The organism is Reyranella sp., assembly GCF_004296935.1.
GTDB lineage: Bacteria > Pseudomonadota > Alphaproteobacteria > Reyranellales > Reyranellaceae > Reyranella.
Window position 1 is genome coordinate 1 of sequence record NZ_SCVH01000039.1, and the last position, 41495, is coordinate 41495.

Genomic DNA, 41495 nt, shown 5'->3' on the forward strand with positions numbered 1-41495 from the left:
CCGGCTGACGCTCGCCTGGCCAAAGGAGCCTGCATTGACCCGATAATCCGCAATCGTCAGATTGCTGCGGTACTTGCGTTCGTTCCTTTCCCGCACGTACTCGATCAGGGCGCCCGAAAAATACTCGAGGTCGTCCGAGCGGCGAAAGCGCAGATCCGAGGTGGAGTGCTCGGGCAGAAACGCCTCGCCATTCTCGCCGAGCCGAAACGAGACCGACGAGCCTTGTCCGCAGGTGAGCAGAAACCGCCCGTCGACCTGCTTCCAGCGGCCTTGGGGCGAGAGGCCGTCCAATCGTGGGCCCAGCCAGATGAAGTCGCCGTCTTCGATCAGGTAGACCAGCGAGTCCCATTCCTTGCCCGTCTCGCGGCCTCGCAGGAAGACAGACACCTGGCTCAGAATGGGGCCATTGGCCAAGCGTTCGCTGTTGCTGTGATCGATATAGCGGAGGAACCGGTCATCCTCGATGAAACTGGGCGCAAGTCCCGCCTTCTCAAGCCGGACGCAGAGGTCGATGTCCTCGTAGCCGTATTCGACGAGTTGTTCGTCGTAACCTTCGATGCGATGAAAGTCCTCTTTCCGGACACAAATCCTGCCGAAGGCATCGCGCAGCCGCACGTGCGCGCCGTCAAAGTCCGGCCGAAGATAAATCTGCTCGTGCCGGTCGAAGCGCTCGTTCACGTAGTGCGCAAAGCCAGGACCCGTGAAGTTGTCGGCGTCAAGCGTACACACGATATCTCCCGTAGCCAGGCGAAAAGCCAGATTTCGCGCGTGGCTGCGCTCGAAGTGCGCCCGGTCCGTGGTTTTGAAATAAACCAGCCGGCCCGCCTCGATCCACTCCTGCAAATGCTCTTTCGCCCAGGCCTCCAGCCCATCGGATGAATTGTAGTCGAGAAGCACGATCTCCATATCCGGATAGCTGAGATTATCGGACAGATTCCGGGGCAAGGTCTCGGCCAGGTGATGAAGCCGATCCATGCATGACACGCAGAACGAGATCTTCCGGTGCCGGAACGGCCTCACGGCGATCGTGGATGTCTCGAAGTTCCGGCGAACGGTGCCGCATCCGAACCGACCCGCGTTGAGGACCAGATTGCCGGCCTCGATGTTCCTGCGGTCCTCGTTGGTGCCTTCATCGGTCCGCACGGCGGCGGGGAGAAGACAGTCGAGAAAACGCCCGTCGATCGACGCGCCTCGATATCCCAGCATCTTCAGCCGCTCGCAAAGATCCAGATCGCCGGCGCCCGGGCCGCCCATCGCTTCGTCGAAGCCACCGGAGTGATAGAACAGCGGCCTTCTCATCGCGATCCGCCCGGCCGCGCCTCGATCGCAATAGGGATCCAGCAGATCGTTCAGGGTGAGACATCCGGTCAGGAAGTCATACTCCTGCAGACGCTCTGCCACGTGAAAAGCGAACTGATGGCCGGTGAGGTTGTTCGCGTCGACATTGCAAAGCAACTCGCCCGTCGCCAGACGCATGGCCATGTTCTTTGCCTGGGCGTGCTGAAGCCGTGCCCCCTCCGGGACGCGATAGTAAACGAGTCGTCCTGTGTCGAGATGTTCCTTCAACTCGCTCCGCACCCATTGGTCCAGCCCCTCGCGATCGCCGTAGTCGAGGAGCAGGAACTCGAGGTTCGGATAGTCCCGGTTGTCGCCAAGATTGCGCGGCAAGGTCTCCTTGAGATGATCGAGCTCGCCCGCGGATGAAGTCGCGAAGGTGATGCGCGGAAAGCGATGAGGCGAGACGATGGCCAGCTTGCCATTGCGCTGCACCACGCCACCCCCGAAATCGCGCGACTCCAGTCCGCTGCGACTCCAGGCCGGTCGATCGCTGCCGTCGAGACGCCGCGCGATGCGGGCCAACAGATCTTCCGCAGCCACATCGGCGGGAAGATTCTGGTCGAAACCTTCCGCCAAATAGAAGAGATGCCGGGACAGGATAAGCCCGGTTCCTTCAAATCTCTCGTGAATCCAGCCGGCATGAAACCGCTCGACCAGCCGGCTCGAGAATCCCGCCGGGACCCGATGGAGCGCGGACGCGATGCAGAGGATTTCACCGTTCGCCAGCCGTGCCGCCATGTTCCATTGCTGGACCAGGTTGTCGGTGCCGCACGCCGGAAGCGGTGGAGCCAGCCGGCAATAGACCACGCGCCCAGAGTCGAGTTCCTTCGGCAGCTCCTTGCGGAGCCACTGATCGAGCTGTCCGTCCGGCGCGTCGAGGAGGACGAACTCGAGGTTCGGATAGAACCGGGTGGCGTAGAGATTCTCAGGCAAGCTGCGCCGGATCTCCGCCGCCTGACCGATGGCGGAAATGCAGATGGAGATGAGTGGCAATCTGCGCTCGCGGACAACGACGGAGGCCTCGCCGAAATTCCTGTCCGCCCCGCCGCAGCCGATCCGGCCGCCGTTCAGAATAATGCGTCCGCTTTCAAGGTTGGTCTGGCTGCGCCGGGCGTTCTCCCAGACGCTGCCGCGTTCAATTGACGAATCGCGGCCGATGTCCTGATACTGCAGCTCTTTCTTGCGATCGAGATCGTCGTGCGCAATGCACCGTGCATGGCGAGGTTCGATCGACTGGCAGCGATACCCCATGGTGCGCAGCCGTTCGTACAGGTCGAGATCGTCATAACCCCACCCGACGTGCTCTTCGTCCATGCCGCCGACGTCGAGATAGGCACTCTTGTAGATCGCCACGCGCCCAACACATCCTTCGTCATCGAAGGGGACGAAGCGGTCGCCTTCCATGCGACAGCCGACCAGGAAACTGTCGGGCTCGACATGGTCGGCGATGTATGACGCAAATCCGCGGCCGGTAAAATTGTCGGCGTCGACCAGGCAGATGATATCTCCGCTGGCCAGACGGACCGACAGGTTGCGGGCATGCGCCGGACGAAAATAGGCGGGCTGGGACGTATGGTAGTAGCTCACCCGGCCACTCTCGATCTCTTCGCGCAGTTCGCGCCTGACCCAGTCACCGAGCCCGTCCGACGAGTTGTAATCGAGTAGGACGAACTCGAGGTTCGGATAGTCCTTGTTGTCAGCGATATTCTGGAGCAGCGTCTGGCGCAGGTGATGGAGCCGGCCCCGGCACGAGATGCAGAAGGAGATGCGGGGACGTCTCGCCAGCTGATGGCGGAGGCAATGTTCGAACCAGTGAACACCCGCCTTCACGACACCCCAGATCAGCTTGCGGCCGCGACGGTCGAGTCCCTCGGAGTCGAAGCGGGCGACCAGCTCCCCCTGCGCGTTGACGATGCTCAATGTCTGGTCATGGCGCGTCCAACGGCCCGTGATCCCGAAATGATCGGGCTCGGCTTTGACCGTTCCGTCAGGCAGCAGCTCCACCCGCGCGACCCAGCCGCCGCCAGCGTCGATCAGCTCGCACTGTTGCGCAAAATCCAGATTGTCTCGGAGAAGATTGATCATCGTTCGAACAACATCCGTATTGGGTTCAGGGAATACCGTGGCCGGTGCTGACGCTGCCGCCGCCAAGGTGAAATGGGTTGAATCCTCTTTGGATCATCATCGCCCAGGCCGTTGCACACAGGCTTGGAACCGGCAGCGCCTGCCAGCCGAAGCCAGTATCGGCAATGCGGTTCACATACAGGAAAGCGCGGGACCGGGAGTCGGGATCAGGGCTCACCTCGAATGTCGCGACGCCTTCCAGCATGCTCCGCTCATCCTCGCGCAAGCGCGCTGCCAGCCCGGCGTCGTGGTTGGGGCCTGGCGCATCGTACTCCGCGGCCAGAATCCGGCACATGTTGATCGCGCCGAATGTCCATTCCGGAGAGCAGATGTCGTGGACCGGCTCGCCGCCGGCTCCCGCGGAGAATCCGATTCCGGCCAGGGGTGCGGCTGGGCCGCCCTCCGGATAGAAGCCCGTGTGGCGCTTGACCGACTCCCAGAGCCGAAAGCAGCTCCCCCGGCCGTGGAGTCCGTCGATCTCGTCGACGCCCAGTATGCTCATGCCCCAAGTATGCACGTCCGCGGCGAAGGGAGCGGGTTGACCGTTGGCCATCTTTCCCGGCCGGAAGACGCCGTCGAGGAACGCACCGCACGCGTGAAAGCGAAGCTCGCCGGCCACGCTGCCCCCCAGGTAGTGCCGAAAATATCCGCGTAGTCCCTGCCGAAGCGCATCGACTTCGGCAAGCTGCCCGCGAAATTCCGGAACGTCGGGCATCACCTGCCTCAGCATCGTCAGACCAGCATACAGCGTCAGGTTGGTCTCGTTGGAGATCAGCCGCTCCTGGCTGTGACCCGACGCGGCCGGCCGTGCATAGACCCCGCCGACCGGGCTCTGCATGGCCAGACATGCCGGGACGAGCGAGCGGGCAAGCCGAATCTCATCGCACTGCGGCTGCAATGCGGTGCCCCTCGCCTTCAGATGGGCGACCTGCAACGGACCGATCAGGGCCGCCCAGCTGTTCTCTCCGAGAAATGGATCGAAGAAATTCCACGACAATCGTGCGCCGCCAAGCTCCGGAGGGAAACAGGAGGCGCCCGTATGCGGATCGATCAGGTGAAACCGGTCGCAGATTGCGCCGAAGAAGAAGGCGCTTCCGTCACACGACTCGAGGGACGATCGGGCGTCCCCATAGCGCCAGCCACCGGTCCTGTCCGACCATCCGCGCAGCGATCGGGCCTCGCCGACACAGTCATCAAGCAGCATCCTTGTATGTCGATCGGCCGCGCGCAGAGCCTCTTCGGAGCCGTCGACTGCCAGTGCGATCTGGCGGCACGCGGCACAATAGAGATTGAGCGCATACTGGAGATAGAGACGCTGCCAGAATTCGATGGCGGTTCCGGCAATCCGGCGGTCCTGTCCGTCCGACCGCTGCCAGTAGGACGGCTCGACAAGAAAGCTGACCGGAAGCCTGCCGTCGACAGGACCGCTCGCGCCATGACGGCTGGAGCGAAGCACGAACTCGTAGAGAGCGCCCGACGCCGCAAACTCACTTCGACTGCAAGGATGCTCGGTGTTCATATGACTCGGGCAATTTACCAATTCCGGCGAAGCGGACAACGCCGCCTGCCTCCATGTGCCGTCTGGAGCGAACATCTCAGCCACCCAGATGCACGCGGCGTGCGCGCGGCATGTCGGCCGTTTCCAAACCCGCCCGCTGGGTTGCCACGAGACGGCTGAAGGCGCCCCGCCGGGCCATCAGCTCCTCGTAGCTGCCCTGCTCGACGATCCGGCCATGCTCGATCACCACGACCAGGTCGGCTTCGCGAACGGTCGACAGCCGATGGGCGATCACAAAGGTGGTGCGGCCCCGCATCAGCACCTTGAGCGCCCTCTGGATGCGCGCCTCGGTCAGCGAGTCGAGGGCGCTGGTGGCTTCGTCGAGGATCAGGATCGGTGGGTCCTTGAGCAGGGCGCGCGCAATCGCCAGGCGCTGGCGTTCACCGCCCGACAAAGTGATGCCGCGTTCGCCCACCATCGTGTCGTAACCATGCGGCTTGCGCATGATGAAGTCGTGCGCCTCGGCGAGTCTTGCCGCTTCCTCGAGCTCGGCCTGCGTGGCATCGGGTTTGCCGATACGGAGATTTTCGGCGATCGTGCGGTAGAACATGGTGCTGTCCTGGAAGACCACGCCGATGTTGCGGCGGAGCGATTCCAGCCTGATGTCCCGATGGTCGATGCCGTCGACGCGAATGGCGCCGCTCTGGGGGTCCCACATCCGGTGCAGGAGCGACAGCGTCGTGCTCTTGCCGGCGCCGGTCGGACCCACCAGGGCCACGGTCATGCCGGCCTCGGCCCTCAACGAGAAATGCGTCAGCGCCGCGAGCTTGCCGTCGTAGGAAAAACCCACGTCGTCGAACGCGACATCGCCCCTGGCGCGGCCGAGGTCGAGGCCATCCGGTCTGTCGACGACCTTCGACTGCGTATTGAGAACCTGAAAGAAATCGGCGAGGGCCGGCATCTGGAAGAACACGCCGCAGATGAAACCCGACGCCTGGTTCATGCGGCCGATCAGCATGGCGGCAAAGCCCATGAAACTCACGATCTCGCCGATGGTCGCCTCGCCGCGCGTGTAGAGCCAGGTGCCGAGAACGAAGATCAGGATGACCGAGATCGTCGAGGCCGCCCGGGTCGTTACCGACAGGAGCGCCCACCAGTTCAGCACCGGAAACTGCGCCGCCAGCGTCTGGCGCATGATGCGGTGCATTTCGCCCGCCTCGGCACCCAGGCGAACGAAGCTCTGGATCAGATTGACGTTGCCCAGGGCATCGCCGGCCCGGCTGGCCAGCTGGGTGTGGAAGCCCTCGACTTCGTGCTGGAGCTGGTCGGTGCGGCTGATGACCCAGATGGTGGCCGCAACGAAGAAGACCATCAGCGCCACCAGCAGCAGGCCGAAGCGCCAGTTCATGAGCAGGCTGAGCGGCAGCAGGACGAACAGCGCGACGAAGGTCGCGAGGTTCTCGCGGAAGAACGACAGCCAGATGCCGAACAGGTGATCGACGCCCGTCAGCATGACCTTCAGCAGTTGCCCGGAGTGCCGGGCGCTGTGGAACGCGAACGGCAGCGCCAGCACGTGTTCCAGAAATTTCGCCATGGCTCCGAGCCGCCGGCGGTGTGCCATCCGGTCGGCCTGCAGGGAGACCACGATGTTTGCCGCGAGGCCGCCGACGCCGACGACCACCCACACCATGAGCAGCTCGCGGATCTCGCGCCACAGGACGTCGGCCGACCTGTCCTTTGCCGTCGCCAGCAGGTCCACCACCTTGCCAAACAGGACGGGCTCGTAGAACTGCAAGGCGGCCACCGCCACGTTGGCGAGCGCAAGCGTGATCGCCAGGCCGCGCTCGGCACGCAGTTCGCCTATCACCCGGCCGTAAACGCTGATGAACCCCATGAGATGAAGCCGCCCCCGAGCGCGTTGCTCCAACGCTTCCTAAATCGGGTGCCGCCCGCTTGGCCAGTATAATCCTATCGCCGGCGTGCAGATTGCGTATTTGTAATCTGCACGACAGGCGGTTGGAGATGCGGGCAAACTCCCTGCCCGAGTCCTGGCCCGCGTCTCACATGGTTTTTCACGGCGTTGGATACCGTTCGATGCCGTGTTTGCACGGCCTTCTCGCATTATTTGTGGACGCCTGAATGTAACGCGTTCTGTCCGGAAACCTGTCCAGAATCCCGCTGCAAACCGGTCGCCCGGGGCCGACGTTCGCCGTCGGCGCAGTTTACTCTTTGGGTCTCAATCGTTTGTCGACGGCATGGTCAGGACCATGCCAGGCGCAGCGCTCTCTGAAGAGCATTGGGGGCACGCCGGAGGGAGTTCCGGTGGCACGGACGCCTTGTGGAGTTGAGCCGCCGCACACAGACCTCGTGCGACGATAGCGAAAACATAGGGCAATTCCGGCTGAACCTGTGAATCGCAGATTGCAAATCAGCCTCGCGGAATTCGCCGGGCTGCTGGCAGTGCCAGCACTCTTTCTCCTGGAAGGCATGCTCCGCGCGCCGTCTTTACTGCCGTGTGGCCAGCCATTGCCGGGCCGCCACGGCATCCCGGAAAACACGCGAACGATCGCCGTCTGCTTCGGCGATGAGCAAGAACAGCCGGGCGAGTCCGTCCAGCGGGCCCGTCGCCGGCACGAGAACTGCAATCGGGCTGCGGCTCTGATTGCGGGCCATGCGCCCTGCCACGACCGCCAGGAGCTTTTCGTCGATCTTCGCCGGCGTATTCGTTGCATCCACGAATTTCCGGTACGGAATGGCATCGGCTGCTTCGAGGGCGTCGAAGAACTGCGTGGCGTCTTCTATGCTGACGTCGCCATCCAGGACAATCTCGACGAGCCGTTCCTCATGATTGACGGTCCAATGGATCGGCATGGAACCTCCCCCTGAAGCACAAGCTACCTGACCCCGTTCACGGGGAAGCCGATGGCGGTTCCCAGCGGCTGATATGACCCCGTGATCTTTCCGCTCTCGCGCGTCATCAGCAGAAACTGCCCTTTGATGGGGAAGTCGGCCTGATCGTTGGGCTTCTCGAAACGGCCGGTCCAGCTGTTCTGATCGTAGCCGACCTTGCCGCGCAGCACGTAGGTACCGGACCGGGTTTCCCAGTAACCCATGAGTTCGCCGTTGCCCGCTGCGTCGATGGTGAGCGTGCCCTGACAGGGACAGTTGGTGCCGACACTGCCGGTCCACGAAATCTTCCACGTGCCGACGAAGTCCTCGACCTTGTCGGCCGGTGGACCGATCGAGCGGCCGAACGGCACACCCATCGGCGGCGCGACGTGCGCGGGCTGGCCAAACGCCGCCTGCCCCGTCGCAGCCGCGAGGGCGAGAGCCTGGGCCAAAGCAATCGCGCCGGCGCGTGAAGGTCGACATCATCGATCCTTCCTAGAGCAAATGGACGGACAGCGATATGCGGACTGAAGCATCAGTGCCGCGGCAGGCTGGGGCGATTCGCCTCCTTCTCCATCTGCAGGAGCATCCGCTTCAGGTACATTGCGTCTTGGCCTATCTGGCATCTCCGATCTCCCGGCCGCGAAATGGCGTCAGCTCAATCTCGATAGGCTGACTACCAAGAAGCGCTCCGTGCTCATCAGGCAGCTTCAAGCAGTCCTCGCGGGTAGCGAGTAGCGAGATACACTCACCCTGCTGCATAAAGATGACGGCGCAGGAACCCGGGATCGGGGTCGAAGCCCAGGCCCGGACCGGTCGGCACGTCGAGCGACTTCTGCCAGCGCGTGAGGCCGATGCCGTAGAGGTCCATCGAATCGTCGGCCTCAACCGTGGCGAAATAGCCCTCCTCCTCCGTGACGGAAAGCATGTGCAGCGAGGCGAGCGCCGCCGGTCCAACGAAGGGCGTGTGCGGCGCCGCCGTCTTCTTCGCGGCCTCAAGCATGGCGAGCGTGCGCTTTGCCTCGGAGAGGCCGCCCAGCATGCAGACGTCGGGCTGCAGCACGCCGATCGCCGGGGTCTTGCTGTAGACGGCCATCTGCTCGGCCGAGCCGAAATCGGCGCCCATGCCGATCACGATCCCCGGCAGGGCGGGACAGTCGAGCAGATCCTCGGGCGGCCAGAAGGGATCCTCGAACCACAGCAGGCCGAGGGCCGCCCAGCGCTTCGCGTCGCGGCTGATCTCGGCCAGGGTGTGGGCGTTGTTGCTGTCGGCGACATAGGGCGTTGCCGGCGGAATCGCGCGGCGCGCCTCCTCGATCACTTCGAGGCTCGCCTCGTGCACCTTCACGGCGGCGACGCCCGACGCCAGCGCCTGCTCGACCCGCTGCCGGGCGCGGCCGGCGTGATCGTACTTGTCGAGGCTCGCCATCACCGGCACGCGACTGCGCCGGGCACCGCCCAGCATCGCCGAGATCGACTGGCCCGACGCCTTGCCGGCGATGTCCCACAGCGCGATGTCGACGGCGGCGAGCGCGTTCAGCACCGTGCCGGCGCGGCCGAAGCTCGCGAAGCGCTTGCGCGCCGAAAGGTTAAGCGCCTCCTTGCGGTCGACCGGCTGGCCGAGATAGTGCGGCGCGATGGCGTCGCGGATGGTGGCGAACAGCGCGTTCTGCATCGGCGGGCGGAGCGACAGGCACTCGCCCCAGCCCACCAGCCCGTCGCGCGTGGTCACGCGGCAGAGGGTGAGGCACATGTCGGCGTTCACCAGCGGCGCCGGCACGCCCACGCTGCGCTTCGGCGGCGGAATCCGGAGCGCGATAGGCTCGATACGGTCGATGATCATGCGCGGCTCCGGTCCGGTCACGCCTTGAAGCCCAGGTCGCGCGCGATGATGTTCTTCTGCACCTCGCTGGTGCCCTCGCCGATCACGTAGACCAGCGCGTCGCGGTGGATGCGGCCCACCGGATACTCGCGCATGATCCCGGCGCCGCCGTGGATGCGGATCGCCTGTTCGCTCACGGCCACCGCGGTCTCGCTGGCGACGAGCTTGACGCGCGCCGCCGTCGCCGGGTCGAGCGTGTTCTGGTCGACCCGCCAGGCACCGTAATAGACGAGCCACCGCGCCGCCTCGATCTGGGCCGACATCTCCGCGAGCTTGTGGCCGATGGCCTGGTAGTCGCCGATGCGCTTGCCGGCGACCAGGCGATCCTGGGCAAAGGCCGTGGCGGCATCGAAGGCCGCTCGCGCCATCCCCAGCGCATTGGCGGCCACGCCCACCCGGTTCTCGCTGAGAGAGTCGAGGATCACCGGATAGGTGCCCAGGCGCCCGCCGAGGACACAGTCGTCGGGCACGAACACATCCTCGATATGGATCAGGCCGGTCTCGGAGGCGCGGATGCCTTCCTTTTTGAGCCTGGAGATCTCCATGCCCTTCGCCGGCAGCTCGACGATGAAGAGGCTGATGGCGTCGCCCCGGAGCTCGGGCGAGGTCCGGGCGGCCACGAGCAGAAAGTCGGCAATCGGCGCGTTGGTGATGTAGAGCTTGGCGCCGCTCAGCCTGAAACCGCCGGCGACGCGGTCGGCGCGGGTCTTGAGGCCGCGGATGTTGGAGCCGCCATCGGGCTCGCTGAGCGCAAAGCCCGCGATCTTTTTTCCGGCGACGGCGGGCCGGAAGAAGCGCTGGCGCTGGCCCTCGGTGCCGGCCTTCCAGATGGGCCAGATGCCGAGGTGGCTGTGGGCCGACCAGCTCGAGGCGAAGCCCTGGCTCATGTAGCTCAGCTCCTCGCGGACGATGCAGTCGCTCACCTTGTCGAGCCCGCTGCCGCCGTCGCTTTCGGGATAGCGGACGCCCAGCAGGCCCAATTCACCCCAGCGCGTAAAAACCTCGCGCGGCAGGGTCTCGTTCTCCTCCGCCGCCACGACGAGCCGTTGATGCTCCGACTGGCAGAGCCGCCGCACCGTCTCGCGCACCGCGATGTGCTGTTCGGAAAAGGAGAAATCCATGGGGTGCGATACCCTATTCTTCGACGCTCTCGGACATTGCTGCGCAATGTCCTGTCGCTCAGGGGGCCGAGCTCCGCTCGGCCCTCACTCCAGCTTGAGGTTGAGGTCCTTCACCATCGTCGTCCAGACTTTCAGCTGGTCCTTCTGATAGTCGACGGCCTGCTGGCGGGTCGAGGGCGTGGGCACGATTCCGCTTTGCAGGAGCTTGGTCTTCACCGCCTCCGACTCGAGAACCTTCACCACTTCCCTGTTGAGACGGTCGAGGATCGCGTCGGGCGTTCCGGCGGGGGCGACCAGGGCCCACCAGCCGTCCATCACGGGCGGCGTCGCGAGGCCGCTTTCGGCGAAGGTCGGCACCTCGGGCAGCAGCACGTAGCGCTTTGCCGCCGGCACGCCCACCGGGCGCACCTTGCCGGCGCGGATCATGGCGAGCGAGGCCGGCACATCCGCCACCATGATCTGCACGTGCCCGCTCAGCAGGTCGGCAAGGCCGGGGGGCACCGACTTGTAGGGAACGTGGGTCACGTCGAGCTTGTGCTCGTTCTTGAAATGGCCGCCGTAGGCGATGCCGCCGGTGTTGCCGCTGGCGTAGTTGAACTTGCCGGGATTGGCCTTGACCAGCGCCACCAGCTCGCCCGCCGTTTTCGCCGCGACGTCGACGTTGACGAGCAGGACGTAATTCACCGACGCGACCATCGAGATGTAGGCGAGGTCCTTGGTGGGATCGTAGCGCACGCCGGTGGTGAGGCCGCCCGGGCTGGCGGCGAGGCCGGAATTCGTCAGGAGGCCGAGCGTGTAGCCGTCCGGGGGCGACTGCACGACGAGCTCGGTGCCGAGCGTCGTGTTGTTGCCGGGCTTGTTCTCGATGACGATCGGCTGGCCCAGCGCCTGGGTCAGGGGCTCGGCGATGATGCGGGCGAGGATGTCGCTGCCGGAACCGGGACCGAAGGGAACGATCAGCCTGATCGGCTTGCTGGGATGGGGCTGCGCCGAGGCGGCGCCGGCACAGGCGAGACCCGCCGCGGCCGCGAGTGCGGCGAGCCAGTGGACGAACTTCATTTTGTTTCCTTCCCGTACTGACGCTTTTCTTGTTTTGAAACGAACGCTCAACCCACAGCCTTCGACGCTCCCGGACATTGCTGCGCTTGGCGGCTTGTAATCAAGCCGCGGCCTGACGCTCATAGGGCCGGGCGAAGCCCGGCCGCGAGGGACCGCCGAAAACGATCTGGACGAGGCCGGCCACGATGCCCAGCGCCACGCCGAACCGCCAGGCGAGGTCGTAGTTGCCGAACATGTCGAACATCAGGCCGCCGCCCCAGGCGCCGACGACCGAGCCCATCTGGTGGATGACGAACGACACGCCGAGCAGCGTCGCCATGTTGCGCGTGCCGAACAGGTCGGCGACATAGCCCGACACCAGCGGAATGACGCCCAGCCACATCATGCCCATGGCCGCGGCGAAGAGGATCGTCGTCACGGGCGTCGGCGGAAACAGGAAATAGACCATCAGCACGCCGGAGCGGGCGAGATAGGTGAGGCCCAGCAGGACGTTCTTGAGATAGCGCTGGCCGAGCCAGCCGGCCAGCAGGCAGCCGGCGATGTTGATGCCGCCGATGATGCTGAGCGCCGTGGCGCCGAGCATCGGGTCCTGGCCGCACAGCGCGAGATAATTCGGCAGGTGCGTGTTGATGAAGATGAGCTGCAGCCCGCAGACGAAATGCGTGGCGCAGAGCACGACGAAGCGGCGGTTGCCGAGCGCCTCGCCGATCGCGGCGGCCGCCGAGGCGCGCTGGAGCGACGGCTGCGGCAGGCGGTCGACCCGGCCGGTGATCATCGCCGCCGGCACGATCGCCAGCGCCAGGATCACGAACAGCGCCGCGCCCCAGCGCCAGTCCCAGACGCCCAGCAGCGCCTGCAGGCCGGGCGCGATCACCAGCGTGCCGACCGAGGAGAAGGCGCCGACGATGCCCAGGATCACGCTCCGCCGCTCGGGCGAGGCGGCCCGCGCCGCCGCCGTCATCGCCAGCGACGATCCGGTGCAGGCGATGCCGATGCCGATCAGGGCCTGCGCCAGCAGGAAAGTCGACGTGCCGGTGGCGGCCGTCATGACGGCCATGGCGGCGACATAGGCGATCGCGCCCAGCACCATCACCGGGCGCAAGCCCCAGCGATCGGCCATCGCCCCCAGCGGCGCCTGCGCCAGGCCCCAGACGATGTTCTGGACGGCGATCGCGAAGGTGAAATCCGACGCCGACATGGAAAGCGCCTCAGTCATCGGCGGCAGGAACAGCCCCAGGCACTGACGCATGCCCATGGCGAGGCTCATCATCACCGAGGCGGCGATCAGGATGTGCAGGGTGTTCGCCCGCATCGCAGCGTTCATTGTTGGCGCGTTTCCTCTTTGCGCCAGCCTGCCCGGATTGGCGCCGGGGTCAAGAACCGCCCGCCGGCGCTATCGCCTAGCAAATGCGATCAACAGCTTTCCCCTAGAGTCTTTCCGGCTGGACGGACTCATCGCTGGGAGCGCGCCACTCCAGTGGCGCTCATATTCATTGAATTCCGAGCGCCACTGGAGTGGCGCGCTCCCAGCAATGAAACCTGCAGGGTGAGGTGAGTTTGTGTCAGTCGGAAAGACGCTAATGCGTCTTCGCAGCGTCGCGCTTGATCTTCTTCGCCAGCGACCATTTGTGGACCTCGGTCGGCCCGTCGTAGATGCGGAAGGCCCTGACCTCCCTGAAGACCTGCTCGACGATCGTGTCGGTGGAGACGCCGGTGCCGCCCATCACCTGGACGCAGCGATCGGCGACGCGATAGAGCGCCTCCGACACGGCGACCTTGGCCATCGAACTCTCGGTCGTCCCGAGCACGCCGGTGTCGAGGACGTCGGCGCACCAGTCGATCATCAGTTCGGCCTGCTTGAGGTCGATCAGGTTGTCGGCCAGCATGAAGCCCACGCCCTCATGATCGATCAGCGGCTTGCCGAAGGCCTGGCGTTTGACCGCATAGGCCGTGGCGATTTCGTTGGCCCGGCTGGCGGCGCCGAACCAGCGCATGCAATGCGACAGGCGGGCCGGGCTGAGGCGCACCTGGGCGTAGTTGAAGCCCTTGCCATCCTCGCCCAGCATCTGGTCGGCCGGCACGCGGAGATTGTCGATCGTCACCATGGCGTGGCCGCCCGGCATCGAACTGTCGATGGTATCGATAACGCGGTCGATGCGGATGGCAGGATCGGGCAGGTCGACCACGAACATGCAGGCGCCGGCGGCGGATTTCGCCATGACGATGCCGACCTTGGCGCCCCTCGCGCCGGTGATGAAGGTCTTGCGGCCGTTGATCACCCAGTGGTTGCCGTCCTGCACCGCGGTGGTCTGCATCATCGACGGGTCGGAACCCGCGCCGCCCTCTCCGGCCGGTTCGGTCATGAAGAACGCCGAACGTGCGCGCCCCTCGACCATCGGCTTCAGGAAGCGCTCCTTCATCTCCGGGCTGCCCACCTTGCCCAGCAGGTACATGTTGCCTTCGTCGGGCGCCATCGTGTTCACGGCCACCGGACCCAGGGGCGACAGGCCGGACGCCTTCAGGACGGTCGCGGTCTCGCGTTGGCTGAGATGGCTGCCGTTGCTGAGAATGTGCGGCGTCAGCACGCCCGCGGCGCGCGCCTTGGCCCGCAGTTCGGCGACCAGCTCATCGGTCGGGCCGTGGTCGCCGCATCGGGGATCGTGCTCGTAGGGCACCACGACGTCGCGCACGAATGCCTCCACGCGCGCGGCGATCTCGGCGGCTTTCGCGGCACCCACTCCACTCATCTGATCACCCTTTGCAGTCTCAGAACGACGGAATCTCAGAACGATTTGTTCGTCTTGGGCCGGTGCCTGTTCTGGACCTTGAAGCCGGAGCGCTCCGCTCGCCGCGGGTCGCGGACCCAGACTTCGCGGTTCGGGTGCAGGCCGCCGCCGCGCGTGGCGGGCACGGCGGTCGCGCGGGCGCGATGCAGCAGGCGCGTGTCGGCCGCGCCGCAGTTGGGATGGAGGCCGCCGTTGGCGGCGACCGCCTTGTCCCAGGCCGCCTTGCGTTTGGCCAAGGTCGCGGCATCGTCGAGCGCGGGACAGTTGAGCTCGCTCTTGTTGAGGTCGACCACGATCTCGTCGCCGTCCTCGACGAAGGCGATGGGGCCGCCCAGCGCCGCCTCGGGGCCGACGTGGCCGATGACGAGGCCGACCGAGCCGCCGGAGAAGCGGGCATCTGTCATCAGGCCGATCACGATGTTGCGCTCGCGGCAGAGGGTGGTGATGCGCGAGGTCGGATCGAGCATCTCGGGCATGCCGGGCGCGCCGCTCGGGCCCTCGTAGCGCACGATCACCATGTCGTGGTTCTGGAAGGAGTCCGGTGCCTTGTCGAGCGCCTCGAGCAGGCGGCGCTCGCCCTCGAAGACGCGCGCCCGGCCGCGGAAGGTGTTGTCCTCCAGCCCGCCCTCGACGCCGGCGAGCTTCAGGATGGCCGAGAAATCCGGCGAGAGGTTGCCGCCCAGCACGCGCAGGCCCCCGGTCGGCTTATAAGGCTTGTCGACCGAGTAGACGACCTTGCCGTCGGCGCGCCTGGCGCCGAGGCGATCGATCTGGGCGGCCAGCGTCTCGCCGGTGCAGGTCATGACATCGCCGTTCAGCAGACCGGCGTCGAGCAGCTCGCGCGCGATCACCTGCACGCCGCCCACGTTGTCGATGTCGACCATCGAATACTTGCCGTAGGGCCGGGCATCGGTGAGCACGGGCACGACATGCTGCGAGAGGTGGTTGAACTCCTCGGGCGTGATGATGTCCTTCCAGAAATCGGCGTAGCCGGCGGCGCGCGCGATCTCCGGCGCATGGAGCGTGACGTTGGTCGAACCGCCGATCGCCATAGCGACGATCACGGCGTTGCGGATCGAATCGCGGACCACGATGTCGCGTGGCTTCAGGTCCTTGTCGATCATGTCGGCGAGGTAGGCCACCAGCTCGTCGGCGAATTCATGGGTGCGGCGCGGATCGTCGGACGGCGGCGCCACCATGTGCAGCGGCTCCATGCCGACGACGCCGATGAAGGTCTGCATGGTGTTGTAGGTGAACATGCCGCCGCAGCTGCCGATGCCGGGGCAGGCGTGGAGCGCGATGTGCTGGCGGAACGCCGCGTCGGGGTTGCCGGCGACCTGATACGCCGTGACGAGGTCGATGGCCTCGCCGGTCTTGGGATCGTGGCCCGGATGGATCGGGCCGTCCGACATGATGATGGCGGGCCGGTTGTGCTCGAGCAGCGCCGCCAGCGTGCCGACCGGCGGCTTGTCGCAGGCCACGACGGCGATGGTGCCGGCAAGCCCGGTGGCGCTCAGATGCTCGCACAGCGCATCGTTGGTCACCTCGCGGCCGATCAGCGAGTAGCGCATCTCGCGCGTGCCGTTGCGCATGCCGTCGGAGGTGGCGATGGTGAACTCGGGCTGGACCAGGCGCAGCTTGAGCTGGCCCTGGCCCGCGCCGACCCGCGCCTTCAGCCGCTCGTGGATGGCGTCGACCTTGGCCAGGACGCCGAGATAGCACTGGCTGTCGCCCTTGGTGCCGACGACGCCGACCGACGGTTCGTGGATCAGGTCCGGGTCGGTCCCGAGCGCCCGCGCGATGCCGATCGTCTGGGTGGAGCGGCCGGGATGGCGGTCGATGAGGAGGTCGGTCGGTTTCATTGCGCAGGCCCTTGGAAAAGAGATCGCTCAGTCAGGGCGCGGAAGATGCGCCAGACCGAGGGGCCGTGGCAAGATTCGACGGACGGGCGGGTTTCGCGGCGGGCGAGCCTGGGCCGACGAAGCCGCCGGGGCGCCACGCCTATTTCAGCGCGACCAGCTCCAGCGCCGGTCCGCCGAGCACGGCGACCGCACCGACAATCGCAACGCCCCCCAAGGCGACGGCGATCATACGCAACCAGGACATCAGCTCTTGTCGCATCGTGTCCTCCTGCAGTCATTGGCCGAAATCATCGGCTTCGAAGGCCGGCGTCGCGAACGCAAACGCTGGCATGCACGGCCGGCCGAGTCACGGGGGACTTTGGCCGGCGCGGTGGATGACAGACCGGTAACGCCGGCAACCCGAGGGGGTTGCCGGCGTTTTCCGTACATCGCGACGGAAACGGAAGGATCAGACAGGTTGACCCAATTTTTCCGACACCGACGCCTGCTGCGCGTGACGCTGGGCGCGATGCTGGCCGGGGCCGCGGCCGCGAGCCTGGCCGGCTGCGGCGCGGTCGCGGCCCCGGTCCGTGTCACCAGCGCCGGCGCCAAGATCGTGCCGGTAGCGGGCGACGTCGTGGCGGCGCCGCTCGACGTCACGGCCGACGTGATCGACTGAACGATCGACCGACTGGGCGCGCCGGCGCTCTATTCGGCCTTGGCGCCGGAGGCCTTGAGGATGGGCAGCCAGAGCGCCTGGTCGTCGACGATCAGCTTGCGGGCGGCGTCGGGCGTGCCCGACGGCAGCATCTCGAAGCCCTGGACCAGGAGCTTCTCCTTCACCTGCGGGTTCTGGGCGATGCGGTTGAGCTCGGCATTGAAGCGCGCGACGATCGGCGCCGGCGTGCCAGCCGGCACGGCGAAGCCCAGCCACACGGCGACGACGCAGTCGGGGACGCCCGCCTCCATCATGGTCGGCACGTCGGGCAGCATGACCGAGCGGTCCTTGGTCGTGACGGCGAGCGCCTTGAGCTTGCCCGCCTTGATCTGGCCCAGCACGGTGGGGGCGTTGAAGGAACCCCACGTCACCTCGCCGTTCATCACGGCGAGAACAGCGGCCGGGGCGCCCCGGTAGGGCACGTGCTGCTGGCGCACGCCGGTGCGCTGCTCGAGGAGCACACCCGACAGGTGGGCGCTGGTGCCGACTCCGCTCGAGCCGTAGGTGAGCTCGCCCGGCTTGGCGCGCGCCTGCGCGACCAGGTCGGCCACGGTGGTGGCCGGGTTGGCGGAGGAGACGACGATCACGTTGGTGAGAATGCCGGTGGCGGTGACCGGCACGAGGTCTTTCAGCGGATCGTAGCCCGGCGCCTTGTAGAGGCCGAGGTTGAACACCGTCGTGCCCTGCGAGGTGAGCAGCAGGGTGTAACCGTCGGCAGGCGCCCGTGCGCCTTCCGCGGTTCCCACGAGGCCGCCCGCCCCGCCCTTGTTGTCGACCACGACGGGCTGGCCCAGCGCCTTGGCCAGCTCCTCGGCGAAGACGCGCCCGACGGTGTCGGCGCCGGAGCCGGCAGCGAAGGGCACGATCATGCGGATCGTGCGCTCCGGCCAGTCGGCCGCCCGCGCGGCTGTGGACGTGAGCAGCAGCGCAGCGGCCGTCAAAGCATGGCGGCGTGTGAATTGTCGCGACGAAATCATGGCCGGTCTCCTCCAGAACGAAGGAGTTCTAGCAGAGACAGGCGCGAAATCCGAACAAACGAACGCCCGGATCTTTCGATCCGGGCGTCTGCTTTTGGTGCGGGTGCGGCTAGCGGCGCTGGCCCAGGAACATCATGAGGAACTGGAACAGGTTCACGAAGTCGAGATAGAGGCTCAAGGCGCCGAAGATGGCGACCTTCTCGGCCGTGTCGGTGCCGTAGGCCTCGGAGTACTGGTCCTTGATCTTCTGGGTATCGTAGGCGATCAGCCCCGAGAAGATCAGCACGCCGGCGGCGGAGATGATGAAGCTCATCGCGCCCGACGGCCAGATCATGTTGACGAGGCCGGCCAGGATCAGGCCGACGACGCCCATGAACAGGAACTTGCCCATCGCCGTCAGGTCGCGCTTGGTGGTGTAGCCGTAGAGGCTGAGCGCGCCGAAGGCGGCGGCCGTCACGAAGAAGGTCCGCGCGACCGAGGCGCCGGTATAGGTGAAAAGCAGCACCGACAGGCTGACGCCCATCAAAGCCGTGACCGCCCAGTAGACGGCCTGGACCGCGCCGACGCTCATGGTGGCGGCACGGAACGAGACCAGCAGCAGCAGGCCGAGCGGCGCAAAGATCGCGATCCAGCCCAGCATGTTGAGGCCCACGACCTGGCCCGCCTGGACCTGGAAGAAGAGCGCGGCGAGCTGGGGCGAGCTGAACAGGCCGAAGGCCACGATGCCCGACAGGGCGAGCCCCGAGGCCATGTAGTTATAGACCCGGATCATATGGGCGCGCAGGCCGACATCGAACGTCGCCTGGTCGCCAATGGTGCCGGCCCTGTTGAATGCGTTGAAGTCCTGGTTCGCCATCTTGATCAACCTCCGCGGGATCTGATTTCCTGAGTCCCGTCGTCGGACAATGTGGTCACTAAGACCCCCTGAATCAATGGGGTGAATCAATTGTGTGAATCAATAGAGGGTGCGACGGGCAGCGGATGCTTATACTGGCGCCATGTCCGATTCGCCCAAACTCCTTGCCCTGCGCAAGTCCCTCGCCGAGGCCTCCGACGGGGCCGCCCCCGAGGACTCGAAGAAACTGGCCCACGCCGCCATCGCCCAGATCCTCATGGCCATCGAAAGCGGCGTCTGTCCGCTGGGCGACTGGGAACGGAGATGTCTCGCGGCGGCGATCACCAGCCTGCGCGGCGGCAAGACCAACGAGGCGCGTACCCGCGCGCGCCAGGCCCTGTGGCCTGATGAAAACAGGCGGAACGCCGCGGTGTCCAAGTTTCCGCCGCGACCGGGCATGCTGACCCTCGACGAACTCAAGCGTGAGTTCGCCGCCGCGCTCGCCATGCCGGGACGTGCACGGCCAGGCGGCAACCCCGCCTAAAGGCGCGTTCCTCATCGCAGCACTGCCCTGACTTTTCCGGGGTTTGGCGGAATGCTAATTTCCCACGGGTCCAGAGGTTCATTCCCGAGACTGTTGGATGACAGAATCCGCCAGAGCATACCCCGAAGGCATCGCTGAAAGGTCCCGCCGTCTTCATTGGCAGCAGCGATTCGTTTCCCTGGTGAAGTCGGCGCTGACGAACACGCTTCTGGTCGTCGGTCTCTCGCTTCTCTGCCTGCTCTCCCTCGAGGGACTGACGCGCCTCTTTCTCGACGACGGGATGCTGTACGAGCTCGAAATGTGGAAGTACGCGCGCGAGGTCAAGGTGCGCGACAGGCAGCCGGACCTGGGCCATCGGCATCGCCCTGGGGCCGACGCCAGGCTGATGGGGGTCGACGTCCAGACCGACTCCCGCGGATTCCGATCGGCCGGGATCACCGCAGGGATCGACGCAAAGGCCGACGACGGCGTCGCCCGCATCGCCTTCGTCGGCGATTCGATCACCATGGGCTGGGGCGTCGCCGAGCGCGAGACATTCACCCGCCAGGTCACGGCCCAGCTCAGCGCGGCCGGCCGCAAGGTCGACGGGTTCAACCTGGGCGTCGGCAACTACAACACGCTGCAGGAGCTCACGCTGTTCCGTGACGCCGGCGCACCGCTGAAACCCGACATCATCGTGCTCGCCTACTTCATCAACGACGCCGAGCCGATCCCGGCCTATCCCGAGAAGGCGTGGCTCACCGAACATTCCGCCGCCTGGGTGGTCCTGACCTACAGGTTCGATCTCCTGCTGCGCCAGTTCGGCGAAGCGCCGGACTGGAAACGCTACTACCGGGATCTTTACGGCGACGACACCGCCGGCTGGAAGCAAACCCGGAAGGCCCTTGCCGGGTTTGCCGCGACGGTGCGCAATCTCAACGCCCAGCTGGTCGTCTTCCATGTGCCCGAAGTGCGCGAGCTCACGCCGTATCCGTTCACCGACGTCACGGCAAAAGTCCGCGCGCACGTGGAAAGCCTCGGCGTGCCTTTCGTCGATCTTCTGCCCGCCGTGCAGGATCTCGAGCCCTCGAGTCTGTGGGTGACGGTGCCCGACCCGCATCCCAATGCTCGGGCGGCGACCGCTTTCACCCGAAAGATGGTTCCCGAACTGACGGCATTGCTGGATCGTCTGTGCCGCGACCAGGGCAAGGGCTGCTAGATGGCGACGCGCGACGAGTCTCCGGCAAGCATCCCTTCCGGGCGTATCGGCCTGCACGTCAAGAACGCCCTGCTGATGCTGGCATCGGTCGTCGCGAGCCTGATGGTGGCCGAAGCCGTCGTCCGCTACATCGACGGCTACAACATGCTGTCGATGCCGCTCAGCGAGCCCATGGGCGTGGCGAGCGTCAGGCAGGAGACGGTGGACCGGGTGGCGCGGAGCCCGGGTGTGGCACGCGACTGGTTCTTCGCCGAGCCGCCGCCGTTGCCAAACCGGCGCCCCGTGCCGGAGGCGTGGGAACGGCTCTACCGCTTCGTCGTGGCCAATCCAGTCGGCGGACTGGAGTTCCTGCCCTCGGACGCGTTCAAAGCCTGGAACGCCGTCTTTGCCGGCGACCCCTGCACCAACAGGCGTCTGCGCTTCGCGCCCGGGCAGCTCTTCCTCTACGACCCGCGCGATGGCCAGGCGACGCCGCCCTATCGCTTCCCGCCCGACGCCACGCTGCCCAGCGGCTTGACGACCAACCAGATCGGCTGGCGCGGCGCGCCCATCGAGGACCCGCGCGGCGAGAGGACCGTGCGCATCGTGTTTGTGGGATCCTCGACCGTGGTCGAGTCGCACCATTTTCCGTTCTCCTGGCCAGAGTTCATCGGCAACTGGCTCAACCTCTGGGCGAAGTCGAAGGGGCTTGCGATCCGGTTCGAGGTGCTGAATGCCGGGCGCGAAAGCATCATCTCGACGGACATCGCCGCCGTCGTGCGCACGGAGGTGTTGCCGTTACGGCCCGACCTGGTCGTCTACCACGAGGGTGGCAATCAGTTCCGGCCGGCGTCGATCGTGGAGAAAGTGCCGGCCGGGCCGGTCGTGCGGCCGCCAGGGCAGCAGGCCGGCGGCGCGCCCTCATGGCTCCGCGAGGCCGCGCGCTATTCCGCCGTGATGGGCCGCGTCCAGGCGGCCCTCAGTGTCGCGGGCGCCGAGGCCGATGGCGGCGAATGGCCGAAGCCCGACTATCGCGTGGTCTGGCCGGCCGGCCTCGACGAGGCCGATCCGGATCTCGCCCATCCGACCCTGCCGGTGAACCTGAACGTCATCCAGAAGGATCTCGACCGGATCCGGGCCGACCTTGCGACGGTGGGCGGACAGCTCGCGCTCAGTTCGTTCGTGTGGATGGTGAAGGACGGGCTGGTCGTCGATCCGCTCCGACACAAGTACATCCTGGAACAGCTCAATGCCGGCAACTGGCCGTTCCGCTACCGCGATCTCGAGCGGCTGGCGGCATTCCAGAACCGCCTGCTCGCCAAGTATGCCGCCGTCCACGGCCTGCCCTTCGTCGATATCGCCGGCAGCATGCCGCTCGACCCCGACCTCTTCACCGATGCCGTGCATACGAACTATGCCGGCACCCGCATCCGGGCCTGGGCCGCCTTCAACCAGCTGTTGCCGACGATCGAGAAGAACCTGGCCGGGGACGCGTGGCCCCGGCCGTGGCCGGCCGGGGCTTCGACCGCGCTGCCGACCTTCACGCCGCGGCAGGTGAAGGTCGACTGCAAACCCTGACGCGCGTCAGGCGGCGACGGCCTCACGATAGGGCATGTCGCCGAGGTAGTTCTTCTTGCCGATGCCGACGCCGTTGTGACGCAGGATCGCGTAGGCGGTCGTCACGTGAAAATAGAAATTCGGCAGGACGTGCTGGACCAGGAATTCCTGACCCGACAGCGACTTGCCGTTCCAGCGCGGCTGGGTGATGCGGCGCTCGGCCGCCCCGGCGAAGGCGTCGGGCGAGAAGCCCTTCAGGTAGGCGATCACGCTTTCGATGCGCGCCTTGATCTCGGCCATCGTCTGCTCGGTGTCGGCATGCACCGGCACGTCCTTGTCGCGACCGGCGAGGCGCGCGGCGCCGAGCTTGGCGGTGTCGCAGGCGGTCCGGATCTGCTGCACCAGGCTGAACTGGTCGGGCGAGAGGCGCGACTGCAAGAGGATCGAAGTGTCGAACTTCTTCTCGGCGGCGAATTTTTCCGCCTCGCCCAGGATGGCGACGAGGTTGTTCAGCATCTTGGCAAACTGGGTGACGACGATGGCGTGGATCACGGGGGCGTGGATCATCTGGACCTCGGGTGGGGGCTGTGTCGGATTGGGCCGTGGCTATAGCAGGTCGCCGTTGGGAGCGCTCATGCTCATACGGATCGCGAGCAGCCACGCGCGCCCGGGGACAACCCACCTCAAAGGGGCTAGCCTTCCGTAAGGCTGTTCCGGGGGAGAAACGACATGCCCATCTCCATTTGCAGAAATGTGATGGCGTTGCTTGCGGCATCGCTGACCGCACTGTTGCTGCTGGCAGCACCTGCCTCGGCGCAGAGCCGCGTCGATTGCGGCAATGGCTACAATTGCCCGGCCGGCCATGCCTGCCTGCTGGGTGGCCAGTGCGGCCGGCTGGTCGACGCCGTGCCCGGCAGCGTGCGCACGTCGACCGGGACGTGGTGCGATCCCGGCTTTCGCGAGGGCACGGTCAGGCGCGGCACCTGCGTCCCCGGCAGCTACTCGGAATGCGCGAGCGGCATGATCTGTCCGTCCGGCGCGCAGTGCTCCGCGGAGGGCCAATGCACCGGCGGGCCGGCGGCGACCGGTCCGATGTGCGGCGACGCGCGTTGCGCCGAGGGCCGGATCTGCTCGAGCCGTGGCAGCTGCATGAACACCGCCTACTTCCAGGATTGCGGCAACGGTACGATCTGCTCGAAGGCGTCAGCCTGCAAGTTTCCCAAGGGCTGCGCGCTGGTGGCGCCGGAACGCATCCGTCAGCAGGCCAACCGGCACTGACGATCACCGCGCGCCCACAATTCAAATCCTTCGCCACAGCGGCCAGGTCGCGGCGAGCGCCAGCAGGCCCATCACGCCGGTGATCGCCGTTGCTTCCGGCGCGCCGAACAGGTCGGCGAGCCAGCCCAGCCAGACGAAACCGATCGGCCCGGTGCCGATGCACACCGACAGCACCCCCAGGATGCGTGAGCGCATGTGGGCGGGAGCCGCCAGATAGACGAGCGTTGCCTGCAAGGTGGAAAAGGCCGCGCCGGCGAGGCCGGTCAGCAGCAGTGCGGCGCCGGCCAGCAGAGGCGTGGGGGCAGCTGCGAAGGCGATCAACCCCACCAGGTAGGTGGCCACGCCGCCGACATAGGCGCGGGCGTGCCAGCCCGGCGTCAACCACAGCGCCAGCAGGAGGGCGCCCATGAAGGCGCCGACGCCGTCGACGCTGGTGAGGAGGCCGACGCCTTCAGGGCCGAGCGACAGCCGGTCGGTGCCGATCACCGGGATCATGCTGGTGAAGGGCCAGGCGAAGACATTGTAGATGACGGTCACCGCCATGATGGCGCCGAGGCGACGGTCGGAAAAGATGAGCACCACGCCCTCCCAAGTGCGGGCGAGCACGGCGCCAGCGCCTTCGGCGGTGGGAATGTGGCTGCGCACAAGGAGCGTGGCGGCGACGGCGGTGACGTACATCACCACACTCAGCAGGAATGCGCCTTCTATGCCGACGCCTGCCAGCAACAGGCCGCCCGCGGCAGGGCCGACCATGCGGCTCGCATTGCCGGCGCCGACATCGAGCGCCATCGCGGTGGCCATGCGGTCGCGGCCCATGACTTCGCCCATCATCACACGGCGGAGCGGATTGTCGGTGGCCCAGCCGCAGCCGTTGACGAAGCTGGCGACGGCTAGGTGCCAGACCTCGAGCGTCGACGCAAAAGCGACGACGGAAAGCACGGCCGACATGACGGCCAGCAGGCCGACCATGCCGGCCAGCGTCAGGCGGCGATCGAAGCGTTCGGCCAGAGCGCCGAGGAAGGCGCCAAACAGGCCCATGGGCAGCAGACGAAGCATGGTGACCATCGCGACAGCAAATGCGGAGCCGGTCTGCTGATAGACGACGATGCCCATGACGACCGTCTCAAGCCAGCGCACGGTGGAAACGACCAGGCCGACGTACCACAGGCGCCAGAAATCCATCGGACTGGTGCCGAGCACATGCCGGAACGACAGGTCGGTCTGGTGGGTCTCGCTCTTGGTCTCTCTCATGGATGCGCCGACTGTCCCCTACGGCCGCGCCAAAGTCTCTCTGGTAAAACGCACCGGGGCTGCCAATACTTAGGTGACATGCCCGTCCATTGGACCATCGAGCCCGATCGAGACCTTGTGACCGTAGTGGCGGAGGGCGAGGTCACTTGCAGCGAGCTCGTTGCCATGGTCGATGCACTCCACGAGCGCGATGCCCACGGCTATCGAAAACTATACGACGGCGGCCGCAGCATCATGCGCATGACACAGGACGAGGTCCTGCTGCTGGGCGTGTACATGCGCGCCGAGCATGCGCGGAGTCCGATGGGCCCCATGGCGGCGATCCTGCCGGAAGTAGATTCCGAGATACTCGCCCGCCTCCTGGGCATGGTCGCTCTCGCCGACCGTCCGTTTCGCCTCTTCGCCAAGCGCGAGCGGGCACTCAAATGGCTTCTCGCCCTGCCTCCCGCCCGGCATCCCAGCGAGCGTGTCGGCCAATAGCCCCGACCCAACGACCTCGGCGTCGCCGCTGCGGGCTGGCTACCCCCGACCAAAGCATAGGGCCGCCGGCGCTGGTCTTCTTGCAGTCCCGCTGCCAAGGTGCGTCGATCATGACACTTCGCTTGGAGATCGACCTGGAGCAAAGACTTGTCACCGCCGTCGCGGAGGGCAACGTCACGCGCGCCGAGTTCGACGCCTTCCTCGACGCCTCTGCCAGGTCCAGGCTCACGGCTACCGCAAGCTGTTCGACGGCAAGCGCGGCGCCACGCGCATGGAAGCCGAGGACATCATGGCGCTGGGCGCCCGCATGCGCGCGTCGCACGACAAGGGGCCGGTCGGCGCCCTAGCCGCGGTAGTGCCGAACGACCATGTCGAGGCGGTCGGCCGCGTGCTGGGCATGCTGGCTGCCGCCCAACGACCGATGCGCGTCTTCCGTCAGCTCGGGCCGGCGCGCAGGTGGATCAAGGGCCAGCCCGGACCACCGATAGCCAGACCTTGAAGGCCTAGACCTTGAAAGCCTGGCGGGCCGGCAGGCGCCAGCCCGAGATCTGCTTCGAAAGCTCGATGGATTTGTGGACCGTCTTCTTCGAGGCAACGACGTCGACGAAGCTGGCCTTGGCGAGGGCGGCGACTGTGGCGGCGGCTGAAGGCCAACACCACCTGCCGAAGCGCAGAACCGGACGTTGCGGCACCTGGCCTGAAGACAGGCTACTCTGGAGTCCCAATGCTTGTGCCCCTTTCGCCGGAGTCCCCAATGTATGTGCTCTATCACGGGTGGAGATCGTCGGCGTCGCGCCGTGTGCGGCTCTGCCTGGCCGAAAAAGGACTCGAATTCGAGAGCAAGGTGATCGACCTGACCAAGATGGAGCATCACTCGCCCGCCTTCTTGAAGCTCAATCCCAACGGCGTCATCCCGCTCCTCATCCTCGAGGACGGGCGCTCGCTCTACGAGAGCGGCACGATCTGCGAATATCTCGACGAGACCCATCCCGAGCCGCCGCTCCGGCCGGCCGACGCCTTCGACCGTGCGGTGATGCGCAACTGGATCCGCCATATCGACGGGCTGATCGGCAACCTCATCATCTTCAACTGGGCGCACTCGATGGCGAAGGTCGCCACGCAGTGGTCGGACACCGAGTTGGCCGAGAAGCTCAAGAACGTGCCGAGCAAGGAACGGCGCGAGGCGTGGCTGCGCACGGCTCGCAAGCCCTACACCGAGGAGGAACGTCAAGAGGCCCGCGACAAGCTCAAGGTCGGGCTGCTCGACAGGATGGAGGAGACACTCAGGCAAACCGCGTGGCTGGCGGGCGAACACTATTCGTTGGCCGATATCGGTGCCGTGCCGTTCATCAAACGCCTCGACGAGGAGATCGCACCCGACGAGATGACGCCGGCCAAGCATCCGCGCGTCGCCGCGTGGTGGGTGGCGATCCAGGCGCGACCGGCGTTCGCTGTGGCGAAGATAGGGCCATTCACGGCAGTTTGACCTCGATCCGCTCTCTGCCAAGGTTACCCGCCATGCCATTTTATTGGGACATCGACCAGCAGCAGAGACTCGTCACCGCGGTCGCGGAGGGCGATGTCACGCGCGCCGAGGTCGAGGCCTATCTCGATGCCGTCGGCCAGGCCGGTGCCTACGCCTATCGCAAGCTGTTCGATGGCAGGCAGGCCCGCATCCGCATGACGCCCGAGGAGATGCTGGCACTGGGCGTGCGCATGCGCGCCACGCATGCCGAAGGTCACGCGATGGGTGCCCTGGCCGCGGTCCTGCCGGACGACCATACGGAGGCGGCGGGCCGTGTGCTTGGCATGCTGGCCGCGGCCGACCGGCCGATGCGTGTCTTCCGCCAGGTCGGCCCGGCGCGCAAATGGATACGAAGCCTGCCGGTCTCCTGATACCGGCTAACGACTGGGGCCAACAAACGGGGGGCTAGCGGCCGCCCGCACGCTCCAGGGCCTTAATGGCGAGTGCTGCCTTGCCCGACTTCTCGGCGACCTCGCGATCCTGCGCCTCGATGATGGCGCGGGCGGGGCCGTCCTTCTCGAGGCCGCCGAGGGCATCGAGCGGGACGCGGCGATTTGAGCGCTGGCTGCCGTCCTCGTAGGTGACGTTGAACAGGACGTATTCCATCCGCTTCGTGGGCTTCTGTGCCATGGGAGTCTCCATTGTGGGTTGGGGCGCTTATACGCCTTTCCCGTCGGATTGGCCGATATCAACGCAGGGGGCAGCAAATGGCCTCAAGTGGGTTATCCTTGGGTTACCGCCCAAATGCCCGAAGGCCGACCATGCCGGGATACCCCACCCTGCCAATCCTCCTCCTTCTCCCCATCGCGCTGGTGCTCGGTGCCTGCAACGACAAGGCCACGCTCGACCGGTCGCAGGTCGAGACGGTCAGGGTCGAGGGACGGCTGTTCGAGGTCCGCATCGCGCCGACCGAAGTAGCGAACGAGTACCGGATGCTGGTCGTGCGGGCGACACTGGTGATCAATCCCGATCCCGAGGCCGAGCGCGCGCGGGCGTCGAACGTGGCCCGGCGGTTCATGGACCGGACCTGCAAGGGGCAGCCCTATCGGACGTTGCAGGACAACCTCGTCGACGAGGTCAATCTGGAGACTCGCTTCAGGTGTCTCTAGCGCCGCCCTGCGCTGCCGGGATGCTGGCACGCCGCGGCAAAGGCCGTCACAGTGCGCGGGTTGTTTGTCCCGACCCGGAGCCCTTTTCAGAGATGATCGACGATGCTGGCGTGACCGGATCCTCTCCCAAGAACCGCCGGATCGACGGCCGGCGCCTGCGCAGCGAGCGGACCAAGCAGCTGATCATCGAGGCCTATCTCGACCTCCTGCGCGAAAGCCCGCAGGTGCCGACGGCGGCGCAGATCGCCAAGCGGGCCGGCTGCTCGGTGCGGTCGGTGTTCGAGCGCTTCGCTGACATGCTGACCTTGAGCTTTGCCGCCGCCGACTATGCCTTTGCACAGGGTATGGCCCAAGCCGTGATCCGGCATGCCGATGCCGACCGGCAGACCCGGCTCAGGTCGCATGTCGAGACGCGCGCCGGGGTCTGCGAGCGATGGTTGCCGCTGTGGCGCGCGCTGCTGCACAACCAGAACGAATCGGAGCTGTTGAAAATGCGGATCGAGCAGATGCGCGATGCCGTCGCTGCGCGCCTGAAGCTGATGTACCGGCCGGAGCTCTCGACCTTGCCGGAAGCGGAACGCAAGCAACTCGTGATCGCCCTCGAGGCGCTGATCGATTTCGAAAGCTGGGGGCGGATGCGCGAGCGTCACCACCTGTCGGTCGAGGCTGCGCGCGAGGTCTGGATCAATGCCATAGACCGCATGCTGCCGCCGACGCCGCCATCCTAGCGCTGCGTTGAATCACCAGCTCCCGGAGAAGGTTCTAGGTTGTTGTCGGGCTGCAGGTACAGAGTCAGGGCAAGGACCGCGATGAAAACCGCGCCCCACACCAGCCATCGCTCATGGCCTGGCTTCATCCTCTCTCCATCGACAAGTCCCGCCTCGCGGGATCCAGCAACAAGGGACGGCACGGCCGGGGTGCTTCGCCCCGGCAGCCAATCGACAAGACGGGTCGCAATGGCGCCTGACTCCGAGGCCTTCCAATCACCTTCCGACAGCGTCTCTATCACGGCAGCCAGCGCCCGGGCCGCGGCCTCCCGGGGAAGGTCCGACAAGCGGGCGGCCTCCTGCCACGGGTCGAGGCCGAGGCGCGTCAAAGCCGTGAGGACCGTGAGCTGCACGCCGACCGCCTCTTCGCCGACCGAGGCGAAGAGGAAGGCGTTGTACTCCGAGTGGCCGAGGGTGAATTCCGGACGCAGCGTCATTGGCCTTCACCCTCCCCCGCGGTTCCGTGCCGGCAAGCAGCCGGTTAGAAGCCCATCCCGCCGCCCATACCACCCATGCCGCCACCGCCCATGCCACCGCCGGGCATGCTGCCGCCGTTGGCGCTCGGGATCTCGGCCACCATCGCCTCGGTGGTGATGAGGAGGCCGGCTACGGAGACCGCGCCCTGGAGCGCGGCACGGACGACCTTGGTCGGGTCGATGACGCCCGCCTTGATCATGTTGACGTACTCGGCCTTCTGGGCGTCGAAGCCGAAGTTGACGTCCTTCTGGTCGAGCATGCGGCCGGCGACCACGGCGCCGTCGAAGCCGGCGTTCTCGGCGATCTGGCGAACGGGCGCCTGCAGCGCGCGGCGCACGATGTCGATGCCGACCTGCTGGTCGTGGTTGCCGCCGCGCTTGCCGTCGAGCACGCGGGTGGCATAGAGGAGTGCAGCGCCGCCACCGGCGACAACGCCTTCCTCGACCGCCGCCTTGGTCGCGTGCATGGCATCGTCGACGCGATCCTTGCGTTCCTTGACCTCGATCTCGGTGGCACCGCCCACCTTGATGATGGCGACCCCGCCGGCGAGTTTGGCCAGCCGCTCCTGCAGCTTCTCGCGGTCGTAGTCGGACGTCGCCTCCTCGACCTGCTTCTTGATCTGCGAGACGCGAGCCTCAATGTCCTTCTTCTTGGCCGCGCCGTCGATCACCGTGGTGTTGTCCTTGTCGATGCGCACCCGCTTGGCGGTGCCCAGCATGTCGAGGGGCACGTTTTCGAGCTTGGTGCCGAGATCCTCGCTGATCACCTGGCCTGCAGTCAGGATGGCCAGATCCTCCAACATCTCCTTGCGGCGATCGCCGAAGCCCGGCGCCTTGACAGCCGCGACCTTGAGGCCGCCGCGCAGCTTGTTCACGACGAGCGTAGCCAGCACCTCACCCTCGATGTCCTCGGCGATGATGAGCAACGGCCGGCCCGACTGCACGATCGATTCGAGCAGCGGCAGCACGGTCTGCAGGCTGGCGAGCTTCTTCTCATGGATCAGGATGTAGGGATTCTCGAGCTCGCAGATCATCTTCTCGGCGTTGGTAACGAAATAGGGCGAGAGATAGCCGCGATCGAATTGCATGCCTTCGACGACGTCGAGTTCGGTCTCGAGGCTCTTGGCCTCCTCGACCGTGATCACACCCTCCTTGCCGACCTTGTCCATCGCCTTGGCGATCATGTCTCCGATCGCCTTGTCGCCGTTGGCCGATATGGTGCCGACCTGGGCGATCTCCTGGCTGGTCGAGACCTTCTTGGAACGGCTCTTGAGGTCTTCCATGACCCATTCAGCAGCCATATCGATGCCGCGCTTGAGGTCCATCGGGTTCATGCCCGCGGCAACCGACTTGGCGCCCTCGCGCACGATCGCCTGGGCGAGCACGGTGGCGGTGGTCGTGCCGTCGCCGGCCGAATCAGAGGTCCGGGTCGCCACTTCGCGCACCAGTTGCGCGCCCATGTTCTCGAACTTGTCGCCGAGTTCGATCTCCTTGGCGACGGTGACGCCGTCCTTGGTGATGCGCGGCGCGCCGTACGACTTGTCGAGCACGACATTGCGGCCCTTGGGCCCGAGCGTGACCTTGACCGAGTCGGCCAGGATATCGACACCACGGATCATGCGGGCCCGGGCATCGGCGCCGAAACGTACTTCTTTCGCTGACATGATTCTTATTCCTTGCTCGTAAGACTTCGAAAATGCCGGTTGGCGTCAGGCGGCTTTCTTCTTGGCGACGGCCGTGTCTTCAATGACGCCCATGATGTCTGACTCCGGCATGATGAGAAGATCCTCGCCGTCGAGTTTGATCTCGGTGCCCGACCACTTGCCGAACAGGATGCGGTCGCCCTTGCGGACATCGAGCGGCACCAGAGCGCCGGTCTCGTTGCGGGCGCCGGGGCCGACGGCGACGATCTCGCCTTCCATCGGCTTTTCCTTGGCGGTGTCGGGAATGAAGATCCCGCCCTTGGTCTTGCCTGCTTCCTCGACCCGGCGAATCACCACGCGATCGTGCAACGGCCTGAATTTCATGGCGTTTCTCTCTGATTGTCGGGTTTTGGAAGCGAACGCTGAGCGCGCGCGAGGCAATAGGTAAGCTGGAAGTGGTGATCTTCGCTCCGCGAACAAGCACCCTCCACCCAAAATCGCCCTCTTCCGGGTTCCCAGGCTCCGGGTTGCTGGCACATCGATGCAAAAGCCGTCACAGTACCCAGCCTGTGCCGCGTACTCTCCGATGTTCGGTGCGAGCGTCCGGAGAAGCGTAAGCAGCCCTACAAACTCGAGGTCCCGGTCCGGAGCGCTTCCAGAGATGGTTCAAGATCTTGTCATTGCCAGGCCGCTGGGCCCGCGGCGCCAGTTCGATGGCCGCCGCCTGCGCAGCGAGCGGACCCGGCAGCTGATCATCGAGGCGTATCTGGAGCTGCTGACCCGGAACGTGCGGGCGCCGACGGCGTCGCAGATCGCCGAGCAGGCAGGATATTCGGTACGATCGATATTCGAGCGCTTTTCCGATCTGCGCGCGCTCGGCCTCGCGGCGACGGACCACGCGATTGCCGCCGGCCAGGCGGAAGCGGCGGCGCGCGATGTCGACGGCGACCGGCCGACCCGGATCAGGGCGCATGTGATGATCCGGGCGACGGCTTGTCAGAAGTGGCTGCCGCTGTGGCGGGCCATGATCGACAGCCAGGACCAACTGGCCGAGTTCGAGAGCCGCGTCGGTCTGGTCCGCCGGGCCAACCTCGCGCGGCTGAAACTGATGTATGGGCCGGAGCTTTCGACCCTGCCGGGCCCGGAACGCAGGCAATTGCTGTTCGCCCTTGGCACACTCACCAGCTTCGAGAGCTGGAACCAGTTGCGCGTCGACTACGGTCTCACGATGGAGGCGGCCCAGGACGTCTGGTGCACTGCAATCGACCGGATGCTGCCGGCCACGCCGCGGGCGGACTAGTTGCCGGCAGCGATGAGAGCACTGTTCCTCACTCTTCTCCTGGTCAGCGCGGGTGGCGTCGCCGATGCCCAGCAGCGCCGTCCGCCGGAATCCGACAAGAGCACCGACAGGCCGCCTGACTGCGCCGTCGCCATGGGCGCGCTGCCCAAGGAGTGGGCCGGCGAGGCCTATGCGATCGACGGCGCCACCTTGGCCGGCACGGGGCTGAAGCCGCCGCTCAGGCTATGGGGCGTCCAGGCGGGCGAGTTGCGCGACCGGCAGAGTGGCCAGGAGACGTCTGCCGGCATGCGGGCGCGGGCCGCGCTCGAGGACATGCTCGACAAGGGTGGGCACAAGGTGAAGTGCCGTGTGACCAGATGGGACCGCGAGTGCCGCGTCGTGGCGCAGTGCCTGGTCGAGGCCACGCCGGCGCCGATCGATCTCGGCGGCTACCTGATCGCAAGCGGCCTCGCCTACGGTTTCCATCTCGGGGAAGCGCTGCCGTGGGAGCCACGTGCCGGCCAGCGCTATGCCGGGGCCGAGGCCGAGGCGCGCAAGGCCGGTCGGGGCCTGTGGCCGGCGTGGCTGGGCGAGAAGTAGGATCGTCAGAAGGGCGAGCGCCGCTTGTGCCGCGCCCGGCCGCGCGTGTCGACCAGCGGTGAGGCAGGCGGCGCGACATCGGGCGCCGAACAATCCGCATCGGTCTCCATGCGGGCGCGCCGGTGTCCCAATGCAGTGAGCGCGATGCCCTTCGGCCCCTCCTCGATCAGGCCGAGAAATTCGAAACGCATCCGCTGCACAGACGGGATGTCGACCCTCCGTCCCTCGGCCAAGCGACGCAGCACCTGAAGTTCGAGACGACTCAATGCCGGCGGAGTTCCAGCCACGACTTCTCAGCGCCAGAACAAGGTGAGCAGGATGGAGCGGTCCATGGAAGTCTCCTGGAAGCGCAGGCCCGGGAATTGGGCGTCGGCACATGTGTCTTGTCGACGGGAGGCAACGTGGGACCGCGCCCCTGGTTGCAATCCAATCTTCGGCTGAGCGGGCGGCCTAGCTGGCCCGGCGCGCGATCACGGGCCGGCCGCCGCCAGGTCGATGGCGCGGCGGTACATCGTCATGGACGCTTCCGGCGTGTTGTAGCCCGCGTGTGCGGTAAGCGTCACATTGTCGAGCTTCAGCAGCGGCTCGTCGGGCGGCGTAGGCTCCTTGGCGAAGACGTCGGTCGCGTAGTGCCCGACATGGCCGGCGCGCAGGAGATCCAACAGTGCCGGCTCGTCGACGACGCCGGCCCGCGCGGTATTGACGACGATGACGCCGGGCTTGGTCTGCTTGAGCCGCGCGCGGTCGAGGAAGCCGCGCGTTGCGTCGTTCAGGGCGAGATGCAGGCTGACGATGTCCGAGCGCGCCAGCAGTTCGTCGATCGGCACCATCGGCACGGCGGCGCCGGCAACGGCCGAGCGGTTGTAGGCGATCACCTTCAGGCCGACACCCTGGGCGATGCGCGCCATCTCGCGACCAATGCCGCCCAGGCCGACGATGCCCAGCGTCTTTCCCTTGAGTTCCATGCCCTGCATCGGACGCCAGCCGCCCGACCTGACGTTGGCGTGCATGGTGGCGATATGGCGCGCGGCAGCGAAAACCAGCCCCATGGCGTGCTCGGCGACCGTGGTGTCGCCGTAACCGCCAATGGTTGAGACTTTGATGCCGAGGCGTTTGGCGGCCGCGAGATCGACGAAGCTTGCCGCCCCGGTGCCGAGGAAAACGATGTGCTTCAGACCGGCACAGCGCGCCAGGGTGGCTTCGCTGAAGTAGGTGGCGTCGTTGATCACCGTATCGTAGCCCGCGACCTTGCCCGGGACATCGTCTTCACCGACGGGTCCCATATTGACGATGATGGGAGTGTCGCCGGGGCCGTGAACCTGCTTCCAGACGCGATCGATATCCGGAGTAGAGTCGATGAAGAGCGTTCCGGACATCGCCACCATCCTCTCAGCCGAACCACGAACCCAGCATAGCAGATAAGAAGCCTTTAGCGGGTAGCTCGCCTCTTTCGTGCCGTCTTGCCGCGCAGTCTTTTCCGGGCGGCGGTCGGCGGCACGGAAACATCGCGCTGGAGGTTGTCGTGCTTGTCGTCCATGCGGCGGTAGTCGATCGTGAGCTCCTCGCCAGCCGGGATGTCGCGGACGGCATGGTAGGTCACGTCGCCGTCGTCAGAGCCCAGGTTGGGGTCGGCGGCGTGGTTCATGTACCAGCCGGTCGAGATGCGCAGAAAGTCGAGCGGCACCCAATATCCCCCGGTGCTGCGAATGCCGAACTTCTTGTAGAGGGCGGCGTGGCGCGAGCCGTTGACCTGCCGGGTCGAGACCCAGCGACTGTCCTTGCCATCCCAGATCCGGACAATCTCCCCCTTTTTGACATCCTGGTCGGCAAAACAGCCGATGCCATGAACGCCCGACGAGCCGAGATAGACGAACGCCTTGCTGGTCTTTCGTTTCATGAAAACTTCTTACTCGTGATCACCAATGCCATGCGGCCCGCGTGCTTAGCCTGCTCTCTGCTGCACGGCAATCGTGCCGACGCCACGGCCCCAAGATGGCTGGTCCCACCGGCGGAACGACGCTAGGCTTCCATGCTTTTGCGAGAAGGAGACGCCGAAACCGAGCACGAAGGCCTGGGCTGCACGTCGCAATCCGCAGCAATAGCGGACAGCGCGCCGCCCATCACTGGGAGGACACCATGAGAAACCGGATGCATTGCTTTGCGTTGGCGTGTTTGGTGTTGGTTGGCGTGATGGCGTTGGCGGTTGGAATGGCGGACCCGGCGCTGGCGCAGAAAGCCGGCGGTATCCTGAAGATCCAGCATATGGATACGCCGCCCAGTGCCTCGATCCATGAAGAGGCGACCGTCTCGACGGCGGTGCCTTTCATGAGCGTTTTCAACAACCTCGTGATGTTCGACCAGAACGTCGCCAAGAACAGCTTCGAATCGATCGTGCCAGACCTCGCCACGAGCTGGACCTGGAGTGGGGACGGCACCAAGCTCGCCTTCAAGCTTCGTCAGGGTGTGAAGTGGCATGACGGCAAGCCGTTCACAGCCAAGGACGTGCAATGCACGTTCGAGTTGCTGCTCGGCACCGACAAGCTCAGGCGCAATCCACGCGGGGCCTGGTACAGCAATGTCGAGAAGGTGACGGCCGACAGCGATGTCGATGCCACATTCCACCTCAAGGCGCCGCAGCCCGCGCTGCTGGCGCTGCTCTCGTCTGGCTACACGCCGATCTATCCCTGCCATGTTCCCGTGGCAGACATGCGCCGCCATCCGATCGGCACGGGACCGTTCAAGTTCGTCGAGTTCAAGATGAAGGAGAGCATCAGGCTGGCGAAGAATCCCGACTACTGGAAGCCGGGACGGCCCTATCTCGACGGCATCGAGTTCACCATCATCCCCGACCGGTCGACCCGCATGCTGTCGTTCGTCGCCGGCAAGTTCGACATGACCTTCCCGACGGACGTCACGGTGCCGCTCCTGAAGAACCTGAAAAAGGATGCGCCACAGGCAAAATGCACCATGCGGGCGACCGGCGTCTCCACCAACCTCATCATCAACCGAGATCTGCCGCCGTTCGACAACCCGAAGATCCGGCGCGCCATGGCGCTGACACTCGATCGACAGGAGTTCATCACCATTCTGAGCGAGGGCGAGAGCACGATGGGGGGCGCCATGCTGGCCCCGCCGGACGGCGTGTGGGGACTCCCGCCAGAAAGGCTCAAGAACATCATCGGCTACGGCAACGTCGAAAAGAGTCGTGAGCAAGGACGCGCATTGATGAGGGAGGCCGGCTACGGCCCCGACAAGCGGATGAAGCTCAAGGTCAGCACGCGCAACATCGCCACCTTCCGCGATCCGGCGACGATCCTGCTCGACCACCTGCGCCACATCTACATCGACTCCGAACTCGAGATCATCGATACCGCCGTCTACTACAATCGCGTATTCAAGAAGGACTATGCGGTGGCGCTCAACCTCAGCGGCAGCGCGGTCGACGATCCCGACGTCACCTTCTTCGAGGGCTACGCCTGCGGCAGCCTGCGCAACTACAACAACTACTGCGATCCGGAAATGACCAAGCTGTTCGAGGCGCAATCGCGCGAACTCGACCAGAAGAAGCGCCTGATGATGGTGTGGGAGATCGACGCCAAGCTGCAGGAGGCCATTGCCCGGCCGATCATCTCGAACGGCAGGGCGGCCGGCTGCTGGCAGCCGTACGTCAAGGACGTGACGATCCACACCAACAGCATCTACAACGGCTGGCGCTTCGAGGACGTCTGGCTCGATCGCTAAAGGTCGAAGGCATCAACGGCCTCTCTGCGGCGATGAGGATCGCGGAGAGGTCTTGCAATTGCAGCGCCAGAGGGCGGCCGGGACGACCTGGCTTGCAGCTATTTTGCCAGCGACTCGAGCCAGCGGCGCGCAGGTGCCGGCGTGCGGAAGACGCGCATTGGCCGATCGGCGGCCGCAAGCATGCCCAGCACCCGGGCGACCAGTTCGGCCTTGTCGTCAGGGACGACGACGGCCAACGGTCCCATGGGGCCCATCGCATGGAATTCCCGGAACCTTACGCCCAGCACAAGGAGATCCTCGGGGCTCATTCTGGTGTCGCCTTGGCTGCCGTCGAACAGCTTGCGGTAGGTCATCGCTCCGCTTGAGGCCATCTCACCGAGCAAGGCCTCGACGTCGCGGCGGGTGACATCGCCGTCCGCGATGGCGGTGATCAACCGGCTTTCAGAATCGATTGTCCAGGTGAGCGACATGCTGCTTGCCAATTTCCCTATGAGACCCGGAGGTTATTTGACAGTCCTGAGGACGAAACGCCAGCATCGCCCACTTTGACATCGCTCACTCCGTGCAGCGAAAGTTCGGGAAAGGATAGCTGCATGCTCACTTTCTATTTCTCGCCTGGATCGAGCTCGATGGCGCCGCACATCGCCCTGCACGAAACCGGCGCACCGTTCGAAGCCAAGCCCCTGTCGTTCGGCAAGAAAGAGACGCGCACGCCCGAGTTCCTGGCGATCAACCCCAACGGCAAGGTGCCGGTGCTGCTGGTCGACGGCCGCGTTCTAACCGAGGTAGCGGGCATCCTGTTCTATCTGGCGCGGGTGTTTCCCGCTGCGGGCCTGCTGCCGCAAGGAGACATCGAGGCCGAGGCGCAGGTGGTTTCCTGGATGTCCTATATCGCCTCGGCCATCCATCCGGCGCGGCGGCAGGGACTGGAGCACGCGCGCGAGGTTTACGCGGTCGCCGACAAGCGCCTGGGCAAGAACGACTGGGCGGTGGCAGGGCGATATTCGATCGCCGATATCCACCTGTTTCGTCTCTACTGGCGCTTCCGCAGTTCACTCGAGCCGGAACCGGGTGCGTTCCCCAATATCGAAGCGCACTACGCCCGCATGATGGCGCGACCGGCCGTGCAGCGGACGATCGAAATCGAGACGAAGATCGGCTACGTGCTGCCGGCGTGATCGCTGATCGAGACCTTTGCCTGCGCAGCGATCCAGCGACGCGCGGGCGCGATTTCGCGGAACATGCGCATCGGCCGATCGGCGGCGGCGAGCACACCGAGGATACGGGCAACCAAATCCCCTTGGCCGGGAGGCGTGACCACCGCCAGCGGGCCCATTGGACCCTGCGCATGGAATCCCCGGATCCTGACACCCAATGCCAGCAAGTCGTTGGCCGTCATCGCGGTGTAACCCCGGCTACCGTCGAACAGCTTGCGGTAGGCCATCGCATCGACCCCGGCCGCCTCCAGCGCGTCGAGAAAGGTGTCGGAGTCATGGCGGGTGACGTCGCCGACCGCGGCGGCCGTCAGTAGTCGTTCCTGATGATCGAGCGTCCAGAACAGAGGCATGCTGCAAGCGAAATCTTCAGTTTCGACGGCTACTTGTCGTTCAGTAGACGCCAAACTTTTTCCGGCGTCACGGGCATGTCGATATGGCTGACGCCGATCTCGGCGAGCGCATCGACAACGGCATTCATGACCGCGGGCAGCGCACCGGCGCAGCCGGCCTCGCCGCAGCCCTTGATGCCCAGCCGGTTGGTCTTGCACGGCACGGAATGGTTCTCGATCGAGAAGTCCGGCGCGTCGGTCGCCCGCGGCATGGCGTAGTCCATATAGGAACCGGCCACGGGCTGGCCCTGCTGGTCGTAGACCGTGCGCTCCATCAGCGCCTGGCCGATGCCCTGAATGACACCGCCGTGCGCCTGGCCCGCCACCAGCATTGGATTGATGACGGTGCCGAAGTCGTTGACCATGAAGTAGCGCACGACCTCGACCTGGCCGGTGTCACGGTCGATCTCGACTTCGGCGATATGGCAACCGTTGGGGAAGGAAAACGGCGGATTGTCCGAGATGTGGCTGACGTCGAGCGACTGCGGCCCGTCAGGCGGTAGGCTGATGCCCGCACGCAGCCTGTCAGCAAGTTCGACGATGCTGATGCCGCGATCCGTGCCGGCGATGGTGAAGCGGCCGCGCGCAAACTCGATATCGACGGTCGCCGCTTCGAGCACGTGGGCTGCAATCTGCTTGCCTTGCTCGATCAGTTTGTCGCCGGCCTCGAGGAATGCCTGGCTGGCCACAAGCGCGGATTTCGAACCGCCGGTGCCACCGCCCACCTTGAGCTGGTCGGAGTCACCCTGCAGCAGGCGAAAGCGCTCGAGAGGGACGCCGAGCTGGCTTCCCAGCACTTGGGCGAAAGGCGTGGCGTGGCCCTGGCCGTAATCGAGCGTACCGCTCAGCATCATGATTGTGCCGTCTTCCTCGAAGCGGATACCGCCGTATTCTTTGGCGGGCGGCCCCGTGACTTCGAGATAGGAGCCGATGCCGCGGCCGCGCAGCTTGTTGCGGGCCGCGCTCTCCTGCTTGCGCTTGTCGAAGCCCTGCCAATCGGCGGCGACCAGTGCCTTGTCAAGGATCGTGGTGAATTCGCCCGAATCGTAGTTCATGCCCGACGGCGCCTTGTAGGGCATCTGATCGGGCGCGATGTGGTTCAGCCGCCGCATCGCAATCCTGTCGATGCCCATCTCGCGCGCCGCCGTGTCGATCAGGCGCTCCATGTAGTAGTTGCCCTCGGGTCGTCCGGCGCCGCGATAGGCGCCGACCGGCGTGGTGTTGGTGAACACGACCTTGGAATTCACTTCCATCGCCGGCGTCTTGTAGACGTCGATGACGTTCTTCACGGCGTTGGTCGTGGCCGGCATCGGCGGATAGATGTAGGCGCCGGCGTTGCCGGTACCGCTGAGACGAACGGCGAGGAACCTGCCTTCCTTGTCAAGCGCCAGCTCGGCGATGCGTTGGTGATCGCGACCGGCATGGTCGCTCAGAAAGCTCTCGGAGCGCTCATCGGTCCACTTCACCGGCCGACCGAGCAGTTTGCCGCCCAGCAGCAGCGGGGCGTACTCTGGGTAGACCTGCGACTTCATGCCGAATGAGCCACCGACATTGCCGGTGAGGATGCGCACCTTGTCCGGCGGCACATTGAGCACGTCCCTGGCAATACCGCCGCGCAGCCCCATCACGCCCTGGCAGCCGACATGCAGGGTCCAGCGTCCCGTCTTCGAATCGTAGGAACCGAGCGCCGAGCGTGGCTCCATGGCGTTGACCACGATGCGGTTGGAGGCGATCTCGAGTCGCGTCACGTGGGCCGCCTCGGCGAAAGCCTTCTTGACCGCTTCGGCATCGCCGTAGTGGAAGTCGAGGGCGAGGTTGCCCGGCGCGTCCTCGTGAATCTGCGGTGCGCCGGGCTTCAGCGCATCGGCCGGACTGGTGACGGCTGGCAACTCCTCGATATCGAGCTCGACGGCCTCGGCAGCGTCCTTGGCCTGCACCGCCGTCTCGGCCACGACGCAGGCCACGGCCTCGCCCACAAAGCGCACGCGGCCCTTGGCCAACGATGGTCGAGGGGGCGTCTTCATCGGCTTGCCGTCGCGGTCCGGAATGTTCATCGGACATTTGAGCGGGCCGAAGCCCGCCGCCTCGAGATCGGCGTTGGTGTAGATGGCGAGCACGCCCGGCATTGCCATCGCCGCGGCGATGTCGATAGCCTTGAGAATGCCGTGCGCCTGCCGGCTGCGCACCATCACGGCATAGGCCTGGCCGGGCAGATTGATGTCGTCGGTGTAGCGGCCCTCGCCGCGCAGCAGCTTCGGATCCTCGGACCGCGGCACGGATTGGCCGACGCCGAACTTCATCAATGCAAGACCGGTGTCGTCGAAAGAATCCATGCGCTTACCCTCGCAAATTCCTTGAGCAAATTCCAAGCCACCTCACCCCGGGGATTTCCCCAGGGTGAGCTAAATCCATTGCCGATTGAGTCTATTTCAGCGGCGAATAGTTCGTCGGCAACAACAAGGTCGAGTGCATCGCCTGTAGTTTCTCCGGACCCTTGGCGAGATAGGCCTGCCACGCCGGATCCTTCATCGCAGCGCCACGCGCCTCGAAGCGCTCCTGCAGGTTCTTGTAACGCCAGAGGTGTATCCACTCGTTGGGTTGCGGGAACTCGCCCGTCCAGGCACCCCAGATCGGCGAGTACTTCTCACGCGCGGCCTGCACCTCCTTGAAATCCTTGCCGTACTGGACAGCGCCACCCATGTTGCAGCGATAGACGCGCAGTTCGTAGATGTTGCCGGTGGTGCCGTCGTCCGGGCGGATATCGACCACAGGATTCATGAGGCGCAGGTCCTGACGCTCGATCAGCGGGCGGATCACCGGCACATAGCCTTCGGTCCACGGCTTGTGCTTGGCGAGCTCGCCGCGCAGCCGCGTGCGCTCTTCGTAGCTGTCGTATTTCCACAGGTGCCAGATCTGGTTCAGCGCGCCGAATTCGGCCGTCCAGTAGCCGTGGTTGACGCCGTAATTCTGACCGCGTGCCGGCCTGCCGATCGTCTCGGCAGCCTTGAGATATTCCGGCATCTTGCCGGGCTTCAGGGTGTAGCAGCGAAGCTCATAGACCATGTCGTTTCCTCTCAGGGATGGGGATTCTTGGGCGGATGCGCCCGCACCGCTTCCTCGTTGATGTCGGCACCCCAGCCCGGCCGGGTGGGCACGATCAGTTCGCCATTCTGGATCACCGGCGGGTGTGTCACCAGATCATCCTTCCAGGGCACATCGTCGATATCGATTTCCATGATGCGGAAGTTGGGCATGGCGGCGCACAGGTGAGCGCTCATCAGCGTAGACATGTGGCCGTAGAAATTGTGCGGCGCACAGTTGATCTCGTAGGCCTCGGCCATGGTCGAGATCTTGAAGGACTCGGCCAGACCGTTCCACGGCACGTCGATGATCG

43 protein-coding genes are annotated in these 41495 nt (G+C 65.7%); 15 read left to right on the plus strand and 28 right to left on the minus strand.

From position 1 onward, the window contains the following. The 11 genes from EPO55_RS04885 to EPO55_RS04935 form a co-directional block, all read right to left on the minus strand. A partial coding sequence (locus EPO55_RS04885) for a glycosyltransferase (protein WP_296335340.1) occupies positions 1 to 3423 on the minus strand: 3423 nt, incomplete at its 3' end. Between the two features lie 25 nt (positions 3424 to 3448). Next, positions 3449 to 4981: a hypothetical protein gene (locus tag EPO55_RS04890; RefSeq protein WP_296335341.1), complete on the minus strand. Its 1533-nt coding sequence runs from the start codon at positions 4979 to 4981 to the stop codon at positions 3449 to 3451. Between the two features lie 76 nt (positions 4982 to 5057). Next, positions 5058 to 6854, minus strand: coding sequence for a glucan ABC transporter ATP-binding protein/ permease (locus EPO55_RS04895; RefSeq protein WP_296335343.1), 1797 nt, complete (start codon positions 6852 to 6854; stop codon positions 5058 to 5060). A 611-nt stretch (positions 6855 to 7465) separates the two neighbouring features. Next, on the minus strand, positions 7466 to 7831 hold the full coding sequence (locus tag EPO55_RS04900) for a hypothetical protein (protein WP_296335344.1): 366 nt from the start codon (positions 7829 to 7831) through the stop codon (positions 7466 to 7468). A 23-nt stretch (positions 7832 to 7854) separates the two neighbouring features. Then, a complete protein-coding gene (locus tag EPO55_RS04905; RefSeq protein WP_296335345.1) occupies positions 7855 to 8301 on the minus strand; it encodes a hypothetical protein in 447 nt (148 codons plus the stop codon). 296 nt (positions 8302 to 8597) lie between these two features. Continuing rightward, entirely contained in the window at positions 8598 to 9692 is a 1095-nt protein-coding gene (locus tag EPO55_RS04910; protein ID WP_296335346.1) for a mandelate racemase/muconate lactonizing enzyme family protein, read from the minus strand. A gap of 17 nt (positions 9693 to 9709) precedes the next feature. After that, positions 9710 to 10852, minus strand: coding sequence for an acyl-CoA dehydrogenase family protein (locus EPO55_RS04915; protein WP_296335347.1), 1143 nt, complete (start codon positions 10850 to 10852; stop codon positions 9710 to 9712). An 84-nt stretch (positions 10853 to 10936) separates the two neighbouring features. After that, positions 10937 to 11911 carry a tripartite tricarboxylate transporter substrate binding protein gene (locus EPO55_RS04920; RefSeq protein WP_296335349.1) on the minus strand — a complete coding sequence of 325 codons (975 nt, stop codon included), beginning with the start codon at positions 11909 to 11911 and terminating at the stop codon, positions 10937 to 10939. A gap of 100 nt (positions 11912 to 12011) precedes the next feature. Then, entirely contained in the window at positions 12012 to 13235 is a 1224-nt protein-coding gene (locus EPO55_RS04925; protein WP_296335350.1) for an MFS transporter, read from the minus strand. Positions 13236 to 13488: 253 nt separating this feature from the next. After that, positions 13489 to 14658 carry an acyl-CoA dehydrogenase family protein gene (locus tag EPO55_RS04930; protein WP_296335351.1) on the minus strand — a complete coding sequence of 390 codons (1170 nt, stop codon included), beginning with the start codon at positions 14656 to 14658 and terminating at the stop codon, positions 13489 to 13491. Between the two features lie 35 nt (positions 14659 to 14693). Next, positions 14694 to 16559, minus strand: a complete 1866-nt coding sequence (locus EPO55_RS04935; RefSeq protein ID WP_296335352.1) for a dihydroxy-acid dehydratase — start codon at positions 16557 to 16559, stop codon at positions 14694 to 14696. A gap of 457 nt (positions 16560 to 17016) precedes the next feature. Here EPO55_RS04935 and EPO55_RS04940 point away from each other — a divergent pair, with 457 nt between their 5' ends. Continuing rightward, on the plus strand, positions 17017 to 17217 hold the full coding sequence (locus tag EPO55_RS04940; protein ID WP_296335353.1) for a DUF6726 family protein: 201 nt from the start codon (positions 17017 to 17019) through the stop codon (positions 17215 to 17217). A 29-nt stretch (positions 17218 to 17246) separates the two neighbouring features. Here EPO55_RS04940 and EPO55_RS04945 read toward each other — a convergent pair whose 3' ends face one another. Next, on the minus strand, positions 17247 to 18233 hold the full coding sequence (locus EPO55_RS04945; RefSeq protein WP_296335354.1) for a tripartite tricarboxylate transporter substrate binding protein: 987 nt from the start codon (positions 18231 to 18233) through the stop codon (positions 17247 to 17249). 109 nt (positions 18234 to 18342) lie between these two features. Next, complete coding sequence (locus EPO55_RS04950; protein ID WP_296335355.1) at positions 18343 to 19089, minus strand: Bax inhibitor-1/YccA family protein; 747 nt, start codon at positions 19087 to 19089, stop codon at positions 18343 to 18345. 142 nt (positions 19090 to 19231) lie between these two features. Between EPO55_RS04950 and EPO55_RS04955 the strand changes: the two genes are divergently transcribed. The 3 genes from EPO55_RS04955 (at position 19232) to EPO55_RS04965 (ending at position 22367) form a co-directional block, all read left to right on the plus strand. Continuing rightward, a complete protein-coding gene (locus EPO55_RS04955; protein WP_296335356.1) occupies positions 19232 to 19612 on the plus strand; it encodes a hypothetical protein in 381 nt (126 codons plus the stop codon). Positions 19613 to 19793: 181 nt separating this feature from the next. Then, positions 19794 to 20810 (plus strand): SGNH/GDSL hydrolase family protein, encoded by a 1017-nt coding sequence (locus EPO55_RS04960; RefSeq protein WP_296335358.1) that lies wholly within the window; start codon positions 19794 to 19796, stop codon positions 20808 to 20810. Further along, on the plus strand, positions 20811 to 22367 hold the full coding sequence (locus tag EPO55_RS04965) for a hypothetical protein (RefSeq protein ID WP_296335359.1): 1557 nt from the start codon (positions 20811 to 20813) through the stop codon (positions 22365 to 22367). Between the two features lie 6 nt (positions 22368 to 22373). Here the strand turns inward: EPO55_RS04965 and EPO55_RS04970 are convergent, their stop codons facing one another. Next, on the minus strand, positions 22374 to 22913 hold the full coding sequence (locus tag EPO55_RS04970; RefSeq protein WP_296335360.1) for a DUF1993 domain-containing protein: 540 nt from the start codon (positions 22911 to 22913) through the stop codon (positions 22374 to 22376). 162 nt (positions 22914 to 23075) lie between these two features. Here EPO55_RS04970 and EPO55_RS04975 point away from each other — a divergent pair, with 162 nt between their 5' ends. Then, on the plus strand, positions 23076 to 23624 hold the full coding sequence (locus EPO55_RS04975; protein ID WP_296335361.1) for a hypothetical protein: 549 nt from the start codon (positions 23076 to 23078) through the stop codon (positions 23622 to 23624). Positions 23625 to 23645: 21 nt separating this feature from the next. Here EPO55_RS04975 and EPO55_RS04980 read toward each other — a convergent pair whose 3' ends face one another. Further along, complete coding sequence (locus tag EPO55_RS04980; RefSeq protein ID WP_296335362.1) at positions 23646 to 24875, minus strand: MFS transporter; 1230 nt, start codon at positions 24873 to 24875, stop codon at positions 23646 to 23648. Between the two features lie 78 nt (positions 24876 to 24953). On the opposite strand from EPO55_RS04980, the gene EPO55_RS04985 reads away from it, so the two are divergent. Both EPO55_RS04985 and EPO55_RS04990 read left to right on the plus strand, forming a co-directional pair. Then, positions 24954 to 25355 (plus strand): hypothetical protein, encoded by a 402-nt coding sequence (locus EPO55_RS04985; protein WP_296335363.1) that lies wholly within the window; start codon positions 24954 to 24956, stop codon positions 25353 to 25355. A 271-nt stretch (positions 25356 to 25626) separates the two neighbouring features. After that, on the plus strand, positions 25627 to 25854 hold the full coding sequence (locus EPO55_RS04990) for a hypothetical protein (RefSeq protein ID WP_296335364.1): 228 nt from the start codon (positions 25627 to 25629) through the stop codon (positions 25852 to 25854). Positions 25855 to 25858: 4 nt separating this feature from the next. Here the strand turns inward: EPO55_RS04990 and EPO55_RS04995 are convergent, their stop codons facing one another. Further along, positions 25859 to 26047, minus strand: a complete 189-nt coding sequence (locus EPO55_RS04995) for a hypothetical protein (protein WP_296335365.1) — start codon at positions 26045 to 26047, stop codon at positions 25859 to 25861. Between the two features lie 62 nt (positions 26048 to 26109). Between EPO55_RS04995 and EPO55_RS05000 the strand changes: the two genes are divergently transcribed. Together EPO55_RS05000 and EPO55_RS05005 are read left to right on the plus strand one after the other, a co-directional pair. Beyond that, a complete protein-coding gene (locus EPO55_RS05000) occupies positions 26110 to 26841 on the plus strand; it encodes a glutathione S-transferase family protein (RefSeq protein ID WP_296335366.1) in 732 nt (243 codons plus the stop codon). Positions 26842 to 26873: 32 nt separating this feature from the next. Beyond that, positions 26874 to 27251, plus strand: coding sequence for a hypothetical protein (locus tag EPO55_RS05005; RefSeq protein WP_296335367.1), 378 nt, complete (start codon positions 26874 to 26876; stop codon positions 27249 to 27251). Between the two features lie 34 nt (positions 27252 to 27285). Here EPO55_RS05005 and EPO55_RS05010 read toward each other — a convergent pair whose 3' ends face one another. Beyond that, the gene (locus tag EPO55_RS05010; protein ID WP_296335368.1) at positions 27286 to 27510 is read right to left on the minus strand and encodes a hypothetical protein; all 225 of its coding nucleotides are present in this window, start codon (positions 27508 to 27510) and stop codon (positions 27286 to 27288) included. Between the two features lie 131 nt (positions 27511 to 27641). Here EPO55_RS05010 and EPO55_RS05015 point away from each other — a divergent pair, with 131 nt between their 5' ends. Beyond that, entirely contained in the window at positions 27642 to 27989 is a 348-nt protein-coding gene (locus EPO55_RS05015) for a hypothetical protein (protein ID WP_296335370.1), read from the plus strand. A gap of 92 nt (positions 27990 to 28081) precedes the next feature. Further along, on the plus strand, positions 28082 to 28717 hold the full coding sequence (locus tag EPO55_RS05020) for a hypothetical protein (protein WP_296335371.1): 636 nt from the start codon (positions 28082 to 28084) through the stop codon (positions 28715 to 28717). On the opposite strand, the gene EPO55_RS05025 is transcribed toward EPO55_RS05020, so the two are convergent. From EPO55_RS05025 to EPO55_RS05035, 3 genes are read right to left on the minus strand one after another with little or no spacing between them, the layout of a single operon-like run. After that, positions 28714 to 29193 (minus strand): hypothetical protein, encoded by a 480-nt coding sequence (locus tag EPO55_RS05025; protein WP_296335373.1) that lies wholly within the window; start codon positions 29191 to 29193, stop codon positions 28714 to 28716. The genes EPO55_RS05020 and EPO55_RS05025 overlap by 4 nt on opposite strands. A gap of 44 nt (positions 29194 to 29237) precedes the next feature. Then, a complete protein-coding gene (groL, locus tag EPO55_RS05030) occupies positions 29238 to 30896 on the minus strand; it encodes a chaperonin GroEL (protein ID WP_296335374.1) in 1659 nt (552 codons plus the stop codon). 45 nt (positions 30897 to 30941) lie between these two features. Beyond that, positions 30942 to 31259: a co-chaperone GroES gene (locus tag EPO55_RS05035; protein ID WP_296335375.1), complete on the minus strand. Its 318-nt coding sequence runs from the start codon at positions 31257 to 31259 to the stop codon at positions 30942 to 30944. A gap of 277 nt (positions 31260 to 31536) precedes the next feature. On the opposite strand from EPO55_RS05035, the gene EPO55_RS05040 reads away from it, so the two are divergent. Together EPO55_RS05040 and EPO55_RS05045 are read left to right on the plus strand one after the other, a co-directional pair. Next, entirely contained in the window at positions 31537 to 32175 is a 639-nt protein-coding gene (locus tag EPO55_RS05040; RefSeq protein WP_296335376.1) for a hypothetical protein, read from the plus strand. 12 nt (positions 32176 to 32187) lie between these two features. Beyond that, positions 32188 to 32754, plus strand: coding sequence for a thermonuclease family protein (locus EPO55_RS05045; protein WP_296335377.1), 567 nt, complete (start codon positions 32188 to 32190; stop codon positions 32752 to 32754). Positions 32755 to 32759: 5 nt separating this feature from the next. Here EPO55_RS05045 and EPO55_RS05050 read toward each other — a convergent pair whose 3' ends face one another. The 3 genes from EPO55_RS05050 to EPO55_RS05060 all read right to left on the minus strand — a co-directional run bounded on the left by EPO55_RS05050 (position 32760) and on the right by EPO55_RS05060 (position 34651). Then, positions 32760 to 32945: a hypothetical protein gene (locus EPO55_RS05050; protein ID WP_296335378.1), complete on the minus strand. Its 186-nt coding sequence runs from the start codon at positions 32943 to 32945 to the stop codon at positions 32760 to 32762. 279 nt (positions 32946 to 33224) lie between these two features. Next, on the minus strand, positions 33225 to 34130 hold the full coding sequence (locus tag EPO55_RS05055; RefSeq protein WP_296335380.1) for an NAD(P)-dependent oxidoreductase: 906 nt from the start codon (positions 34128 to 34130) through the stop codon (positions 33225 to 33227). 53 nt (positions 34131 to 34183) lie between these two features. Next, positions 34184 to 34651: an SET domain-containing protein gene (locus tag EPO55_RS05060; protein ID WP_296335381.1), complete on the minus strand. Its 468-nt coding sequence runs from the start codon at positions 34649 to 34651 to the stop codon at positions 34184 to 34186. 311 nt (positions 34652 to 34962) lie between these two features. On the opposite strand from EPO55_RS05060, the gene EPO55_RS05065 reads away from it, so the two are divergent. Then, positions 34963 to 36495, plus strand: a complete 1533-nt coding sequence (locus tag EPO55_RS05065) for an ABC transporter substrate-binding protein (protein ID WP_296335382.1) — start codon at positions 34963 to 34965, stop codon at positions 36493 to 36495. A 98-nt stretch (positions 36496 to 36593) separates the two neighbouring features. On the opposite strand, the gene EPO55_RS05070 is transcribed toward EPO55_RS05065, so the two are convergent. Then, entirely contained in the window at positions 36594 to 36965 is a 372-nt protein-coding gene (locus EPO55_RS05070) for a hypothetical protein (protein WP_296335383.1), read from the minus strand. Between the two features lie 123 nt (positions 36966 to 37088). On the opposite strand from EPO55_RS05070, the gene EPO55_RS05075 reads away from it, so the two are divergent. Further along, positions 37089 to 37673: a glutathione S-transferase family protein gene (locus EPO55_RS05075; RefSeq protein WP_296335384.1), complete on the plus strand. Its 585-nt coding sequence runs from the start codon at positions 37089 to 37091 to the stop codon at positions 37671 to 37673. Here EPO55_RS05075 and EPO55_RS05080 read toward each other — a convergent pair. The 4 genes from EPO55_RS05080 to EPO55_RS05095 all read right to left on the minus strand — a co-directional run. Further along, on the minus strand, positions 37655 to 38062 hold the full coding sequence (locus EPO55_RS05080) for a hypothetical protein (protein ID WP_296335385.1): 408 nt from the start codon (positions 38060 to 38062) through the stop codon (positions 37655 to 37657). The two genes, EPO55_RS05075 and EPO55_RS05080, sit on opposite strands and share 19 nt — an antisense overlap. Before the next feature lie 29 nt (positions 38063 to 38091). Further along, positions 38092 to 40434, minus strand: a complete 2343-nt coding sequence (locus EPO55_RS05085) for a xanthine dehydrogenase family protein molybdopterin-binding subunit (RefSeq protein ID WP_296335386.1) — start codon at positions 40432 to 40434, stop codon at positions 38092 to 38094. 91 nt (positions 40435 to 40525) lie between these two features. Continuing rightward, positions 40526 to 41164 carry an NIPSNAP family protein gene (locus EPO55_RS05090; RefSeq protein ID WP_296335387.1) on the minus strand — a complete coding sequence of 213 codons (639 nt, stop codon included), beginning with the start codon at positions 41162 to 41164 and terminating at the stop codon, positions 40526 to 40528. Between the two features lie 11 nt (positions 41165 to 41175). Next, positions 41176 to 41495 (minus strand): enolase C-terminal domain-like protein (locus EPO55_RS05095; RefSeq protein ID WP_296335388.1); only part of this gene is annotated, 320 nt, incomplete at its 5' end.

Bases quoted from the DNA above. Each gene is read 5' to 3' on its own strand.
- EPO55_RS04890 (WP_296335341.1), bottom strand. From the start codon at position 4,981: ATGAACACCGAGCATCCTTGCAGTCGAAGTGAGTTTGCGGCGTCGGGC.
- EPO55_RS04895 (WP_296335343.1), bottom strand. From the start codon at position 6,854: ATGGGGTTCATCAGCGTTTACGGCCGGGTGATAGGCGAACTGCGTGCC.
- EPO55_RS04900 (WP_296335344.1), bottom strand. From the start codon at position 7,831: ATGCCGATCCATTGGACCGTCAATCATGAGGAACGGCTCGTCGAGATT.
- EPO55_RS04910 (WP_296335346.1), bottom strand. From the start codon at position 9,692: ATGATCATCGACCGTATCGAGCCTATCGCGCTCCGGATTCCGCCGCCG.
- EPO55_RS04915 (WP_296335347.1), bottom strand. From the start codon at position 10,852: ATGGATTTCTCCTTTTCCGAACAGCACATCGCGGTGCGCGAGACGGTG.
- EPO55_RS04920 (WP_296335349.1), bottom strand. From the start codon at position 11,911: ATGAAGTTCGTCCACTGGCTCGCCGCACTCGCGGCCGCGGCGGGTCTC.
- EPO55_RS04925 (WP_296335350.1), bottom strand. From the start codon at position 13,235: ATGAACGCTGCGATGCGGGCGAACACCCTGCACATCCTGATCGCCGCC.
- EPO55_RS04930 (WP_296335351.1), bottom strand. From the start codon at position 14,658: ATGAGTGGAGTGGGTGCCGCGAAAGCCGCCGAGATCGCCGCGCGCGTG.
- EPO55_RS04935 (WP_296335352.1), bottom strand. From the start codon at position 16,559: ATGAAACCGACCGACCTCCTCATCGACCGCCATCCCGGCCGCTCCACC.
- EPO55_RS04945 (WP_296335354.1), bottom strand. From the start codon at position 18,233: ATGATTTCGTCGCGACAATTCACACGCCGCCATGCTTTGACGGCCGCT.
- EPO55_RS04950 (WP_296335355.1), bottom strand. From the start codon at position 19,089: ATGGCGAACCAGGACTTCAACGCATTCAACAGGGCCGGCACCATTGGC.
- EPO55_RS04955 (WP_296335356.1), top strand. From the start codon at position 19,232: ATGTCCGATTCGCCCAAACTCCTTGCCCTGCGCAAGTCCCTCGCCGAG.
- EPO55_RS04965 (WP_296335359.1), top strand. From the start codon at position 20,811: ATGGCGACGCGCGACGAGTCTCCGGCAAGCATCCCTTCCGGGCGTATC.
- EPO55_RS04970 (WP_296335360.1), bottom strand. From the start codon at position 22,913: ATGATCCACGCCCCCGTGATCCACGCCATCGTCGTCACCCAGTTTGCC.
- EPO55_RS04975 (WP_296335361.1), top strand. From the start codon at position 23,076: ATGCCCATCTCCATTTGCAGAAATGTGATGGCGTTGCTTGCGGCATCG.
- EPO55_RS04980 (WP_296335362.1), bottom strand. From the start codon at position 24,875: ATGAGAGAGACCAAGAGCGAGACCCACCAGACCGACCTGTCGTTCCGG.
- EPO55_RS04985 (WP_296335363.1), top strand. From the start codon at position 24,954: ATGCCCGTCCATTGGACCATCGAGCCCGATCGAGACCTTGTGACCGTA.
- EPO55_RS04990 (WP_296335364.1), top strand. From the start codon at position 25,627: ATGGAAGCCGAGGACATCATGGCGCTGGGCGCCCGCATGCGCGCGTCG.
- EPO55_RS05000 (WP_296335366.1), top strand. From the start codon at position 26,110: ATGTATGTGCTCTATCACGGGTGGAGATCGTCGGCGTCGCGCCGTGTG.
- EPO55_RS05005 (WP_296335367.1), top strand. From the start codon at position 26,874: ATGCCATTTTATTGGGACATCGACCAGCAGCAGAGACTCGTCACCGCG.
- EPO55_RS05010 (WP_296335368.1), bottom strand. From the start codon at position 27,510: ATGGCACAGAAGCCCACGAAGCGGATGGAATACGTCCTGTTCAACGTC.
- EPO55_RS05015 (WP_296335370.1), top strand. From the start codon at position 27,642: ATGCCGGGATACCCCACCCTGCCAATCCTCCTCCTTCTCCCCATCGCG.
- EPO55_RS05020 (WP_296335371.1), top strand. From the start codon at position 28,082: ATGATCGACGATGCTGGCGTGACCGGATCCTCTCCCAAGAACCGCCGG.
- EPO55_RS05025 (WP_296335373.1), bottom strand. From the start codon at position 29,193: ATGACGCTGCGTCCGGAATTCACCCTCGGCCACTCGGAGTACAACGCC.
- groL (WP_296335374.1), bottom strand. From the start codon at position 30,896: ATGTCAGCGAAAGAAGTACGTTTCGGCGCCGATGCCCGGGCCCGCATG.
- EPO55_RS05035 (WP_296335375.1), bottom strand. From the start codon at position 31,259: ATGAAATTCAGGCCGTTGCACGATCGCGTGGTGATTCGCCGGGTCGAG.
- EPO55_RS05040 (WP_296335376.1), top strand. From the start codon at position 31,537: ATGGTTCAAGATCTTGTCATTGCCAGGCCGCTGGGCCCGCGGCGCCAG.
- EPO55_RS05045 (WP_296335377.1), top strand. From the start codon at position 32,188: ATGAGAGCACTGTTCCTCACTCTTCTCCTGGTCAGCGCGGGTGGCGTC.
- EPO55_RS05050 (WP_296335378.1), bottom strand. From the start codon at position 32,945: ATGCGTTTCGAATTTCTCGGCCTGATCGAGGAGGGGCCGAAGGGCATC.
- EPO55_RS05055 (WP_296335380.1), bottom strand. From the start codon at position 34,130: ATGTCCGGAACGCTCTTCATCGACTCTACTCCGGATATCGATCGCGTC.
- EPO55_RS05060 (WP_296335381.1), bottom strand. From the start codon at position 34,651: ATGAAACGAAAGACCAGCAAGGCGTTCGTCTATCTCGGCTCGTCGGGC.
- EPO55_RS05065 (WP_296335382.1), top strand. From the start codon at position 34,963: ATGGCGGACCCGGCGCTGGCGCAGAAAGCCGGCGGTATCCTGAAGATC.
- EPO55_RS05070 (WP_296335383.1), bottom strand. From the start codon at position 36,965: ATGTCGCTCACCTGGACAATCGATTCTGAAAGCCGGTTGATCACCGCC.
- EPO55_RS05075 (WP_296335384.1), top strand. From the start codon at position 37,089: ATGCTCACTTTCTATTTCTCGCCTGGATCGAGCTCGATGGCGCCGCAC.
- EPO55_RS05080 (WP_296335385.1), bottom strand. From the start codon at position 38,062: ATGCCTCTGTTCTGGACGCTCGATCATCAGGAACGACTACTGACGGCC.
- EPO55_RS05085 (WP_296335386.1), bottom strand. From the start codon at position 40,434: ATGGATTCTTTCGACGACACCGGTCTTGCATTGATGAAGTTCGGCGTC.
- EPO55_RS05090 (WP_296335387.1), bottom strand. From the start codon at position 41,164: ATGGTCTATGAGCTTCGCTGCTACACCCTGAAGCCCGGCAAGATGCCG.